The 57671-nt window shown below is 40.9% G+C and carries 59 protein-coding genes, 1 tRNA gene and 1 pseudogene (2 of these 61 cut by a window edge); 38 read left to right on the top strand and 23 right to left on the bottom strand.

Features of this window, described 5'->3' with window-relative positions; all coding sequences use genetic code 11:
* Together ACP5L5_RS00330 and ACP5L5_RS00335 are read right to left on the bottom strand one after the other, a co-directional pair.
* Nucleotides 1-275, bottom strand: the 5' portion of a protein-coding gene (locus ACP5L5_RS00330) for a MoaD/ThiS family protein (protein ID WP_428760836.1). The gene continues 10 nt to the left of window position 1, outside the view; 275 of the gene's 285 nt are visible here — the first part of the coding sequence; it begins with the start codon at nt 273-275; its stop codon lies off the left edge, out of view.
* A gap of 74 nt (nt 276-349) precedes the next feature.
* A tRNA-Glu gene (locus tag ACP5L5_RS00335) sits at nt 350-424 on the bottom strand.
* Nucleotides 425-519: 95 nt separating this feature from the next.
* Here ACP5L5_RS00335 and ACP5L5_RS00340 point away from each other — a divergent pair.
* The 5 genes and pseudogenes from ACP5L5_RS00340 to ACP5L5_RS00360 form a co-directional block, all read left to right on the top strand.
* Complete coding sequence (locus ACP5L5_RS00340; protein ID WP_273303913.1) at nt 520-1944, top strand: alpha-amylase family glycosyl hydrolase; 1425 nt, start codon at nt 520-522, stop codon at nt 1942-1944.
* Nucleotides 1945-2121: 177 nt separating this feature from the next.
* A complete protein-coding gene (locus ACP5L5_RS00345) occupies nt 2122-3534 on the top strand; it encodes an extracellular solute-binding protein (RefSeq protein WP_273303911.1) in 1413 nt (470 codons plus the stop codon).
* A gap of 15 nt (nt 3535-3549) precedes the next feature.
* Nucleotides 3550-4440, top strand: a complete 891-nt coding sequence (locus tag ACP5L5_RS00350; protein ID WP_273303909.1) for a sugar ABC transporter permease — start codon at nt 3550-3552, stop codon at nt 4438-4440.
* Nucleotides 4437-5309, top strand: coding sequence for a sugar ABC transporter permease (locus ACP5L5_RS00355; protein WP_428760837.1), 873 nt, complete (start codon nt 4437-4439; stop codon nt 5307-5309). Before ACP5L5_RS00350 ends, ACP5L5_RS00355 begins: the two co-directional genes overlap by 4 nt.
* A 68-nt stretch (nt 5310-5377) precedes the next feature.
* Nucleotides 5378-7672: pseudogene (locus ACP5L5_RS00360) on the top strand (glycoside hydrolase family 57 protein); the annotation flags it as partial.
* 75 nt (nt 7673-7747) lie between these two features.
* Here ACP5L5_RS00360 and ACP5L5_RS00365 read toward each other — a convergent pair.
* Nucleotides 7748-9241 carry a hypothetical protein gene (locus ACP5L5_RS00365; RefSeq protein ID WP_428760838.1) on the bottom strand — a complete coding sequence of 498 codons (1494 nt, stop codon included), beginning with the start codon at nt 9239-9241 and terminating at the stop codon, nt 7748-7750.
* Nucleotides 9242-9486: 245 nt separating this feature from the next.
* Between ACP5L5_RS00365 and ACP5L5_RS00370 the strand changes: the two genes are divergently transcribed.
* A complete protein-coding gene (locus ACP5L5_RS00370) occupies nt 9487-9900 on the top strand; it encodes a hypothetical protein (RefSeq protein ID WP_428760839.1) in 414 nt (137 codons plus the stop codon).
* Nucleotides 9901-9933: 33 nt separating this feature from the next.
* Here the strand turns inward: ACP5L5_RS00370 and ACP5L5_RS00375 are convergent, their stop codons facing one another.
* Nucleotides 9934-10134: a hypothetical protein gene (locus ACP5L5_RS00375; RefSeq protein ID WP_083805462.1), complete on the bottom strand. Its 201-nt coding sequence runs from the start codon at nt 10132-10134 to the stop codon at nt 9934-9936.
* A gap of 6 nt (nt 10135-10140) precedes the next feature.
* A complete protein-coding gene (locus tag ACP5L5_RS00380; protein ID WP_428760840.1) occupies nt 10141-10680 on the bottom strand; it encodes a TRASH domain-containing protein in 540 nt (179 codons plus the stop codon).
* Between the two features lie 69 nt (nt 10681-10749).
* Between ACP5L5_RS00380 and ACP5L5_RS00385 the strand changes: the two genes are divergently transcribed.
* The 9 genes from ACP5L5_RS00385 to serS all read left to right on the top strand — a co-directional run bounded on the left by ACP5L5_RS00385 (nt 10750) and on the right by serS (nt 18834).
* Entirely contained in the window at nt 10750-10923 is a 174-nt protein-coding gene (locus ACP5L5_RS00385) for a YHS domain-containing protein (protein ID WP_428760841.1), read from the top strand.
* 5 nt (nt 10924-10928) lie between these two features.
* Nucleotides 10929-13367, top strand: a complete 2439-nt coding sequence (locus ACP5L5_RS00390; protein WP_428760842.1) for a heavy metal translocating P-type ATPase — start codon at nt 10929-10931, stop codon at nt 13365-13367.
* A 55-nt stretch (nt 13368-13422) separates the two neighbouring features.
* The gene (locus ACP5L5_RS00395) at nt 13423-13719 is read left to right on the top strand and encodes an MTH1187 family thiamine-binding protein (RefSeq protein ID WP_428760843.1); all 297 of its coding nucleotides are present in this window, start codon (nt 13423-13425) and stop codon (nt 13717-13719) included.
* Entirely contained in the window at nt 13719-14177 is a 459-nt protein-coding gene (locus ACP5L5_RS00400) for a YkgJ family cysteine cluster protein (RefSeq protein WP_428760844.1), read from the top strand. Before ACP5L5_RS00395 ends, ACP5L5_RS00400 begins: the two co-directional genes overlap by 1 nt.
* A 244-nt stretch (nt 14178-14421) precedes the next feature.
* Entirely contained in the window at nt 14422-14976 is a 555-nt protein-coding gene (locus tag ACP5L5_RS00405; protein WP_428760846.1) for a 2-oxoacid:acceptor oxidoreductase family protein, read from the top strand.
* A gap of 1 nt (nt 14977) precedes the next feature.
* Nucleotides 14978-15253: a 4Fe-4S binding protein gene (locus ACP5L5_RS00410; RefSeq protein WP_013603775.1), complete on the top strand. Its 276-nt coding sequence runs from the start codon at nt 14978-14980 to the stop codon at nt 15251-15253.
* Complete coding sequence (locus tag ACP5L5_RS00415) at nt 15254-16468, top strand: pyruvate ferredoxin oxidoreductase (protein ID WP_428760848.1); 1215 nt, start codon at nt 15254-15256, stop codon at nt 16466-16468.
* A 5-nt stretch (nt 16469-16473) separates the two neighbouring features.
* Nucleotides 16474-17379, top strand: a complete 906-nt coding sequence (locus tag ACP5L5_RS00420) for a 3-methyl-2-oxobutanoate dehydrogenase subunit beta (protein ID WP_428760849.1) — start codon at nt 16474-16476, stop codon at nt 17377-17379.
* Nucleotides 17380-17427: 48 nt separating this feature from the next.
* Nucleotides 17428-18834, top strand: coding sequence for a serine--tRNA ligase (serS, locus tag ACP5L5_RS00425; RefSeq protein WP_428760850.1), 1407 nt, complete (start codon nt 17428-17430; stop codon nt 18832-18834).
* A 1-nt stretch (nt 18835) separates the two neighbouring features.
* Here the strand turns inward: serS and ACP5L5_RS00430 are convergent, their stop codons facing one another.
* Nucleotides 18836-19585 (bottom strand): TrmB family transcriptional regulator, encoded by a 750-nt coding sequence (locus ACP5L5_RS00430; protein WP_428760852.1) that lies wholly within the window; start codon nt 19583-19585, stop codon nt 18836-18838.
* Nucleotides 19586-19653: 68 nt separating this feature from the next.
* Between ACP5L5_RS00430 and tes the strand changes: the two genes are divergently transcribed.
* The 4 genes from tes (at nt 19654) to ACP5L5_RS00450 (ending at nt 23564) form a co-directional block, all read left to right on the top strand.
* Nucleotides 19654-21372 (top strand): tetraether lipid synthase Tes, encoded by a 1719-nt coding sequence (gene tes, locus ACP5L5_RS00435; protein WP_428760854.1) that lies wholly within the window; start codon nt 19654-19656, stop codon nt 21370-21372.
* A gap of 72 nt (nt 21373-21444) precedes the next feature.
* On the top strand, nt 21445-22602 hold the full coding sequence (locus ACP5L5_RS00440; protein WP_273304871.1) for a hypothetical protein: 1158 nt from the start codon (nt 21445-21447) through the stop codon (nt 22600-22602).
* Complete coding sequence (locus ACP5L5_RS00445) at nt 22599-22862, top strand: KEOPS complex subunit Pcc1 (protein ID WP_428760856.1); 264 nt, start codon at nt 22599-22601, stop codon at nt 22860-22862. The genes ACP5L5_RS00440 and ACP5L5_RS00445 overlap by 4 nt, the downstream gene beginning before the upstream one ends.
* A 39-nt stretch (nt 22863-22901) precedes the next feature.
* Nucleotides 22902-23564: a 30S ribosomal protein S3ae gene (locus tag ACP5L5_RS00450; RefSeq protein ID WP_048056815.1), complete on the top strand. Its 663-nt coding sequence runs from the start codon at nt 22902-22904 to the stop codon at nt 23562-23564.
* Here ACP5L5_RS00450 and ACP5L5_RS00455 read toward each other — a convergent pair.
* Nucleotides 23540-24133 (bottom strand): KH domain-containing protein, encoded by a 594-nt coding sequence (locus ACP5L5_RS00455; RefSeq protein WP_273304876.1) that lies wholly within the window; start codon nt 24131-24133, stop codon nt 23540-23542. The genes ACP5L5_RS00450 and ACP5L5_RS00455 overlap by 25 nt on opposite strands.
* Before the next feature lie 130 nt (nt 24134-24263).
* On the opposite strand from ACP5L5_RS00455, the gene ACP5L5_RS00460 reads away from it, so the two are divergent.
* From ACP5L5_RS00460 to ACP5L5_RS00475, 4 genes are read left to right on the top strand one after another with little or no spacing between them, the layout of a single operon-like run.
* Nucleotides 24264-25475, top strand: coding sequence for a phosphoglycerate kinase (locus ACP5L5_RS00460; protein WP_428760858.1), 1212 nt, complete (start codon nt 24264-24266; stop codon nt 25473-25475).
* Between the two features lie 3 nt (nt 25476-25478).
* Complete coding sequence (locus ACP5L5_RS00465) at nt 25479-26525, top strand: type II glyceraldehyde-3-phosphate dehydrogenase (RefSeq protein ID WP_013603765.1); 1047 nt, start codon at nt 25479-25481, stop codon at nt 26523-26525.
* Nucleotides 26526-26570: 45 nt separating this feature from the next.
* Nucleotides 26571-27626, top strand: a complete 1056-nt coding sequence (locus tag ACP5L5_RS00470) for a M20/M25/M40 family metallo-hydrolase (protein WP_273304880.1) — start codon at nt 26571-26573, stop codon at nt 27624-27626.
* Nucleotides 27626-28078 carry a UPF0179 family protein gene (locus tag ACP5L5_RS00475; protein WP_428760860.1) on the top strand — a complete coding sequence of 151 codons (453 nt, stop codon included), beginning with the start codon at nt 27626-27628 and terminating at the stop codon, nt 28076-28078. The genes ACP5L5_RS00470 and ACP5L5_RS00475 overlap by 1 nt, the downstream gene beginning before the upstream one ends.
* Before the next feature lie 6 nt (nt 28079-28084).
* Here the strand turns inward: ACP5L5_RS00475 and ACP5L5_RS00480 are convergent, their stop codons facing one another.
* From ACP5L5_RS00480 to ACP5L5_RS00500, 5 genes are all read right to left on the bottom strand, one after another.
* Nucleotides 28085-28537: a 30S ribosomal protein S15 gene (locus tag ACP5L5_RS00480; RefSeq protein ID WP_273304882.1), complete on the bottom strand. Its 453-nt coding sequence runs from the start codon at nt 28535-28537 to the stop codon at nt 28085-28087.
* Between the two features lie 58 nt (nt 28538-28595).
* A complete protein-coding gene (locus tag ACP5L5_RS00485) occupies nt 28596-29267 on the bottom strand; it encodes a KEOPS complex kinase/ATPase Bud32 (protein WP_428760862.1) in 672 nt (223 codons plus the stop codon).
* 39 nt (nt 29268-29306) lie between these two features.
* On the bottom strand, nt 29307-31337 hold the full coding sequence (locus ACP5L5_RS00490; protein ID WP_428760864.1) for a heterodisulfide reductase-related iron-sulfur binding cluster: 2031 nt from the start codon (nt 31335-31337) through the stop codon (nt 29307-29309).
* A 163-nt stretch (nt 31338-31500) separates the two neighbouring features.
* On the bottom strand, nt 31501-32424 hold the full coding sequence (locus ACP5L5_RS00495; RefSeq protein WP_428760865.1) for an electron transfer flavoprotein subunit alpha/FixB family protein: 924 nt from the start codon (nt 32422-32424) through the stop codon (nt 31501-31503).
* Complete coding sequence (locus ACP5L5_RS00500) at nt 32424-33218, bottom strand: electron transfer flavoprotein subunit beta/FixA family protein (protein ID WP_428760867.1); 795 nt, start codon at nt 33216-33218, stop codon at nt 32424-32426. The genes ACP5L5_RS00495 and ACP5L5_RS00500 overlap by 1 nt, the downstream gene beginning before the upstream one ends.
* A 129-nt stretch (nt 33219-33347) precedes the next feature.
* Here ACP5L5_RS00500 and ACP5L5_RS00505 point away from each other — a divergent pair, with 129 nt between their 5' ends.
* The 4 genes from ACP5L5_RS00505 (at nt 33348) to ACP5L5_RS00520 (ending at nt 37755) form a co-directional block, all read left to right on the top strand.
* On the top strand, nt 33348-34922 hold the full coding sequence (locus tag ACP5L5_RS00505; protein ID WP_428760869.1) for a phenylalanine--tRNA ligase subunit alpha: 1575 nt from the start codon (nt 33348-33350) through the stop codon (nt 34920-34922).
* A gap of 40 nt (nt 34923-34962) precedes the next feature.
* Nucleotides 34963-35868, top strand: a complete 906-nt coding sequence (locus ACP5L5_RS00510; protein ID WP_428760871.1) for a hypothetical protein — start codon at nt 34963-34965, stop codon at nt 35866-35868.
* Between the two features lie 238 nt (nt 35869-36106).
* Nucleotides 36107-37273 carry a thiolase domain-containing protein gene (locus ACP5L5_RS00515; protein ID WP_428761159.1) on the top strand — a complete coding sequence of 389 codons (1167 nt, stop codon included), beginning with the start codon at nt 36107-36109 and terminating at the stop codon, nt 37271-37273.
* A 5-nt stretch (nt 37274-37278) separates the two neighbouring features.
* Nucleotides 37279-37755 carry a Zn-ribbon domain-containing OB-fold protein gene (locus tag ACP5L5_RS00520; RefSeq protein ID WP_428760873.1) on the top strand — a complete coding sequence of 159 codons (477 nt, stop codon included), beginning with the start codon at nt 37279-37281 and terminating at the stop codon, nt 37753-37755.
* Here ACP5L5_RS00520 and ACP5L5_RS00525 read toward each other — a convergent pair whose 3' ends face one another.
* The 5 genes from ACP5L5_RS00525 to pheT form a co-directional block, all read right to left on the bottom strand.
* Nucleotides 37756-38532, bottom strand: a complete 777-nt coding sequence (locus ACP5L5_RS00525; protein WP_428760874.1) for a hypothetical protein — start codon at nt 38530-38532, stop codon at nt 37756-37758.
* Between the two features lie 639 nt (nt 38533-39171).
* Nucleotides 39172-39714, bottom strand: a complete 543-nt coding sequence (locus ACP5L5_RS00530) for a hypothetical protein (protein ID WP_428760876.1) — start codon at nt 39712-39714, stop codon at nt 39172-39174.
* The gene (locus ACP5L5_RS00535) at nt 39707-40288 is read right to left on the bottom strand and encodes a DUF429 domain-containing protein (protein WP_237699686.1); all 582 of its coding nucleotides are present in this window, start codon (nt 40286-40288) and stop codon (nt 39707-39709) included. Before ACP5L5_RS00535 ends, ACP5L5_RS00530 begins: the two co-directional genes overlap by 8 nt.
* Before the next feature lie 31 nt (nt 40289-40319).
* A complete protein-coding gene (locus ACP5L5_RS00540; RefSeq protein ID WP_428760878.1) occupies nt 40320-41147 on the bottom strand; it encodes a D-aminoacyl-tRNA deacylase in 828 nt (275 codons plus the stop codon).
* A 46-nt stretch (nt 41148-41193) separates the two neighbouring features.
* On the bottom strand, nt 41194-42852 hold the full coding sequence (gene pheT, locus ACP5L5_RS00545) for a phenylalanine--tRNA ligase subunit beta (protein WP_428760880.1): 1659 nt from the start codon (nt 42850-42852) through the stop codon (nt 41194-41196).
* A 51-nt stretch (nt 42853-42903) separates the two neighbouring features.
* Here pheT and ACP5L5_RS00550 point away from each other — a divergent pair, with 51 nt between their 5' ends.
* Nucleotides 42904-43500 (top strand): YbhB/YbcL family Raf kinase inhibitor-like protein, encoded by a 597-nt coding sequence (locus tag ACP5L5_RS00550; RefSeq protein ID WP_428760882.1) that lies wholly within the window; start codon nt 42904-42906, stop codon nt 43498-43500.
* Here ACP5L5_RS00550 and ACP5L5_RS00555 read toward each other — a convergent pair.
* Complete coding sequence (locus ACP5L5_RS00555; protein ID WP_013603746.1) at nt 43497-44153, bottom strand: transcription factor; 657 nt, start codon at nt 44151-44153, stop codon at nt 43497-43499. The two genes, ACP5L5_RS00550 and ACP5L5_RS00555, sit on opposite strands and share 4 nt — an antisense overlap.
* Before the next feature lie 141 nt (nt 44154-44294).
* On the opposite strand from ACP5L5_RS00555, the gene ACP5L5_RS00560 reads away from it, so the two are divergent.
* Nucleotides 44295-45035 (top strand): phosphoribosyltransferase family protein, encoded by a 741-nt coding sequence (locus ACP5L5_RS00560; RefSeq protein ID WP_013603745.1) that lies wholly within the window; start codon nt 44295-44297, stop codon nt 45033-45035.
* Nucleotides 45036-45086: 51 nt separating this feature from the next.
* Nucleotides 45087-46472 carry a glycosyltransferase family 2 protein gene (locus ACP5L5_RS00565; protein WP_273302261.1) on the top strand — a complete coding sequence of 462 codons (1386 nt, stop codon included), beginning with the start codon at nt 45087-45089 and terminating at the stop codon, nt 46470-46472.
* On the opposite strand, the gene udg is transcribed toward ACP5L5_RS00565, so the two are convergent.
* The 3 genes from udg to ACP5L5_RS00580 form a co-directional block, all read right to left on the bottom strand.
* Nucleotides 46467-47111: a type-4 uracil-DNA glycosylase gene (gene udg / locus ACP5L5_RS00570; protein WP_428760883.1), complete on the bottom strand. Its 645-nt coding sequence runs from the start codon at nt 47109-47111 to the stop codon at nt 46467-46469. The genes ACP5L5_RS00565 and udg overlap by 6 nt on opposite strands.
* A gap of 71 nt (nt 47112-47182) precedes the next feature.
* Nucleotides 47183-47386 (bottom strand): chromatin protein Cren7, encoded by a 204-nt coding sequence (locus ACP5L5_RS00575; protein ID WP_013603742.1) that lies wholly within the window; start codon nt 47384-47386, stop codon nt 47183-47185.
* 225 nt (nt 47387-47611) lie between these two features.
* A complete protein-coding gene (locus tag ACP5L5_RS00580; RefSeq protein ID WP_048056812.1) occupies nt 47612-48067 on the bottom strand; it encodes a 30S ribosomal protein S6e in 456 nt (151 codons plus the stop codon).
* A 131-nt stretch (nt 48068-48198) separates the two neighbouring features.
* Here ACP5L5_RS00580 and ACP5L5_RS00585 point away from each other — a divergent pair, with 131 nt between their 5' ends.
* Together ACP5L5_RS00585 and ACP5L5_RS00590 are read left to right on the top strand one after the other, a co-directional pair.
* Nucleotides 48199-49578, top strand: a complete 1380-nt coding sequence (locus tag ACP5L5_RS00585; protein ID WP_428761160.1) for a YeeE/YedE thiosulfate transporter family protein — start codon at nt 48199-48201, stop codon at nt 49576-49578.
* Nucleotides 49579-49633: 55 nt separating this feature from the next.
* Entirely contained in the window at nt 49634-49924 is a 291-nt protein-coding gene (locus tag ACP5L5_RS00590; protein WP_083805461.1) for a hypothetical protein, read from the top strand.
* Here ACP5L5_RS00590 and ACP5L5_RS00595 read toward each other — a convergent pair.
* A complete protein-coding gene (locus tag ACP5L5_RS00595) occupies nt 49902-50642 on the bottom strand; it encodes an exodeoxyribonuclease III (RefSeq protein ID WP_273303419.1) in 741 nt (246 codons plus the stop codon). The two genes, ACP5L5_RS00590 and ACP5L5_RS00595, sit on opposite strands and share 23 nt — an antisense overlap.
* A 33-nt stretch (nt 50643-50675) precedes the next feature.
* Nucleotides 50676-52361 (bottom strand): long-chain-fatty-acid--CoA ligase, encoded by a 1686-nt coding sequence (locus ACP5L5_RS00600; RefSeq protein ID WP_428760885.1) that lies wholly within the window; start codon nt 52359-52361, stop codon nt 50676-50678.
* A gap of 134 nt (nt 52362-52495) precedes the next feature.
* Between ACP5L5_RS00600 and ACP5L5_RS00605 the strand changes: the two genes are divergently transcribed.
* The 6 genes in view from ACP5L5_RS00605 to ACP5L5_RS00630 are tightly spaced (at most 42 nt apart) and all read left to right on the top strand, a layout consistent with a single transcriptional unit that may run on beyond the window.
* A complete protein-coding gene (locus ACP5L5_RS00605; RefSeq protein WP_428760886.1) occupies nt 52496-53305 on the top strand; it encodes an MBL fold metallo-hydrolase in 810 nt (269 codons plus the stop codon).
* A gap of 42 nt (nt 53306-53347) precedes the next feature.
* The gene (locus ACP5L5_RS00610; RefSeq protein WP_428760888.1) at nt 53348-54019 is read left to right on the top strand and encodes a hypothetical protein; all 672 of its coding nucleotides are present in this window, start codon (nt 53348-53350) and stop codon (nt 54017-54019) included.
* 31 nt (nt 54020-54050) lie between these two features.
* The gene (locus tag ACP5L5_RS00615) at nt 54051-55178 is read left to right on the top strand and encodes a DUF4129 domain-containing protein (RefSeq protein ID WP_428760890.1); all 1128 of its coding nucleotides are present in this window, start codon (nt 54051-54053) and stop codon (nt 55176-55178) included.
* On the top strand, nt 55162-56226 hold the full coding sequence (locus ACP5L5_RS00620) for a hypothetical protein (RefSeq protein ID WP_428760892.1): 1065 nt from the start codon (nt 55162-55164) through the stop codon (nt 56224-56226). Before ACP5L5_RS00615 ends, ACP5L5_RS00620 begins: the two co-directional genes overlap by 17 nt.
* Before the next feature lie 35 nt (nt 56227-56261).
* Complete coding sequence (locus ACP5L5_RS00625) at nt 56262-57215, top strand: AAA family ATPase (RefSeq protein WP_428760893.1); 954 nt, start codon at nt 56262-56264, stop codon at nt 57213-57215.
* 6 nt (nt 57216-57221) lie between these two features.
* Nucleotides 57222-57671, top strand: partial view of a DUF58 domain-containing protein gene (locus ACP5L5_RS00630; protein ID WP_428760895.1) — the 5' end (the start) only. Its footprint extends 843 nt past the window's final position; 450 of the gene's 1293 nt are visible here — the first part of the coding sequence; its start codon is at nt 57222-57224; its stop codon lies beyond the right edge, outside the window.

Consider the following 57671-nt stretch of genomic DNA (forward strand, 5'->3'; position numbering starts at 1 on the left):
TCTGCGGGTGGTAGGAACACAACCTCATCATCATCATTGAGCTTTGTAGCTAAACCATTAAGCCACTCAATAGCCTTACCATTAACCAATACTACATACTCACCCTTCAACTTACCATCGCCATCAAGCACAGCCTCTGTGAATTTAGGGTTAAATGTACGTGAGACTAGGTCAATAAGATCACGTATAGAAAGACCACTAGGAGTCTCAAGTTCAATTCTAAATGTACCAACTAACTCATAAAGCTCACCGAAAAACTTAACCCTAACCCTCACAAATCAGGGCAACAAACATAGCATAAAAACTTAACTCAGGTAAGTAAACTAAGAGAAAAATAGAAGTTGGGTAGTGCCCCGGCCGGGATTTGAACCCGGGTCACGGGCTCGAAAGGCCCACATACTTGACCGGGCTATACTACCGGGGCTCGTAATCATTAGAAACACGTCGGTTTTTAAGCCTTTATGCTATTATTTCTCGTTGGGTTAATTAATTTAAGTTCGTGGCTTTGCGATTGATTTAATGCCTGTTACTGTGTTTAGGGATGGCGGTGTTTACTTCATTAGATTTTCAGTGAGTAGACGTCCTAGGAGGGCTGCCTTTGTTGTTGGTAATTTCACAGCCTTTATGAAGCCTATTGAACTTGAGTTTTGCGGCTCTGACTATTGTGCATATGTCTTGTTACCTCCAGGTAAATATTACTACAGGTACTTAATTGATGGTGAAGTTATTCTTGATGATGGCCCTACGGAGAATGGATTTAATGTACTTAAACTTAGTGGTTTTGTTAGGAAGGTTCGTGAAGTTAGGCGTAGGTTATTTAGTGCTATTTATGGGATTTTCGTTGACAGATTTGGATGCAAGAGGGAGGGTGGCCCAAGGGATAGGCTTGGCGGTGACTTGGTCTTCATTAGAGATAGGCTTAGTTACATTAGGTCCATGGGTTTTGATGCAATTTATTTAACGCCCATCTTTAGGGCTATGTCTTATCATAGGTATGATGTTATCGATTACCTCAATATTGATGATGATTTAGGTGGTAATAAGGCGTTTAAGGAATTATTGAGGAGTGCGCATGATCTTGGTATTAAGTTGATACTTGACTTGCCTATTCATCACACGGGTTCCGAACATCCTGCCTTTAAGGCAGCCCTAAATGGCGATCCTGAGTACTCCCGTTGGTACTACATTTATGATGGTGATTATGAGAAGTTCATGAACGTTAAGAGAATGCCTAAGCTTAACATGAAGTTCGCCGGTGAGTGGGTTAAGGGTATTGTGCTTCATTGGTCATTGATAGGTGTTGATGCCTTTAGGATTGATGTTGGCGCCGGTATACCGCCCTGGTTTCTTTGGGAATTGAAGAATTTCATTAATAAACCATTAATTGCTGAGGTTTGGGGTGACCCATTTCTCTGGAGAAATGCTGTTGATGGAGTTATGAATTACCAGGTCTGGGAGCCGCTGATTAAATTCCTAGATAATAAGATAAGTACTGATGAGCTTGCCTATGTTCTTAAAAGACAATTGAGGCTATTACCAAGGTATTTCCTCCTAAATTCCTGGCTCTTTGCGGATACTCATGATACGCCAAGAGCAATAACTATGTTAAACAATGATATTGAGAAGTTTAAGGCAGCATTAGTATTCATATATACTTGGATTGGAACTCCAATGCTCTATTATGGTGATGAGGTAATGCTTGAGGGAGGCCTCGACCCTGACAATAGGAGGTGTATGGATTGGAAAAGAATTAATGATCCTAATTCTCTTGGTAATTTCATAGCGAAGCTAACAAGTTTAACCATAGCGCCAAAACGCATAGTAATTAACTCAAATGAATTAATTTATTATGATGATGAGTATGAGGTTCATTTAAGTAATGAACCAAGGAGTTATAGAGACGGGCTTCTGAGCGGTTCCTACTTCATTATAAGGAGTAGATAATATACTAAAGTATTTACGATTTATATAGGTATTAAGACTCCTTTATTAATGGGTATACCTAGGTATAAACATATAAACAAATATCTAATTTTTGTCATTTTTATTTATGACTATGCATGAACTATATAAATCAATTACGGTAATGCTTTTAAACCTATTCATAATACTTGAAGACGTATGAATAGGCTAGGACTATCCACAGGCGCTATAATAGGCATAGTCGTTGCCGTGATAGTGATAATAGCCGCAGTGGTGGCCGTAGTCTATCTATATAAACCCTCAACAACCCAAGCAACTGCGCCGGGTTTTGTAATACCAATGTCAGACTTTACGCCACAAAACGTCTATAGCTCAAGTTTTGCCCAAACCTTCTGCTCAAAGGTTGGTAATGTAACAATAACCGTATGGAACACCTACAGTACAAGTGAGAACGAGGCATTTAACACATCATTAACCTCCTTTGAACAATTATACCCATGCATACACGTTGAAGTCACTTACGGCGTTAGCATTGCAACGAGCAACTTCATATCAGCTGCAAAGGCCGGTCAAGCCCCAATCGTATATAGGGATACAAGCGACGACTCAGGTAAGCTATTCGCAGCAGGCCTACTACTTAACTTAAGTGAGTATTTACTACCATCAGTATTCGAACAATACCTACCCACTGCCGCCCAGAACTTCTACTTAAACACGCCAAGTGCTCATGGTTATTATGGCTTACCTGACAACATAAACTACATAGTCATGTTCTACAACAAGCAATACATAACATCACCGCCAAACACCACAGACCAACTAATCAACATGTGTCTTCAAGTCAATAGCACGTACCACGTGTGGTGCATCGCCTACGGCGTTGGCTCTGAATGGGGCTATAGATTCGCCGCCTGGTTCGCTGGTTTTGGCGGGCAGATATTCGGTCCCAACAACATGCCACAACTCAACTCAAGCGCCATGGTTAACGCCCTAGAATTCTGGTATAACTTAACGTACGGCCTACACATAAATGCCCCGGACATGAACCCAAGCCTTGAAGGCCAGTTATTCACGAGTAATGAGACTGCTATTATTTTTGATGGCCCTTGGGACCTTGGGACGTATTTTAAGGCCCTTGGCTGCAATTTAGGTGCTGCACCATTACCTGTTGTTAGTCAGACAGGGCTGCATGCAAGTCCACTCATAGGTAGTACTGGTTGGGTAATTGCATCGCCGCAAGCAAGTGGTGCTACGCCACAGCAGTTGGAGGCTGCGTTAGTATTTATACTTTACATGACTGGTCCACAGGCGGATCTTAACCTATGGAATTATGCACATGACATACCAGCTAACGTACAGGCCTATAACCAGGCAGTTAGTCAGTTGAAGGCTGGGCAGTTATCACCATCATGTCTGAATGACATTATGGAGGGTATATTTGCCCAGGCTCAGTATGGTCAGAAGTTCCCCAACATACCTGCAATGGCTTATTACTGGCCAGCATTCCATCAGTATGCAACTGCTTACTTCGCTAATCAGACGACCGCTCAGGCTGCCGCTCAGGGCATGGAGCAGTACATGCTTCAGCAGATGGCTCAGTCGGGTGGTTAATTAAGGTGACTTATAATGGATTCTCTTCAAAAATTAGATCGTGTTTTTATTCAATATCTTTACCTCCTCCCCATAATAGCCATTGCATTATTCCTTTTTCTATACCCGGTGGCTTATGCCGTGTACATATCATTCACAAACTTCAATCTTTATCATCTATTTCATTACACGTTTGTTGGTTTAAAAATTTATGAACAATTATTAACAAGTGGTACATTTTATACGTTATTGCTGAACACGGTAATTTGGACGGTGGGTAGTTTAATACCCATGGTTCTCGTAGGGTTCATACTAGCCCTAATACTTAATCAGAGGGATATTAAGGGTAGGAATACCTTCTTCACGTTGCTCCTGGTACCCTGGGCATTCCCAGCATACATATCCCTAGTGATTTGGTATGGTATGTGGAATTATGAGTATGGAATTGTCAATAAATTCCTTGGATTGCTTGGGATACCGCCAATTAATTGGTTAACATTCACGAACACGGCCTGGGCAGCGTTAATACTAACGAATCTGTGGTTATCATTCCCATACTACACTGCGGTCTTCCTATCAAGCCTACAGAGCATACCCACTGAATTGTATGATATTGCCGTGGTTGACGGCGCCAACGCATGGCATAAGTTCAGGTATATAACACTACCCCTAATGAGGAGTGCCATAGCCTTCGTCAGTGTTGGCGGCTTCGTTTTTACATGGAATAATTTCTACCCAATATACATACTGACAGGGGGTGGCCCAGGCATATCAACCGATATACTAATTGTTTATACGTACCAGGAGGCCTTCTCCTATGGTTATTACAACATTGCCGCTGCGTACTCGGTGATTTCAACAATTATCCTAGCAATCATGGCAATACTAATGCTTAGGGTTGGTAGGGTTCTTGAGGTGATAACATGAGCAATAAGTATAGCCTAAAGAATAGGGTAATTAGTTTGTTTAGGCTTGGTATATCGTACATTGTGCTTGTTATAATAGCTGCCATAGCCGTATTCCCAATATACTACATAATAATTACATCTGTGAACCCAATACCAACCCTAGCCTCAATAACCCTACGCTCACTCCTACCTGAAAACACATCCCTAGAGGCCTATTACTACATATTATTTAGGGAACCATTCCTATTATGGCTAAGGAATAGCTTAATCCTCGCCGCAGGTACGGTTGCGATTACGGTGATTGTTGCCTTCATAACTGGGGCAGCCCTGTCAAGGTTTAACGTGCCTGGAAAAACGACATTAATGGTGACGATTTACGTCATGACGTTCTTCCCATTCGCAGCAACGGCATTACCACTGTACCTAATGTTTGCATCGCTGGGTATGCTTAGGGGATGGGCTACATACGTAGGCCTAATACTGGCTTACTCTGGGGGTACGTCGATATTCAGCTCATACCTAGTTAAGGTATTCCTCGATAGAATACCTAGGGATTATGAGGAGGCCGCGTTAATTGATGGCTTAACGAGACCAGGAGCCTTCTTCAGAATCCTCCTACCAATGGCTAAGCCAATAATAGCCTTCGTTGCCCTGCTCGCGTTCATGGGCGCCTACACAGACTACGCATTGGCAAATGCATTTATAATGCAGGGCAATATGTGGACGCTGACCCTGGGCATGTATTATCTGGCGTTCGTTAATAGGGCAACACTGTATAATGTACTCGCGGCATTCTCCGTCCTCATGGGAATACCAATATTCGCAATATTCATTGCATTCCAGAAGTACCTGGTGCAGATATACGCGATGGGCGGGGTTAAGGCATAATAGATTGAAAGTATTTAAAAGAATAATTGAAAAGAAAAGTTTAAATATCTAAAAAATACCCAAATATTATGACAATTAAAATAATATACACGATATTTCTTTTATTAATAGTAGCAGCACTACTCGCAACACCCATAACCCATGCCCAAAGCTCATGCCCGTATGTAGTGTCCTTTAATGTAACACCAACGTCAGGTCCTGCGTACATAACAGTGGCGATAACGGGGTTACCGGAGGGTCACGAAGTCTACTTACACTGGGGCATTGAGCCATATCCGCAGGGGTCTTGGTCAAGCGTTACTGACACGTTAATGACTTGGAATGGGACCAGTTACGTAGTTACCATCGGACCTTTCCAACCAGGTACTTGGGTTGCCTGGGTATTTCATGACGCAACCACTAATACTTGGATTAACTACCAGTGTGTACCCTTCTGGAATTGGAACGTTGACGTTAACCCACCGAACCAAGGATATACATGGGCCTACGTCTATCCAAATGGCTCAATATTAATAACCATGCTCGGTAGGGCACCAGACAACATACTCCTCTGGTACGGCCTAACCTCAGGCCCAGGAAACGTGCCTTGGTACACTACGAGCGGTACATCTGGAGCCATGAACACCGCAATGACGTTCAATCCACTCTGGGGTAATTACTCGGTTATGATAGGCCCATTCCAGCCAGGGCAGTGGATTCAGTGGGTCTATTGGGACACAACGACCAATACCTGGCTACACTGCTCAGCCAACCTAATAAGTGGTGTAGTAACATGCACACCCAACGGGAACTTCGCAATACAGGACGTATACTCACCGTTGGTATTCATAAACGCGACGTATAGTGATTATGTTTACCTGGTTGGTCAGAACGCCACTATCTACGTTCTTTTCGAGAATGAGTTTGGCGAGCCTATTACGGTTAATATGACGCTTACCGTGAATAATGAGGAGTTTAATTACTATGATGCAACGATAATGCCAGGCTACTACACGGTAGCGTTGAACTTCACTGTGAATATGCCGCAGGGTATATATACACCGATGCTCACGGTGTATAGTCTGGGCACCGTGTTAACTCAAGCCTCGTTGCCAAGCCTCTACGTACTTAACACAACGGGTAAGCCACCGCTCAGCCTGGTCATTGTGTGGAACATGCATCAACCGCTTTACATCGAGCCAAACGGGACATGGGAACAGGCATGGGTCTTACTTCATACATGTCATGACTTCCTATGGAACGGGGCATGGGTTGGCGCTTACGAATTACAAGCACTCCTACTTAGTGAGTATAACGTGAGCGTGACTATAGACTTCACACCAGTGCTCCTGTATCAGTGGGAGACGATGCTGACTGAGGGTTCATTCCCATACTCACCCGTTTGGCCAAGTCCATCAACACTCAATGTGAATATGACCCAGTGTCTTGAGACCATAAACTACACAATCAGCCTATATAGGGAGCTTGCCCAGGAGGGTAAGGTCGAGATCTTAACCGTGCCATTTTACCACCCATTGCAGGCGATAATTTATGACAATGGTTGGCAGAGCGATTTATTGGCTCAAATACTCATGGGTGAGGAAATGACTGAGGAAGTATTCGGCGTTAAGGCAACTGGCGCCTGGACGCCTGAGATGGCATTCAACATGGGCCTAGTCCACCTATACAATGAGACTGGCATTGAATTCACAATACTTGATGCCCAAGCGTTCCTGCCCTACGCAACCGTAGTCAGCGGTACCCCATCACCGTATGGACCTATAATTGTTGAGGACTCAACTGGTAAACAAGTAATAGTCCTGTTTAGGAACACGGATCTCTCTAACACATTCTCCTTCGCCTACTTCAGCCAACCACCGCAGTTGACCGCCAGGGAACTGATTCACTACCTAGCCAGGATATACATGCAGAACCCGGGCGCTGTAGTCGTGGTGGCGTTAGATGGCGAGAACCCACTAATCTTCAACCCAACCACGGGACCAGCAGATCTACAGGCCATTTATCAAGTACTCTCTGAGTACCAGGGTACATGGTTCATAACGCAGACAGCCAGTGAGGCCATAGCCATCCATAAGCCCATAGCCGTATTAACGAACCTGCCCGAGTCATCATGGGCCCTAAACCTGAATAATTGGAATAATGGCTACTCAGGCAAGGTCGAGATTTGGCGTTCTGTAGCCATGGCGAGGGAGTACCTGGTGGCGTTTACGAAGGCCGTGGGCATGCCAATATCACCATTAGTACCACTACCCTTCAACGTAACACCGAACTCGACAAACCCAATATATACACTGTGGAACTACCTATACATTGCCGAGGGTAGTGACTGGACCTGGCAAACAGGACCTCGGACTCAATGTCCATGGACTGTCTGAGAACGATATAACTTGCTTTATCTTTAGTGGTAAGTGTTTTAGGCCCGTGGACCTTGAGCGGGGTTATTGACAGCCTAACTTCCTTATTGCTTTGGCTATTGTCCGTGCCTTCTTCATATTGTCCTCGTTCATTGCTTCGTCGTAAATCTTCCTAAGCACTTCACAGACCTTGCTTATGAGCTCTGGGTACTTTTTAATTACGTCCATACTCATGTAGACTGTGAACTTTTCACCCCACTTACTTAGCTTGGTCTCCTTATATCCTGCATCCCTTAACTTCTCTAAAATCTTCATGACCTCCCTATAGTCCTTACGCCAGGTCCTAAGCTCAATAATGCCACCAGCGCCTATGCGAATGGTCATCTTGACGCCATCAACGACCTCAATCGACGACTTATTCGGTGGCTTAACCTTCACGTTTGCTAGCTCGATTAATCGCCTAAGTTTCTCTGCATCTGGTAATCGAGCCAGGTCCTCAATTATGGCCTTGATTATTGGGTTGCTGAGCATTTTCTTGGTGAGGTTGGCAGCTTTAGAGGACTTAACCATGTACGCAACCTTGTGTCCCTCATCCTCCTCCCTGAAACCAAGGCCCTCCAGTCTCTCGATTAAATCGCCCCACAGCTCGAGCTTTGAATAACCCATGTAAAGCCTAACCCTCCTCTCCTTAACATTCACATTGCCATCACCCAGCACTACAAATAGTAGGAATAGTGGGAATTCATCGTCACCGAGACCGCCAGCCACCTCGACAACCTCGGCCTTGCTCCCAAAGGCATCCTTATGGTCTATGGCCCTTAACTGCCATATGACACTTACATCACCATTATTGACATTCAAGCCATTTATAATCATGTGAATTTTGCCTGGAAACACCATCGTGAAAACAACGACCTGCCATAACCGGTTAGTGCCCATCACCGGGTAGTCATCCCTATCGATCGACCCGTCGGTCAATAGCAAGCCACACTGTATTGCCCTGAGCCCCTTATCATTGAGGGACTTAGGTACGATAACGTCAATACCTCCAAGACCGGTTAACGATATGTGCGATGTTATGCTTTCTGATTCGGCGACCCTGGCTATTATAATTGCCAGATTCTCCGTATACAAATGTACTATGAATGACTTGTTCCTATCGAATGGTTCTCCGCTTATGATTATTGTTGCTTCACCCCTCCTCAACTTCCTAACCAACTCCTCTAACTCTTGCCTGTAGACCCTCAGCCATTTTTCCCTTACTTGGTTCAGTAGCGCGAGCATTTTCTCGCCGACTTCGCGCTCAGCCATCCTAAGCTCCGTAATTGCCTCATCGCCATCGACAACGATAACCACGCCGTTTAACCAATCACTTAGTGCGTTGATGTCTCGGTCAAATGGAGTTGTTAAATCACTCAACAACGCACTTTTGTGTCTCTCAACCCTATCGAGGAACTCGCTGATTAACCTCATGGTTTCTTCAATAATTCTTGAGTCGTTGACTGACTCACCGCATTCTAATCTTTTCTCGCCCTTTACCTTCTTGCTCCAACAAATTTTTAGGCCGTTAAGAGTCATGAAACATCTATAAGCTTAATCCTCAACTAAGCTAATAAACAACTACGGAGGAATTAAACATTAAGTAATGATGCTGTGAGGTAATAATAAGCATCCACATACGCTTGTACCAAGTAAATACATAATGTGAGGATATACTACGTAAAACATTATCGCCGCAAAACTATGGCCCGGCCTGGTTCCAGCAACAAGCATTAACGTACACTAACGCAATAATTAGTACAATAAGGAGTTGGTTGTCCGAGGTGAGGCTTGTTAAGTACGTTGTTGAGAACGACGCGGTTGTTTTACAGATATACAATGGATTAAACTACACACTATACGTAACATTGGTTGTTAGTAATGGAACATACACCGTGGCTGAACCCGTGGTCTTGAAGCCTATGCGCATAAATACAATACCCGTGATAGGGATAGAGAATGCAACAATAGCCCAATTATACTCGCCAGTCACCGAATACGAGCTTGGTGATTACCCAATACCGATTAATCAATACGGATTCCCACTGGTCACATTTACCCTTAGTCCAGGTAATTTACAGGCAATATCGGCAGTGCAGGGAGGGTCTAATGAATTGATAACTAGCCTTATAGCTATTCTACTTAGTGCGTCGGTTATAATGATTATAATACTGATTCAGAGGGGAATACTTAAGTAACTTTTCTGTTAATATATGATAAAATAATAAAAATTATTTTTCTTCTTTGCCTGATTCCCTGGAAATTATTGAGTAGTACCTACTGAGTACTGGGCATCCACGTCCGCCATTAAGGCAGAAATTAATGAACTTACTCCTGCTTACCCTCCAATCCTCGGGCGGCATGAGTATGCAACGTTCACCATCATACGTCCTCTGATAAAAGACACACTTATTCCCACTACCAGATGACACAGTAATTCACGGTGCGTCAGCCTTATTTTTATTACTCCTACTTAATTTCTTCTTCAATTCCCTTAAACAAGTCTCACAGCATAGGTAATACGTCCTCCTACCCCTCCTATAAATGATGGGCACGCTTATTGGGCCACCGCAATAATCACACACCAACCCAATGGGGACAGCACGCTTAGTGACTTGACCCAGGGCTATGAAGACCTCAACCCTACCATCAACCCCATCTATAAGCCTTATCAGCTCATTATAATCCCTCGCACTAATAATCACGAGATACTTACCATCAACAAGCCTATAACACTCACCAAGCTCAGTCTGGGATTTACTAGTGATTATAAAGGCCTTAGGCGAATTCTCAGGAACATCCACTGTAAACCTAATCCCCTTATTAATCAATGACCTGATTGCCCTGGAAACAGTCGCTCTACTAACGCCAAGTCTATCAGCAATTTCTGAAACACTTGCCCGCGCATTCTCCCTAAGTATACTCAATACCCTGTACTCAATCTCCGTAAGATTTACTGCAATTGTTTCGTGAGCCATCATTAGTAATGAAAAGTTTGATAATAATAAGCCTTATCGAATAGTGCATTAATTACTCCTTGAATAATCATGCCCAAGCACATAGACCCAGTCTGCGGTATGGAGGTTGATGAAACAACACAATTTAAAACAATATACAAGGGCAGGATCTATTACTTCTGCTCAGCAATGTGTAAACGTGAATTTGAGAAGGACCCGGAAAGGTACCTTAGGGAGGGCCCGAAAGGTATGCCAATGGGTTAAATGTTATGAACTATGCTGATACTTCTATTGCCAATGTTAGGGTGGGATTGAGGTTTGGGGGTAGGACTAGGGAGGTTACCTTAAAGATAATTGGTATGCACTGCGCCACCTGTAGTCTAACCGTCCAGAAAGCCCTGCTCTCCGTACCTGGTGTCTTAACGGCCAATGTTAGCCTAGCGAGTGATGAGGCTAAGGTCGTCGTTGATGAGGCTAGGATTGACTATAAGGCCTTACTCAGGGCTGTGCAAAGGGCTGGCTATGATGTGTATAGAGAGGAGGTCAAGGTTTACCTAAGGTCTCTGAATCCGGATGATGAGTCAGCAATAACGAAGGCACTGAGCAGGATCGGGGTATTTAATGTAGGTTTTGACCTTACCAATCACTCGGTAATTATTGAGTATAATCCGTTGGATATAACAAGTGATGAGTTAACAACAATGCTTAGGAGGTCCGGCTTTACGGTCATCAACGTCTCCAAGGCGTCTGAGGTAGATCTAGATGTTGATAAGAGAACGGTAGAGAGCGATTTAAGGGATATACTGCTTAGGCTCGTTGTAGCTGTCCCCCTGACCACAGCCATATTCATAATGATGATATTAACAATGACCTCATTGATACCTATACCCTTATACAACCTGCTGTCCTTTATACTCGCAACACCAGTTCAGTTCTACTCAGGCTGGAGATTCATTAAGGGTGCTGTTAGGGCCTTTCACAACGCCACTGCAAATATGGATACCCTGGTAGCCCTGGGCACGTTGAGCGCCTATGTTTTTAGCATCTTAGTACTGATCAACTTATTGCCTGGCACTACGTTCTTCGACTCGAGCGCCGCCGTAATAACATTCGTATTGATTGGCCGATACCTGGAGGTTAGGGCTAGGCTACATGCATCATCGGCTATTAGGGAGCTTGCTAGGCTGCAACCTAGGGTTGCCAGGGTTATTAAGGGCAATACTGAAGTTGAGGTGTCGGTTACTGAGGTTGAGCCAGGTGATTTGGTGGTTGTTAGGCAGGGTGAGGCTATACCCGTCGATGGCATTGTCGATAGCGGTGAGGGTTATGTTGATGAGTCAAGCATGAGTGGTGAGTATATGCCGGTACATAGGGTCTCAGGTGATGTTGTGTTAGCGGGTACTCATCTCGTTAGGGGCTACTTTGTCATTAGGACCACTAGGAATGGTAGATACACGTTATTATCACAAATCATTAAATTAGCAAGGCAGGCGCAGGCGTCTAGGTTACCAATTCAGTCGTTGGTTGATAGGGTTTCGGCCGTATTTACTTGGGCCGTAATATCCGCGGGCATACTGACCCTCATAACATGGCTGCTGCTAGGGTCTCCCATTTACCTGGCCGTGATGCATATGGCAGCAGTACTTGTGGTTGCATGTCCATGCGCATTGGGTCTAGCAACACCGATAAGCGTCGTGGTAGGTGTTGGCAGGGCTGCCCAGAAGGGCATAATCATTAAGGATGCGAATGCCCTTGAGAAGTTGGTTAAGGCTAGGATTGTCGCGTTTGATAAGACGGGTACGCTTACAATGGGTAAGCCGAGGGTCTTTTCGATTATAGGTGACGAGAATGTTTTGGCGTTGGCTGCTACGGCGGAGGCGAAGTCTGAGCATCCATTGGCAAGGGCCATAGTAGAGTATGCAATGGAGAGGGGGGTTATACCTAGTGATGTGCTGTCCTTTGATTCTATACAGGGCATGGGTGTAATTTCGCAGTTGGGTGATGGTTCGGTGATTGCTGTGGGTAATGAGAGGCTAGTTAAGGGTATGGAGGCGGAATTACCTAAGTATATCGAGGATGAGACTCAGAGGTTAAGGGGTCTTGGCTATACCGTGGTTTATGTTGTGGTTAATAATACCGTTAGAGGCGCATTAGCCATAGGCGACACATTAAGGCCTGAGGCTCCTAGGGTAATCAGCGAATTGAGAAAGCTCGGTATTAATGTGGTAATGCTCACTGGTGATAATGAGGTTAATGCCAGGTTAATAGCCAGGAAGTTGGGTATTGAGGAGGTACATGCCAACTTATTGCCTGATGATAAGGTGAACATAATCAACGAACTAAGGGGTAAATACGGATTGATTGCTATGGTTGGTGATGGTATAAACGACGCCGCGGCCTTGAACGCCGCGGATGTGGGTATAGCCATGGGTAGTGGTTCAGACATAACTAAGGAGGCTGGTGATGTTGTGCTCCTTAGGAATAGGCTCGACCAATTAATAGACCTAATCACACTCTCAAGGAGGGTTCTTAATAACATAAAGTTCAATTTAATATACGCATTCCTATACAATGTAATTCTAATACCAATAGCTGCAGGCGTCGTACCTGGAATTACCGTAAGACCTGAATGGGCTGGCTTGGCAATGGCATTAAGTAGCATAACAGTAACACTTAATGCATTAAGACTTAGGTATAGTCATGTTTAAGGCAAGAGATAACAAGATAAGCCTTAATAATCACACTAAACCATTATTTACTAACATGAGTGTCATCGTAGAAATAGCCGTCGATCCAATAGGGACTAGCTCCACGAGCGTTGGTGATTATATTAGGATAGCAATAGACATTATTAAGAAGTCAGGTTATAAGTATGAGGTTGGCCCCATGAGTACGTCAGTTGAACTACCGAGTATTGAAGCTTTAGGCAAGTTACTGCAGGATATTCATGATGCTCTTTATAGGGCTGGGATTAAGAGGATTGTAACTACGGTTAGGATTGATGATAGAAGGGATAAGGCAATAACCATGGTTTACAAGGTTGAGAGGGTTAGTAAGTGATGGTTAAGATACGCGTTAAGCTCGGCACGGTATTTGATGACCTCGAATTCTTCGAGGTTAAAATGAACTGCACCAAATGCGGCAAGTGCTGCTTAGCTACTCAAATGGAACTCTTACCCGAGGATATTGAGAGGATAATTAGGCTTGGCTATAAACTTACGGATTTTGCCTTATTTGATGGAGAAATATGGAGGTTGAAGAACGTAGATGGACACTGCATATTCCTCAATCCTCAAACAATGGATTGCATAATTTATGAGAATAGGCCAATTGGTTGTCGTTTATATCCACTGGTGTATGATGATGCTGAGGGTCCATATATTGATAAGGAATGCCCTGCATGGAATACGGTGAAGCAAAGTGAAATTGATAGGCTTGGTAAGTACCTATCATTATTCATAGCCAGGTCACGCCAAACAAATCAATGGGTTAGGCTGAGACATGGTGTTCGGTCTTAATAATTTTACTTAAGTAAATAATACTTTAATGAACTATCACCAAAATATCTTTTTATGATACCATTATATTAAATTAGGTATATTTTTAGATCATATGATGATTATTTTTATGTATTTCATAACTTATTTATTAAGTCATTTCAATAATCCTATGGATTTATATTTAACTATTTTTACCATTTAGAGATAAATAATCTACCAGAAGCGTTTATAAAACCCTAGTGCTTACGGTTCATGGGGTAGTATGGCTGAGGTAACTGAATTCATAATACTCGGCAGGGGTGGGCAAGGCGGCGTTACTGCTGCTAGGATCCTCGTATCCGCAGCGCTTAAGGACGGTAAGTGGGGTCAAGCGATCCCTGAGTTTGGTGCTGAGCGTAGGGGTGCCGTTGTTAAGTCATATGCTAGGATCTCTGATAAGCCCGTAATTCTCCATAGTAATGTTAGGAAGGCTGATGTTCTCGTGGTACTTATTGCAAACGTCCTTGATCTTGTTAATATTGATGATCTCATGAAGGGTAAGGACTCTATAATGATCGTTAACTCCTCAACACCAATTAGAACTGGGTATAGGACTTATTATGTTGATGCAACGTCAATAAGTGAGAAGTTAGGTCTTGTTATCGCCGGTTGGCACATAGTAAGTACACCATTACTTGGTGCGGTTGCCAAGGTGACGGGTGTCGTGAGCCTAGACTCTATCATTAATTCATTACCTGAATTTGTGGGTAGGGAAAATCTTGTTAAATTGAATGCGGAAGCCGTTAAGATGGGTTACGAATCAGTTAGAGGTGAGTAACATGAAAACCGCAGAGAAGTTAAGGGGTCTCTTACTATCAACTCCCGCTGAAGGTGCTGGTGGTAGGACAGGTACTTGGCGTGTATATAGACCAGTCGTTAATTATTCTAAATGTACGAAGTGTGGCATTTGTTGGCTTTATTGCCCTGAAAATGTCATTGAGTGGCTTGAGGATAAGAATATTAAGATTAATTATGACTATTGCAAGGGCTGTGGAATTTGTGCTGATGTCTGTCCAGTCAAGGCAATAGATATGGTTAAGGAGGAGGTGGTGTGAATGAGCAAGCAAATACCACTCGCAAAGCAGGCTAGGAAGGTCCTGGTTGGGGATCACGCGGTTGCTGAGGCCGTTAAGCTAGCTAGGGTTAATGTGATTTCCGCATATCCCATAACTCCACAGACGTTAATTGTTGAGAGAATTAGTGAGATGATAGAGAGGGGTGAATTGAGAGCTGACTACGTAAGGGTTGAGAGCGAGTTTGCTGCGTTGGCTACTGTGTATGGCGCAGCAGCAGGTGGTGCCAGGGCATTTACGGCAACCTCAAGCCATGGGTTATTCTACATGTATGAAATGCTTTGGTGGGCAGCGGCATCAAGGGTTCCATTGGTCATGGCTGTGGTTACGAGAGTTGTTGGACCACCATGGAACATACATGATGAACACACAGACCTACTAGCCATTAGGGATAGTGGTTGGATAATTGGTATGGCTCAGAACGTGCAGGAGGCATTCGATATGACGCTGACGGCATTTAAGATTAGTGAGAATGAGAAGGTATTATTGCCAGTGGCTATAGGACTTGATGGTTTCATACTCAGCCATACGGCTGAACCACTTGATGTCCCGTCACAAGAGGATGTCGATACTTGGTTACCGCCTAGAAACTCAAGGATCCCATACACTATTGAACCTGGTGGTGAGTCCATAACAATGGGTAATTTACCTGGGAATGATGTATATCACGCAATCCTTAAGAAGTATATGGATGAGTCTATGGAATCTGCGAAGAAGGTTATTGCCGAGGTTTACGATGAGTACGGCAAGTTAACGGGTAGGAATTATGGATCATTAACTGAATGCTATAGGTGCAGTGATGCTAAGTATGTTGCAATATCAATGGGTGCATGGAGTGGGGATATTCTAAATGCCATTGATAGACTTAGAGACGAGGGTTACCCAATTGGTTTATTGAGGATTAGGTACATTAGGCCATTTCCTGAAGAGGATATCTCAGGTTGGATTAATAGCATGAAGGGCGTAATAGTATTTGATAGGGATTACTCCGCCGGCATGGGTGGTGTATTAGCCAGTGAGATAGGTGGTTTTGTACCCAGTAACGTTTCATTCGAGGGCGTGCTGGCAGGGCTTGGTGGATTTGATGTCTCAGCAGATGAGTTTAGGGCAATAATAAGGGAATTCATAGACAAAGTCGAACATGAAGGCACAGTAAGGATCAGAAAATACTGGTATATACCGGAGATTGGAAGGTGATGGCCATGGTCACCATAACTGAATTACATAAGTATGGAAGAACAAAGTTCATAATGCCAGGCACGGCTGCATGCCCTGGCTGTCCATTACAGGTTGGCATGAGACAATTAGCCATGGCACTTGATGGTAAGTTCGTCATGGTAATACCAGCTGGTTGCTCAAGCGTAATACCAGGTTCTGCCCCATACACTGCATACACAGTACCCGTACTTCATGTACCATTTGCATCAAGCCCAGCGGTGGCTAGTGGTTTAGTAAGGGCCGTTAGGCAGAGGAATAATAATGGACCCGTGGTTGTTTGGGCTGGTGATGGTGCTACCGCCGATATTGGATTCGCCACATTAAGCGGTGCTGCCTATAGAAATGAGGATATTCTATATGTAATGGCTGATAATGAGGCCTATATGAATACGGGCATTCAGGCTAGTGGCACGACGTCTTGGATGGCTTGGACAACGACATCACCTAAGGGCAAGACTGAGGATAGGAAGGACGTGGCATTAATAATGCTCATGCATAAGGTTCCCTACGTAGCCACAGCAAGCATTGCCTATCCAATGGATTTCATTGATAAGGTTAGGAGGGCAATGCAGGTTAGAGGCTTTAGATTCATACATCTGCATTCGCCTTGCCCACCTGGTTGGAAGATGGATGATTCCTATACAATTAGGGCCGCTAGGCTTGCTGTTGAGACTGGCGCCTGGATACTTTGGGAGTACAATCAAGGTAAGTTAACAATAAGCCCGCCAAGCATTCCGTATAAGGATAAGCCAAGGAGGAGACCGCTGGAGGAGTACATAAAGATTCAGGGTAGGTTCTCCCATCTAAAGCCCGAGGATATTAAGCTTATGGAGGAGAAGATAGATAGGCAGTGGGATCTCATTCTCAAGCTTACTGAGATTTTTAAGTGAACGTAATTAAAAATAAAATTTAATAATTGCGTAAATCCTAGACCAGTAATGAGCTGGAGCTTATTGGATGCATTGAGGAATAGACCAGATACTGTTAGGGATTCACTTAGAAAAAGAAGGATGGATGTAGGCATCGTTGATAGATTCATTGAGTTAGATAATAAGTGGAGGAGCCTTAAGGCAGAGATTGATGAGTTGAGACATAAACATAATGTAATTACTAGGGAAGTTAGTAAATTGAAAGGTACAGAAAGAGAGGGGAAAATTAAGGAGGCTAAGGAGCTCTTGAATGAAATTCAGAAAAAGGAGGAAGAGCTGGAGAATATTGAGAGGGAAAGGGAGAAGGTGCTTAGATCAATACCTAATTTAGTGCATGAAAGCGTACCTTATGATTGCCCTGAAGGCATTGATTCAATACCAGCTAGATTTTATGGAACGCCTAAGGTATGGATTGGACATGCGAAGGAATTCAAGGACCAAACCGAACGCTTCGGCTTTAATGTACCTTATGAAACCATTGATTGGAAACCCATTGGTCATGCTGACATGCTTGAGGTTGTACTTGGCATGGGTGACACACTTAAGGCAGGTGAGGTTGCTGGATCCAGGTTCTATTACTTATTCGATGATTTAGTAATGCTTGACATGGCACTACTGACATATGCTATTGATTACATGACTAAGAAGGGCTTTAAGCTCGTGCTTCCACCGTACATGCTTAAGTACGAGGTACTCTCTGAGATTTTAGATATGGATACGTTTAAGGACATGGTGTATAAGGTTGAGAATGAGGATCTTTACCTTATAGGTACGGCTGAGCACCCAATAGCTGCGTATTTAAGACACACGGAGCTTCTTGAGGACCAACTACCATTGTTATTTGTTGGCGTTTCACCGAGTTTCAGAAGGGAGGCTAGCGCAGGTAATAGAGATATGAAGGGTATTTTTAGGGTTCATCAATTCCATAAGGTTGAACAATTCGTATTCTCACTGCCAGAGGATAGTTGGAGGTGGCATGAGGAATTAATAAGAAATGCTGAGGAATTGTGGCAGGGTCTTGGCCTGCCCTATAGGGTTGTGCTACTGTGTGCGCATGATATGGGTAGATGCGCCGCTAAGCAGTATGACCTTGAGGTTTGGATGCCAGCGCAGGGAATGTATAGGGAGATGGTGTCATGTAGTAACTGCACTGATTGGCAATCAGCGAAGTTGGGCATTAGGGTTCTCAGGAAGGATATGAGGAGAGAATTTGTGCATACCTTGAACTCAACGGCCATAGCAAGCACGAGGACCATAACGGCGATACTCGAGAATTACCAGGAACCTGATGGCACTGTGGTAATACCAAAGGCCTTAAGGAGGTACTTAGAGATTTTCAGTAAGGGGCCAATTGATGCTATTTACCCAAAAAGGAAAGTTAAAAGAGACGACAAGGGCAATCCAGTTATTGGATAAATTAACGTTGAAGAACCTCTGAACTATTCCATAGATAATTAAAGTATGTCTTTGCAATGTCAGTTATGTAATCCTGCCTTGAGTATAGGCTTATGTAATCCATGCCGTGCTTAATCACCAGGACAACACCACCAATGCCCACAAAACCACCACCAAATAACTTATCCCTAATCCTAATGTGTATCCTAGGCGGTAAATCCTTAATGTAGTCTATAATTTCCTGAGAGACCAGCAACCTAACTTCGTTATTACGTGATACCTCCTCAACCATAGATAATATTCTATGATCAAGTAATTCAATATATGGTGTAGCAATATCCAGGTTACCATAGCCCATGGACTTCATTATTAACTCCTTAGTACTATCAAGACCCCTAACAACATAAAGTAACTCACTTTGGGCAGTTACCTTACCCTTATATACTGATTCGTAAATTAACTGTAACGAATCTATTAATGGCTTTGTGGAATTTACGTAATCAGTAAATCTCTGCATTATCCTGCTAAATACGTCCAATGGAGATACCGCGTAGAAGAGCTCCGGTCTTCTCTTATCATCAATCTCCACATAACCTAATCTATACAGTTTATGAAGTACTGAGTAAACCTTCGATGATGGGATGCTTGCCTTAATTGCAACATCTCTCGCGGTTAATGGGCCATTCTCCACAAGCGCTATATAGGTCTTTATATCATAACTTGTTAATCCAATAAGTCTGGCGAGTTCCTGAAGTCTTTTTTCTATACTCATACTAAAAACACTTCTGAGAGTATTAGTTGGTGACAAAGCTTTTAAATAATTAACCCTCAATTACCGCAATGGTTCAGGTAGTATCAGCAAAGACCGAACTTATTGAAGCACAAAGGCCAAGGAAGCCACTTGTTGACCTAAGCAGGTTTAAGTTACCTAGGCATTATAGGAATGCCCTAGAGAATGAGAGACTTCAGCAAATGTGGAAGAGACAATTCGGTCTGCCAGATCATGTGAGAGTTATTAAGGTCTCAGTGTCCGTATGCCCCGTCTGTAGTAGGCAGATACCAATGGCTGTTTACGAGGAGGATGGGGCAATATGGCTAAAGAAGACCTGCCCAGAGCATGGAACTTTCAGAGATCTATACTGGGGTGACGCTGAATTATATTACTACTTCCTCCAGTGGGATGCCCCTGAATACATTGGTAAGGGCACAGCAAATCCCAATACAGACCTTAACTATTATTTGGCAGCAGGTAGTTGTCCACAGGGATGCGGCTTATGCCCTGTTCATAAGTCAAATACTGTGCTTGCAATAATCGATGTAACAAACAGGTGTAACATGAAATGCCCCGTGTGCTTCGCCAACGCCTACGCAGCTGGTTATGTATACGAACCAACACTCGAGCAGATCGAGTATATGCTTAGGACCCTTAGAGCTCAGAAGCCCTGGGCGCCAAATGCTATTCAGTTTAGCGGTGGCGAGCCAACGCTCAGGAATGACTTACCAGAGATCATTAGGATGGCCAAGATCCTCGGCTTTGACCACATCGAGGTCAATACCAATGGCATAAGGATCGCTAATGATATTGATTATTACAGGAAGCTATTAGATGCGGGTATGTCAACGATATACCTACAATTCGACACAATAGATCCGAATAATCAGGGTGTTTGGAGACATAGGCTATATGATCCAAAGGCGTATGTGGCTGTTAAGAAGAAGGTTATTGAGAATGCCAGGAAGCTTGGCCATAGGTCCGTAGTTCTTGTGGTTACAATGGCTAAGAACTATAACGATAGAGACATGGGCAAGATAATAGATTTTGCAATTGAAAATAGGGATGTCGTTAGGTGGATTAATATACAGCCCGTGGCCTTCGCAGGTAGAGCCAAGGAGTATAGCCCTGATGAAATTAGGCAATTCAGGATAACAATACCTGATGTAATTAATGGTATTGAGGAACAGACCAGCGGTAAAATAAGTAAGTGGGATTGGAGACCAGTTAATTGGCCGGTGGCTATTGGAAAACTCGTTGAGGCATTGACGGGCAGTCCTAAGCCAATATTCAGCAATAACCCTGTCTGTGGAGCATCAACGTTTATTTATTATGACCAAGACACTAAGGATATTCTTCCAATAACGAAGATCGTTGATGTTGATGGCTTTGAGAAGACTGCTTGGGATCTGCATAGTAAGGCTATTAAGGGCGGTGTTTGGAGAGGCATTGCCACTGTAGAAACACTCAAACTGCTTAGGTACGTTAAGCACAAGGGTTTTAGGGATATACTTGCGAACTTCCTAACTAGGAAGGACTATGAATCACTAGGCCAGATAATGTTTAATGTTATTGGACTTGGAATAATGCACTTCATGGACACATTTAATTTCGATGTACAGAGGGTCCAAAGGTGTGATATTCACTATGCAGCACCAGATGGTAGAATAATACCCTTCTGTGCAATGAATAACTTCCATAGGGATAAGATTGAGCATAGCTTTAAGATGGATGTTAAGGACTGGCTTAAGATAAAGCTTGCCAGGAACACAGCGGTCTATATATGAAATTACCCTTTATTGTATTTATCCATCTTACTTCCAGTAATTATTAAAAGGATTTTTACACATAGGATTTTTGTGAAGTCCAGGGGAAGATTCATCTTGGATTCCATAATAAACTCAAGTGATAATTTACTCATAATAACTCCACCATTCATTAATTCCCTATTTTCTGCAATAGTAATTCTAATAGAACGATTTAGAAGAGGGTTACTAACGCATATAACATTATTGACACTGGAATCATTAAATGACCTAAGAAGGGATGTGATAAGTAGGTATAACTCAATCTTATTTGTTGATCCCCCCACGGTTGTTAAACTCAATGAACTTATAAACTCACTTAATGGTAAGAGGGTATTTATGATAGGTAGGGAAGGTATTGAGTGGGTTAATACTGATGTCTATCTTGAGTTTACGGACTCAATGCCACAATTAATATGGCAGTTGCTAAATAATGAGTTAAGCCAGGATTCACTAAGATTTTTAGAAACAGCAATTATCTATGAATTTTCCGTAATTCCCAATTACAATGCTTCGTCATTTAACGGTTGGCTAACCACTGAACCCATTAATTATCCAGCATTACCTGGCATACTTAGATTATTGCTAAGTGTGTCACTCTCACGTGCCTTTTCGCCAGTAATACCTGGCATTACTGGTAATGAGTCCGAGGCTAGGAGCCTTGTAAAGGCTATTGCTAAAAAGACGGATGTTCAGTATAATGAGCTTAATGAGGATGAGGTAATGACACTGTTAAAGTATATCAGCGATTTCATGCTTCGAGCTGGATTTAGGGGTGATTACCTTGATAAACTTGTACTTATGCATAGGAAGTGGAATAATAATGATATTGATGTGCTAGAGTCAATATTGGCAGTTGAGTCCCAGTTGGTACTTTGGGAATACGCAGGTGGTTTATTGAATCCAATACTCAACCCACAGAGTATTAAGGAAATTAATGGTATAATTACTAAATACATATCCATAATTAATGAACTTATGAACCAATTAAATAAGGATAACATAGTGATAAGGCAGGGTTCTCAACCATTAACATTAATTGATAGGTTATGTTCAATCATAAACTTCCAGGTAGAAAATAAGAATCATTCATTCTCAATAGGGAATGAACCAATACAGATAAACTGTGCGTTTAATGAGGATGTTACGGATGCAGACTTAGTATTTAAACGTAGTAATTACTCAATAGTAATAAGGGGTTTAATACAATGAAAATTAGGGGTAGAATTACCTTAGAGATTGCAATGAAAACCATTGAGGATTGCCAAGTAGCCATCTCCTCATTATTGCCTGACGAGAGAGAGTTACCGCAAGGTCTCACATCAACTATTAAGTGCATTGATGATAAATTAACCTATGAATTAACTTACCATGTTGATAATGAGAAATTACTAAGTGTTTATAATACTATTGATGACTTCATTAGGAATCTAAAGATCATAATGGAGTCCCTCAGTGAGTTACGAAGGTAAAAATATAAAAAAGGGTTTTTGATCATCGATAAGATCAACGTGTCAGAACAAAAACAGGCTAAGACAGGTAAGTGGATGATTAAGAAGTGGTTTACTATACATGCACCTACATTATTTAATGGCATAGAGATTGGGGAGGTGCCTGCCAATGAACCTGATTCACTTATTGGCAGAACTATAGAGGTAACATTATTTGACATAACTAAGGACCTCAGTCACTTACACATAAAGTTGAGGTTCCAAATAGATAGAATTGAGGGGGATAAGGCATACACGAGGTTTAAGGGCATGGAATTAACAAGAGATTACGTGAAGAGCCTAATCAGGAGAGGCTCAAGCCTTATTCAATTAATTCAGGATGTGAATACCACGGATAACGCATTAATAAGAATTACAATATTAGCAATGACACCAACTAGGTGTAAGTCAAGCCAAAAGAGAGCCATTAGGAAGGAGTTTATGAAAGCCTTAAATGACCTTTCAAGCAAGGCGGACTTTAATGGCTTTATTAAGGCTGCGGTGTATGGTGATGTTAGTAATCAGCTATTTGCTGTTGGTAAGAGGATATATCCACTGAGAAAGGTTGAGGTTTATAAGATAAAAGTCTTAAGGTATCCAACGGGTGGTGAGACTAAACCAACGGAAGAGGTAAAAATTGCAGAAGTAACAACGGTATCTCAACCCTCTTCTTCACCTTCATAATAAGTCCTATTTAATCTCTCCATCAATTCCCTATATCTACTCTCCCTTCTCCAATTCTGAATCCACCTATATACCGTGGCATGTTGTCTACCGCGAATTAGCATTTCCAATGCCTCTCTAGCGATTTTCACATTCTCATAAAGACCAAGTATTGCTATGTACCTATCACCAATCACTATGTTTGTATCCGTTAACTCCTGCAGAACTTTCTTGGCTCTACCATCCTCGCCAATGATCCTAGCCTTAATCCTACTAATGTGATTAGTCTTATCCTTATCTACATAATCCTTTAGATCTAGTATTTCGAGGGTATAATCATCACTCCTTAGGTTTTGGGCATCATTATAATCAAAACCATATGATATCGCCTCAATTATGTTCTTTGCCTTAATTAATTGATCAAAGCTCGTACTATTACCTGGAGTTATCGTAACCTCACCCTTATCATTATCAACAATTATCTTAACACCGAACTCCTCCTCAATTGCCTTTAAAGCCTCGCTTATGGCTTTTAACCTATTTTTCTCAATCACTAACTTAAAGCCTCCCTTCATGTAATCACTTATCATGTTCTCATTTACATAGGATCCCTCGGATTAAAAATCTTGCTTCTTCCGTGAATTTATAAATTATTAATAATTATAATTATTACTATGGTAGGAAAATTTTAAATATAGTACTTAAGCATAACTGGGTGATATGAGTTTACCCAGTTTACCCAGTTCACTCCCAACAATAAACCTATGCAACAAGGGTAGGATTTTAGTTAGGGTTGACATGAACGTCCCAATAAATAGGGACTCCGGTGAAATACTTGATGAATACAGAATAGAGGCTCACTCAAAGACCATTAAGTACCTCGTGGATTCAGGTTTGCCTGTTGTTGTAGTAACTCATCAGGGTAGACCGGGAGATCCGGAATTCGTATCACTTGAGAAACATGCACAGGTATTGAGTAAGTACCTTGGTATGGATGTACATTTCATAGATGACGTAATAGGGCCTAAAGCACGCGAGGAGGTAAATAAATTGAGACCTGGTGAGGTATTAATGCTTGATAACCTTAGGTTCATTAGTGAGGAGGTTGTTGAAGGAGAGCCTCAAAAACTCGCAAATACGTATTTAGTAAAGAAATTAGCACCGTTATTTAATTACTTCATACTTGATGCCTTTGCCACAGCACACAGGTCACAACCAAGCATAGTTGGCTTTCCATACGTGTTACCAAGTTGCATGGGGCTTATCATGGAGAACGAAGTAAATGCATTAGGTAAGGTGTTAAACACGAGAGGTGTCTCTACAGTCTTAATAGCAGGTGGCGCAAAGATCCCTGAAACAGTGAAGACTGTGAAAACCCTGTTAAGTAAAAAATTAATTAATAAAGTGTTACTTGGTGGCTTAGTTAGCCAGTTATTTTTAGCTTTAAGTTACGGTAACGATAAGCTACTTAGCAATATTAAGGCTGGTCAGGATACAATTAATGACGCAATGGATATTATGAAGTTATTCAGCGATAAAATTATACTTCCGATAGACGCTGTTCAGTCAGACGATAAGATTATTGAACCAGGTAAAGCGCAATCAATGCTTGATATAGGCCCAGCAACCATTGAGACATTCAGTAAGTACATAATGACCTCCGATATTGCAATAATGACAGGACCGCTTGGCTTAGTCGAGATTGATAAGTACTCAAGGGGGACTAGGGATGTTTTAAAGGCCATGGTTGATAATGCCCAGTTCACAATAATTGGCGGTGGTCACACAATAATGTCCGCCAGGAAATTTGGATTAATAAATAGAATAAGCCACGTATCCACTGGTGGTAGGGCATTCATTCAATTTCTAGCAGATCCATACCTACCCGGTATTAAGGCCCTCGAAATATCTAAGTCAAAATTCTGGGTGTGAGACATGACCGTTAAAATCGGTATAATGGGTTACGGAACTATTGGGAAGAGAATCGCCGACGCAGTAATGAGAATGGACGACATGGAATTAATCGGTGTAATTAAACAGACGCCAGATTATGAAGGTGAAGTTGCCATTAGTAAGGGCATTAAGCTATATACCTATGAGGATAGAGTTAATAAATTTGAGAAAGCTGGGATTAGGGTTACAGGTACTATCAATGACCTTATTAAGAATGTTGATGTAATCATCGATGCAACACCCGATGGCGTTGGTGCTGAGAATAAGGCAAAGATATACGAACCACTAGGGCTTAGGGCTATATTTCAGGGTGGTGAAGAAGCAGAGGTTGCTGACACAAGCTTTAACGCGCTTGCTAATTATGACATGGCCATTGGTAAAAGGTTCATTAGGGTTGTTAGCTGCAACACAACGGCACTCTCAAGACTAATAGGCGCCTTCCTGATACATGGCTATAAGATAAGGAAAGTTAGAGCATATTTAGTGAGAAGAGGAGCCGATCCCAGGGAATTTAAGAAGGGGCCGATTAATGACGTAGTATTTAATCCAGCCACAGTGCCTAGCCACCATGGACCTGATGTACAGACGGTAATACCGACCATCGACATAATTACCATGGCAGTAGCCGTACCCACAACAATGATGCACTTGCACATGGTTAATATTGAGTTTGATGGTCAAGTAAGTAAGGGCGAGATTATGAAGATTCTTGAGGAAACACCTAGGATATTGTTGTTCAATTCAGCGTCAAGAAAGATCGAATCCCTTGCACAAATAATCGAGTGGGCTAGAGATCTCGGTAGGCTTAGAGGTGATGTTATGGAGAATGCACTCATAGAGGATTCAATAACTGTGTTTCAGAATGAGCTATTCCTCATGCAGGGCGTCCACCAGGAAAGTATTGTGGTTCCTGAGAACATCGATGCCGTGAGGGCTATGTTTAAGCTCTCCAGTAAGTGGGATTCAATTAGGAAGACAGATTTAAGGCTGAATCTTATTACCACGGGAAAGAATTATAACCTTGCTTAATCACAGGTTCAAAGCTTTTAAGTCTAAAGCAATCCTTGCACTTGTATGGATATAAATCTGTTGAGCCAATTATCGACGGAGGTTGGTCCTTCCGGTTTTGAGGATAGGGTTAGAAACGTGATTAGGGGTTTAGTTAACAATGACGCTGATGAGGTTAAGGCCGATAATTTGGGCAACCTAATTGCTAGGGTTGGTAATGGTTCATTTAAGGTTCTAATTAGTGCTCATATGGATGAGGTTGGCGTAATGATCTCGCACATTGATCAGAGGGGTTTCCTGAGAATAGTACCTATTGGTGGTTTAGACCCCTGGGTCCTCTTAGATAGGGAGTTAGTGTTTATGGGTAAGGATGGAGATATAGTCGGTGTCGTTGGTGTTGATCCACCGCACTTACGTAAGGAGAAGCCTCCATCAAAGTTTGAGGAGTTATATGTTGATGCAGGCTTTAGCAGTAAGGATGAAGCTTTAAAGAGTGGTGTAATGCCAGGAACTCCGGGCACGTTCGTGGGTGATTTTAGGCAGAGGGGTTCCATGGTTATTGGTAAGGCGTTTGATAATAGGGTTGGTTGTACGGTTTTAATAGACACGCTTAAGGACATTAGGAATAAGGTGAGTGGAGATGTATCGCTGTACTTTGCATGGAATACGCAGGAGGAGGTTGGTCTTAGGGGTATTAATGCTGTTGTTCATCAGGTCAATCCCCACATAGCCTTTATTGTCGAGACCACAGTTGCTGCTGATGTACCGACTAGCAGTGAGGATGTTTGGATAACGAGGATTGGTGGCGGTGCTGCGCTTAGGGCTTTTGATAGATCAATGATTGCTAATCCTAAGTTATTATCTGTGGCTATCGAACTTGCAGAAGATAAAAATATTAGGTATCAGGTGCAGGTCAATCCATATGGTGGTACGGATGCAGGGATAATACATACTTACGGTGCTGGTGTGCCATCGTTGGTTATTTCGACACCTGCGAGGTACATACACTCACCAGCATCATTAATTAATACTGACGATCTAAGGCAGGTTGAGAATTTACTAAAAACCTTGTTACTAAACCTAGACTTAGTCAGGAATAAGGCGTTGATTAGTGAGGGATGATGGAGACAAAAAGAGTAATGACACTGATTGGCAAGGAACAGGCTGTTATCGGCAAGACCTTTAGACTATACTCAATCCCAAATGAATGCAGACAATGTAAATTATTTAATATATGCGTAGCGAGACTTAGGCCAGGTAGGGTTTATAGGATTGCCGAGGTTAAGCACGTGGGTTTACCGCAACCCAATAAGTGTCTTCTAACGGGTGAGGACATGGTACCGATAATCGCTGAGGAGCTTCCAATAGTAATACCCATACCAACTAAGTTATTTATTGAGGGTGTTGTGATTACATACGTAAAGTCATTAATTACATGTAATGACGCCAGGAAATACCTACCCAATGAGGAAGTACTTAAGGAGGGCACTAAGGTAAGGATCGTGAAAGAGACCGGGCGAGTTAGGTGTAATAATGAGAATTACATACTGGCTGAGGTAATACCACTGGATTAAACCTCACTATGCAAGCATTGAGAAGGCCTCAGGCGTGTATGTGAAGTCTTGTGGCAATTTACCAACACGTTTATAGTACTTAATCAACCTATGTATCTTAGACTCAACAAGATTCAAGCCCCTTCTAGCGCTTAAGTCCTTTGGATGTTCCTCAAGGTGCTTCCTAATCTTCACGGCCCTCCTAATCAAGTTCATTAGGTCCTCAGGTATTTGCGGAGCTAATCCATGTCCCTGGAGAACCTCAGTAATGCTCTTACCAAGTATTGGCTTAATAAGTGGTATTCCATATTGATCCCTAAGTATTATTCCAATCATTGATGGCGAGAAACCCCTCTTGGCCAGCTCAATTACCAACTGCTCAACCTCCTCCTGCGTGTATGAAACCCATGAAGGCGTTACCTTAGACACAGGCCTTGTACTTGCACTCCTACCTCGCTTATGCCTACTACGGTGAGGCACGCCTAACGGTATTTAGAGAAGTTTTAAAATTTATTTATTCGTGAGTAATCGATGTAATTCATCTAACGGCATATCTAACCATCTTCCGTATCTTACTAATAATTGCTTGAACCTTCCCTGCTAATTCAAGTCCCATGGCATCTCTATAGCCATTAAGGAACTCCATGAACAGGAACTGACTTTGATCCTTACGTAACGCCTCAAAGGATCTTAGAGTTACGTTAAGATCGAGGGCTAACTTATGCAACATCCTTATGTCTTGCGTCATGGGCATCCTGCCAAGCATTTCTGATAAGCCAAAGTCTATTAGGTATAGCTTATCCCCAACAATTAATACATTGGCAGGCGTTGGGTCTCCATGTACTATACCATTCCTATGTAGTATACCTATGTGATTACCCATGGTCCTTATGTAGTTGATAATAACGTCATTAATACCTTCACTATTATTCATTAATAACCTAACCAGCGGTATCCCATTAAGGTACTCCATCCTAATCCTCATGTTAACCAGGTCAACATCATAAATCCTAGGCACAGGTATACCTAACTCCCTAGCCCTTATCATAGCTCTGGCCTCATTAATAGTCCTTAGCTTGCGAATATAATTATCAAACTCAGCCCTCCTATAACCCTTTGGTACTCTCTCCTTAACAAGGACAATTAATCCCAGCCAATCCTCTAAATAAAGCACTGCCTCCGCACCAATAGCAATTAATCTACGATTCACCAAAACCAAGAGCCAAGGGGTAATAATTAATTTTTACATTTAATCACTAACTTTAACCTCCTGCGGCTTAATGATTGATGACTTAACAATTTCCGCTATATCCAGTATCTTCACCTTATCTTCAACACCCTTAATCCTTGCTGCATCAGTGAGCATTGCATTGCAGAATGGGCATAGTGTGACTATCGTTTGGGCATTCGTCTCCATTAACTGCTCAAGCCTTATATGGCTAATTCTCTTCTTCTCAGGTACATCATACCAGTAATTAGCGCCACCAGCTCCGCAGCAGAAGGTTTGTGTACCGTGGTACTTCGTCTCTCTCAGTTCACCAAGTTTCTTAACAATATTTCTCTGGGGATTAACAACACCATTATGTCTGGCCAAATAGCATGGGTCATGTATCGTGAAGACGATATTATTCTTATTCATCCTTATCTTACCTTCATTAATTAATTGCTCCAGGAACTCTGAGTGGTGCATTACCTTTATATTTCTCATCCATGGGTCTATCTTCGGATATTCATTCTTGAAGGTATTATATCCATGCGGGCAAATAGTTATTATGTTCCTCACGTTATACTTCCTGAATAATTCAATATTATTAAGTGCAAGTTCCTGGAACCTACTCTCCTCACCAAGCCTCCTTGCTGGATCACCACAACAGGTCTCCTCATCACCTAGTATAGCTATTTTATCCAGGAGATTGGCCTCCCTTAGTATTTCAATCAAAGACTTTATTATATCCCTCGTTCTATTGTCAAAGCTACCCATACAACCAACCCATAGTAAGTACTCAAAACCTGGATTTTCCTTGATTGTCTTAACACCTAATTCCTTTAGCCAATCATGTCTGCCATAGTTAGACATACCCATTGAATTGTTGTACTGGGATAGATTAAGCAATAGACTTGATTTCTTTTGATCGATCCTCATGTTAATCATGACTAGGTATCTCCTCATATCGATTATGTAATCAACATGCCTTATGTAAACGGGGCACGTATTCATGCATGCACCACATGTTGTACATGCCCATAACTCATCATCTGCAATAGAACCATCTATTAACTTGTCATCATTATTATAAAGCCCATGCTTTATCTTCGTTATTATCATCATAGGTGAGAGAGGCCTACCCGCAGCATATGCTGGGCACGCATCCTGACATCTGAAGCAATCTGTGCATGCTATTGCTTCTGCCTTATTTAACTTTGGGATCTCCGTTACATTTGAGAAGCCTACCTTTAGTTCAGTTGCTGATTCAGCAGTTAATTCCTTTAAATCAAACGGCTTGCTTAATTCACCAAGAGGTCTCTTATAATTAATTATGTAATTGTAGAGCCCAAGCAATGAGTGGAAGATTGCCGTGAGTGGTAATATAGCTATTAATATGAACGCCAGCGGAAAATGCGTGTAGTAAATCACCATGTATAGAACACTTGATGAACTTATTGAGGATAATAGTAAAGCATTTGGCATGAACATCCAATAACGCCACAGGTCCATGTGCACAAATCTATAGCTCTCAATTATGGCGCCACTCACCGCTAAGTACATGAATCCTGCAAGAAACAGTAAGTTTGTGTAGTACTCGTTTCTCGTGTATAGTTCTTTCCTACCAAGAACCCTGTAAATCCCCAGGGCAGAACCTATGAAGAGAACCCATGCAGTAATATCCATGGCTAAACTATAACCCAGAAAGAAGTAACCGCAAAATACCTCCTTACCAGTGACTATGCCTATGTACTGATTAGCAGCAACGATCAATGTGCCTATCAACGATAATAGTAAAGCATAGAGAATCATTAGGTGAGCTACGGCGCCAATACTCTCATATTTAGTGAAACGCCTATGAGTTGCAATATCCCAGAGAAATGGTAACCATGCCCTATAACCCTTAAGCAATATTAATATGAATTCCCAAAGGCCAATACCATACCTATTTAACCTAAGCTTAAGAAAGTAAAAGAATAGTATAACCGTTAATGATGCTAAACTATACACAATAATCATAGATAACTCTTTAGGTAAACCAAAATACTCTGCATAGCATAATTGAGTGTAATCCATCGAAACAAGCAAGACACGATATTTTAAAGCATTATCATATTTTATTTTATATATCTATAGTTTTAATTAAAATAAATAATTATAAATTTTTTTATTAAAAATAGATAAATATAATCAGAAAAATTAATAATAAATCAAATTAAAAACAATTATTTCATTAACTTTATTTTTTAAGCAATTCACGGAGCTTCTTTGTTAGCGCTGGAACGAATTTATATAGATCCTCAACAACGCCGTAGTCGCAATTTTTGAGGAATGGTGCGTTTGGATCGTTGTTTATTACCACCACTGTCTTTGCCTCCATCATTCCGGCAAGGTGTTGTGGCTGTCCGCTTATGCCTATTGCCATGTATAGTTTTGGTCTGACCTTGTGACCGCTTAGCCCGACCCAGTGATCCTCACTGAGCCACTTCAAATCCGCGGCTATTGGCCTTGAACAACCAATCTCGGCCCCAAGAACCTCAGCCAACTCAAAGGCGAGCTTAAGATCCTCCTGCTTCTTAAAGCCCCTACCCACAGAAACAATTAACTCAGCATCCTCAATCCTAACCTTACCCTTAGGCTTCTCCTCAGTAGAAACAACCTTAATGCCCGTAACAGTCTTAGGTTGTAAAGTCTCGGTAGTTACCGTAGTTGCATTCTCATTGGGTTTAAAGCGTGCTGACGGAGCCATTAGAAATATCCTATCAGACACCTTAACAGTTACTTGAGCCCTATTTCCTATACCATTATACGTTATTTCGAATGCAGTACCACTCTGCTTTAGATCAATAACATCCACGATCAATGGAGCCAATAGTTTCTGCGCAACAATGGGCATTACCGTCTTAAGGAACTTACTCGCTGGACCTATAATCACTGAGTAATCATTAGACTTTATCAGATCTATTAGCGTCTCGGAAAATGATAATTCATCAACCTGCGTGGTTAACAAGTAAACCTTAGCAACACCATACCTGCCCAGTTGAGATGCATCACCAGTTCCAAGCATTAAATAATGTACTTCAGGATTATCTACCTTCTGTACCAGCCCTATTAGTCCTGCATCATTAATTGAACCTATTACAAGAACCTTCGCCACACCCATCACCTCGGAGTTATTATACCATCTTGAATTAATGCTTGTATCAATTTATCCACCTTTTCATCAACGGTACCATCCTTAATTATCACGCCCTTCCTCTTAACCTGTATTGGCACTATATTCTTCATCTCAACCAATGATTTAATGGAAATACCGAGATCAGTAAGGCTCAATCTATTTATGGGTTTCTTCATTGCGGCCCTTATCTGAAGTAATGGTGGTATTCTTGGAACATTTATCTCCCTAGTAACAGTGACCAGTACAGGTAATTGAGCCTCCACTGTCTGTACAGCCTCCTCAAGGTCGCGCTTAGCAATTACCTTATTACCCTCAACCTTTAGTTCTCTAACGAAGGAAATGACGGGAATTCCTAATTCAGCGGCTACCCTAGGACCAACCTGGCTTGTATATCCATCTATTGTAGCCTCACCTGCAATTATTAAGTCATAATTACCCAACCTCCTTACTGTGGCGGCAATAGCCTTAGCCGTCAATAACTGATCACTATTAATTAGGGCATTATCGACTATTAAATATGCCTCATCAGCACCCATGGCCAATGCCTCCCTAAGTAGGCTCTCAGCCTCCTGTTGTCTCCTTGTTAATGGACCATACTTAAGTACAGTAATTACACGGACTCTACCACCCGCCTTTTCCTTAATCCTAACAGCCTCCTCAACAGCATTTCTATCAATATCGCTTATCTTTAGCGGCGTAGATTCTGTATCTATCTTTGTCTCGCTAATTCTCAGTTGTCCCGTATCAAGAGCCAGCTTTACGAGAACTAATACTTCCATCACGAGGAATCTCCACTATGTATTTTTTAGCATTATCCATTATGTATGCTATATATTTATCCTAGGACCCAATGTAACACCCTGAGTAATCCTTATAAGACATGAGGAATGATTGATTAATGTATACGAATGAACAATGACAAGAATAAGGAGATAATACTACCACAGCAGGAATTTGATATATTAAAATCATTAAAGGACAGCAATATACCAGTAAGAATTGATGAGGTCGCATCCAAGCTTGGCACGGACGCAAATTCCCTCATGAGAAGTATTGCAGAGCTAGAGAACCTAGGCTTAATACATGTTAGTAAGGCAATAAAAAGAATCATTGAATTAACAGAAGAGGGTAAAAGGTATCTTGAAGTTGGACTTCCTGAAGTTAGGTTAGTAAAGGTGCTATTAAATTGTGGTTGTAAACCAGGTATTAATGAAGTACCTAATATCGCGAGAGAGTATGGCATTTTATTAATGCCTAATGAGGTTAATTATGCATTATCCACATTAAGTAGGCTAGGTATTATTAGGATTAATAGGGGTATTATTGAGGCAATTGCCAAGGACAAGATCAACATTGTGAATAATAGGCAGGACTTATTAACTCAAATAAAGAATGGTGTTTTTGAGGATGAGGTACCAGACGTCATTAAGCCTATTGTCCAGGAATTCCTTAAGAGAGGTATCGCTAGGATTAGGGAGAGGAGTATTATTGAGTTAATGATCACAAATAGTGCACGTGAACTAATGGATAGAGGATTAATAAAGGTTGGTGTTGTCGTCACTGCATTAACACCCGAACTAATAACGAGCGGTAATTGGAGGAATATGATAATTAAAAGGTTTGATCTATCAATACCACCACCACAAGCACCCATAGTAACTAAACACTTTTTCTCCGAATTCATTAAATTCGTGAAGGAGGTCTTCGTATCACTGGGCTTTGAGGAGGTTTACGGACCACATATAGAACTTGAGTTCTGGAACTTTGATGCTCTATTCCAGGCACAGGATCACCCTGCTAGGGAAATACATGACACCTACTTCCTTAAGTACCCAAGTACTGGTAAGTTGCTTGATAATGAATTGATAAGTAGGGTTGCGCATACTCATGAGAATGGCTGGATAACAGGTTCAAGAGGCTGGGGCTATAAGTGGGACCCAAGTAGGGCTGTCAGACTGGTATTAAGAACACAAACAACGTCTGTCTCTGTAAGGACACTCTATAAGCGTGGTGATGGCGAGTACAGGGTATTCACCATTGATAGGGTGTTTAGACCCGAGATCCTTGACCCGAAGCATTCCATGGAGTTTCACCAGGCAGATGGAATTGTTGTTGGAGAGAAACTAAGCTTTAAGCACCTGCTGGGAATTCTTGAGGCATTGGCTAAGGGTATGGGTTTGAAAAAGGTCATGTTTAAACCAGCCTACTTCCCATTCACAAGCCCGTCTGCAGAGGGTTATGCATTTCATGAAAAGCTTGGTTGGATTGAATTCGTTGGCTCAGGAATGTTTAGACCTGAGGTAATAATGCCCCTTGGACTCAGGAAAAGCAGGGTTTTGGCATTCGGTATGGGTCTTGATAGGATTGCCATGATACTCATGAATATTGAGGATATTAGGGACCTATTCTCTAGGGATATAAACATGACCAAGGCATACTGGTCTAACTTCTTAAGGTTCATCAACGATTTATCCAAATACTGAAGTTAGTTAAGGTTATAAATCAATACTTTAACCATGATGTGTGCCAAAGAGTGAGGAACGTATTATTAAGATGTCTCATTTGTTATTACCATTAACGTCGCCAATAATAGCTGTAATTCTCATATTAAGCCTAATAAATATTGGCGAGACGCAAGTACCTGCGGGCCCACCATTTCAATCCGTAAATACTTCAAGCGCTGGTTTATACAATGTGGCCGTGATAATAATAATTATGATAATAGCTACGTACATAATATATCGATTGATAAGACGAGGACTTATAAGGACATTTGAGACCTTGAAAAACGTATTATTGGCAATCGTTATAGTGAGCTCCGTACTATTCTACACAATGACCTATGTATATGGATACGAGGCAACCCCATTAATCAATTACCCATTATCAATATTCATAATAGCCATCATAATTAGCGCATTAATAATGTACGCCGCAATTAAGGCTAAGAACACCATAGTTAGAGCCCTGGCAATAAGCGCATATAGTTCAATGGCAGGTGTGATATTCACTATTGCTTTACCTGCCTGGACATTGGCAATCCTATTAGTTGCGCTACCGCTCTACGACATAGTAATGGTGTATAGGGGATTACTCGGTAGATTAGTAACTGAACTTTCCAAATATGGCGAGGGTAAGTATCCAATACTTAGAGGGTTAATTCTAGACATGGATGGTATAGGCATTGGCGTTGGTGACCTGGTGCTGTATGCAACACTGGTTTCATTAACAATGCTTCAATACATTACTCATGACTTTACATTCATACAAAGCGCATTGGCTTCATTAACTTCATTGATAGGAATCCTTGTGGGCCTATTTATAACGTTTAAATACATACTGCCGATAAAGAAATACGCACCTGCCTTACCGATACCAATACTACTTGGTTCAATTCCACTTTTATACCTAATAACAATCACAATATAATCATAATTGAACAAAGTCGATATTTCTAAGAACCTCACGATCTTTCTGAGTAGGATACCTACTAAGTATCTTTATCCATGGATTATCTATCATTTCTGTGAATGGAAACTCCATCATTCATAGCTCGTAATATGATAATAAATAATAAATGAATAAAAAGAGGCAATATTATATAATATCTATAACAATAAATACTATACCCAGAGGACAATCTTATTAGATCCTTACTACGAAACATATCGTGCGTAGAGTCGGCATTATCGGTGTTGGTGAATCTGTTTTTGGTGTTAGAGGTGATGTGACGATTCAGGAGCTTGCTTGGGAGGCCGTTGGGGAGGCCCTTGAGGATGCTGGCTTAACACAGAGGGATATTGATATATCGATTGTTGGCAGTGCAGGCACTAGGACGTATGAGCTATACCCAGCAGTCCCAGTCAATGAATATAGTGGCTTCAGTGAGAAGGGCCCATTAAGAGTTGAGGCTGCCTGTGCCACTGGTAGTGCGGCGTTAGCCGTGGCCTATAACATGGTTGCCTCGGGCTTCGTGAACATAGCCCTGGCCATTGGTGTGGAGAAGATGAATGAGGTCGACACAGCAACATCACTGGCTGTTGGTGGTAGAGGTGGTAATTATCTTTGGGAGTACCATTTCTACGGTACGACATTTCCGGCGTATTACGCCCTATATGCTACAGCCCATATGGCTAATTTCGGAACAACAGAGGAACAGTTAGCCCTGGTTAGGGTTAAGAACCAAAAGTACGCGGCTAGGAACCCAAAGGCTCAGTTTCAGTTTGAGGTAACTGTGGAGGATGTCCTCAAGTCAAGACCTGTTGCGTGGCCTCTAAAGCTTTACGATTGTTCCGCAATAACGGATGGTGCCGCAGCGGCAATAGTAGCCAGTGAGGATGCGATTAAGAAACTACACATTGATATTCCAGTTTGGATTGAGGCAATTGGTTATGCGTCCGATACGTCAAACATAACTAGGCGTGAGGACTACGTGAGCCTAAAGGCCACAAAAATAGCCGCCCAGATGGCTTATAAGAAGGCAGGTATTGAACCAAGGGATGTGGAGGTTGCCGAGGTACATGATTGCTTCACAATAGCTGAGATAATGGCTTATGAGGACCTAGGTTTTATTGAGAAGGGTAGGGGTGGTAAGTTCATTGAGGAGGGGCAGAGTGACATTGGCGGTAAGGTGGCCGTGAACCTAAGTGGTGGTCTTTTAGGACGTGGACATCCTCTAGGCGCTACAGGGCTCGGTATGATCTATGAGTTGGTTAAGCAATTGAGGGAGGAGAGAGAGCGTGGTAGGCAGGCGCCTTTGAAGAGGTACATCGCCCTTGCCCATAATATTGGTGGTACTGGTCATTATGGCTATGTGACAATACTGAGGAGGTGATGGACATGGCAGAGAAGAAAACTAGCAGGAAGACCGTTAAGGCTGAGGGACCTACCATAGACTCAGTACCAATAGTCTATAGGCATAAGATACCCATTAGTAAGACCGTTAAGTATTGGGATGGTCTTAAGGAAGGTAAGATCTACGCAACTAGGTGCAGGTCTTGCGGCGCGGTTTATTACCCACCGCAGGCTGACTGTCCATATTGTGGTTCAAGCGATGTTGAGTGGATTGAATTACCTAGGGAGGGCATCCTCGAGACCTTTACCAGGGTTTACTCGAGACCCCAGGGCTATGAGGAGTTTGAGCCGTACATAATCGCGATTGCAAGGGTTGGCAATGTTAGGGTCATGGGTTGGCTCATCAATGTTAAGGATGAGAGGTGCGTTAAAATCGGTGATGAGGTAATACTCAGCACAACCTACATTGAGAAACACAATAAGTACATAATAACATTCCAACTAAAAAACAAGCAATGCTGATTATCTATCTATTATTGGCATACTTAAAATGGTATTAATAATCTGCTTGATTACACAGTCTTCATTAATTATTTTGAAATACGTGGATTTAGGACCTGCGAGCCCTGGAGCTACTATCGGCTCAACACAACTATCTAAATTGTTAATTAGTAACGGCTTTATGTCAATATTCCTAAGCAATCGCTTAAGACAGTCATTTAGGTTATCCAGTCTAAGGATTTTTTGTGTGTTTAAGGTTACCATTGACCCCTTTATGCACTCGCTTACGGATGCCGTATATTTTATACCAATTCTACCATTCTCTACATTCACTACCTCAAGATCGGTTGCAAGACCGATTATCGCCTTAAAGGCAACTTCATTAAGCCAGGCAGTTGGTGATAACTCCCTCATTTTTTGATTTATTAATTCATGAAGCTCAGAAACACTTATAGACCTATTATCGCTTATTAAGTCAATTAATAATCTGTAATGAGGTAACTCTCTATATAGTATTAGATGAAGCAGCATTTTTGCTAACGTTAAATCTTCGTTTAACGCCCTATACACTACATTACCAATATTAGTAAGCTTAATGTTACAATTTCCATAAACCTCTATTATCCCAATCCTCTGGAAAAACCTAGTTATATCACCCCTTCCCTTACCAATGTCCAAACCCTTATCCTTAATAGCTGCACAATTAATTCCAGGATTCTCACCAATCGCTAGTATATAATTTACGAGCTTCTCAAGGCCTATCCTAGGTATTGGTATGCTTCTCTGTATATTAAGCATTGATAATTAGTTATTATGCATGATTTATTTACAGTGAACCTGTAAAATAACGCTAATATCAGTATCAATACTAAATTAAAATGCCCCAACGATATGCTCAGTTAATTAATTACTTAGATAATAATATCCTAATACTTCAATAATACAAGTTTGCTTACCTGTTAATTATAAATACTTAACAGAACTATAACGCTAACATCTTATAATTAGCAAGGGAGCAAAATATCGTATTACCGCTTAAAAGGTCTCAGTGATAATCTGGTAAAATGGTTGAAACCATTTCCCTAAAATCGTAGATACAATAGAAACTTATCATTGACACCGTTAACGAACTTAATATACGGTACGGTTTTTAAATAACGTCAACATTTTAAATGTTAATTAAATATCCTGCTAGTTTCAATACCTAAACAATGGTGTCGGAAGAGACGTCAAAGCTGGAATTGAGCTTGAAATGCCCAATCTGCGGCTCTAATCTTCAGCTAATTGAAAACTCTACATATGTTATTCTTGGATGCTCACATTGTAAAATATATACGAGAATGACCAAAAAGCATATTTATAGGAATTACATTGAGTACGAAGGCAACTACATTCGTTTAAAATGGGCCGAGCTAATAAAAGAGCTCTACGTGAGAGTTAGTGGCCGTTCACGTCAAGAATCAGACGTATCTTAACCCCTGATCTTCTTAGATACTCAAGGGCAGCATCAAACATAGAATTGATATCGTATGTAGTATCCCTTTTTCCTTTAATATATGGATAGTATAGATGAACATAAACAATAATTCCTTTATTGACCAAATTAATTATTTTGTATGTATCAAGGTGTATAACAACTTCCTTAGTTAATGTACAATCATCATTCACTAAATAATTCATTATGGTAAATCCAAGCCTATTTAACAATGATATTTTGTCTTGGGTAATACAGGGATATACAATGAACCTATTAACTCCTAATTTTAGCAATAACCTAATCATAGATAGACGCCTCAATAATTCATTAACTTGTTCTGGATCTACCATTAGGCCGTATACGCGACATTTAAGCTCCCTAATATAATCCCAATCAGTAACCCTAATAATACAATTATCACCATAGCAATTAATTCCCAATTGAAATACATCAATTATAATATCCCTGTATTCATTGATTAATTCATTAAATAAATCACCCATGTGCAATCACCCACAGTATACAGTTATTACGAGGAATTATTAATGAACCTTCGCCTTCATAACCAAGTAATTCCTCGGTACATCCATGGTCATGCAATAGACAGGTAAATGCCGATACTAATGCGTCGACCTCATGCTCATTCCTTATTAAAGGACCTCGCAGTCTTAAGGTAATGAAGTTAATAAAGTCCTGCCTACTCATCCCAAGTACTTTAAGTGTCGATGATGGGTGAACCTCAAGAACCCTAATGCCTAACTGCGTTAATTTACCTGATATTTCTATACCATACATCGTTAATTGCCTCATTGGACCTAGTAATGGTGGAATAAGCCTAAGACCAAGCCTCCTAGCCTTTATCTCAATCAACCTATTAATACCATATTTGGGGAACCCAAGTGGTGCATCAATACACACTAATGATGAGTCCTGCTGTAGTACTGAGTTTATTATTTCCTCTTCAGTGGATAATGTACTTACGTAGTAAGTATGCTCATTAATATTTAACGATCCAAATCCGGTCCTCCTCCTATTAGGTAGTGCAAGATCAATACCTACGTAGATTCCCTTCGACATAAATATCATCATTTAAAACTATGCATGATCCCTACATCCTCTTAATTACCCTCACATTAAGTTCATTAAGAACTTCAGTAGCAAGTCTCCTTGCTTCACTGTCAATCGCCTTCCAATTAATATAAGCCTTAACTGGTCTATGGGTCATCATATTCACAGCCTTGATAATCATCTCCCTAGTTATTGGCGTTATGTACTTCGGTATTGCATGACCAATATCAGCCTCTCCATTAATCAATCTATTATCTATCGTTAAATAATGAAGATCACCTATTGATATTGCAGGCTCATTATTACTAATTAACCTACCTTCAAGGAACTCATTAACAACATAATAAAGTAATTCCCAACCTCTACTTATGGACCATTCCTTCTCACTGCTACCCTGCTCTACGAATGTTACCGGTATTGACTCTATTGTTGGTCCATGATGCGTAGCCTCGACGTGGCACTCAAAGTTATTAAGACCATAGTCAGACCTAACCCTACATAGCTCCCTATAAAACGCCGTAATAGTATGTGGATTAGCAAGAGACAATGTGTTTGGTCTTCCACCTAGCTCAGCAGCACCCCAATTACCCGTAACGTGGGATGTAAACATTGGCCTTGGGTTCCTCATTTCATGTCGACTAACGAAGATCAATTCCTGAAGCTTTTCAGGAATTTTTGAAAGTAATTCCTCAAGATCATCTAGGTAAACAATATCCTTACTTAACGCATAAAATGCAAGGTTTCCCCTTAGATCATAAATTTCATAATCACCCATACTCATTCTATACCTGAGATACCCATTTTTGCTGAAGAGCTCGAACACTCCCCTAGACACTACATCAATCTTACTAAATACGATACCATACATACTAACCCAATAATACCGGAAGTCATTATTATTTTAATATTCCCTATCATAATCCCATAATTTCACTAAGTCTAATTTCACTTACAACAACTGGATACTCAAGACCAAATGACACTATTACATCAGGCCTTAACTCCATTATAAAACCAATATTTTTATCACCAACATAAATGCAGGCCGTCCTTTCAATTAAACCAGATGAATTCTCACATGGTTTAGGCAGATAATTAATGCCTTGACTTGCCATTAATGACTTAAGCACGGAGAGTCCATCTGTAAGCGTTATCTCCGGACCGCTAATGAGGTAGCTAAGTACCAGGTCCTCCTTAACCCCAACCTCACTATTCTGACTTGGCGATATGACATAACCAACCTCAAATATTTTGAGTATACCCTCAATGAGGGCTTTATTTCTTGCTGCAACTTCCATTAATTGAGGCCATATGTGGTCCCTAATAACCGTGTAAAGTTCAGACTTGGGATTTTCAACCTCAACAAGCTCCCTCTGATTCATTGTCCTCCTAATCATGACATCCTTATTACTCATCATGTAATTAAGAACCTCTTGAAAACCAAGACCAATCATTAAATCCCTTACAAAGTCAGTAAAAACACTTAACCCATCCCTTGCACCCTTAATAGGCTGTGAAGGTAATTCTCTTGGTATATTTTCATAACCATAGGCCACGGCAATATCCTCAACAAGATCAACAGAGTGAAGTACGTTAAATCTATATGGAGCAATCTTAACGATTAATTCCTCCCCGTAATCAATAACGTCATGCCTAGATGCCAATAAGTAATTCACTATATCATCCTTACTTAGGTTAAGGCCTAAGTACTCATTTACGAAATTAATAGATAACTTAAATTCGATAGGATTAAGCATGGGAGATTCTAGATTACCCCATGGCGCATTTACATTAACAATCTCAACGGTCTTTGATGAACTCCTCTCAAGCAAGTTATAGACTAAAACGGCGAGTATTGACTTAGCAAGCTTTAAGTCCGTGGCAGTAACGTCTATTAACGCGTTCCTAGTCCTCTCCGTAACCTTAAAATCCTCACTACCAAGTACGGGTATTATCACGAGTATCTTACCCTCGGAATCAATTAGTATTGGCGCCTTACCATCATAAACTGCGTACTTACCGTATAACCTACCCTTCTCGGTACTCTCAACAACCTCAGAACCACTCATCTCCCTATCACTATCCAATGGCCTATACTTAATTGCATCAAGTCTCTCAAGCCTATACGTGAGTGGCTGCTTAATCTTATCAGCGTCATAAAACCCAATGGCCATCTTCCTCCTATCCCTACCATAGGTTGCATGAAGTTTCTCCTGAAGCTGGATCATCTGCTTAATGGCCTCATCACTGAGTCTTAAATCACGTACAATACCCATCATTATGTACGGCCTATTAGGAACCTCCTCAGCGATGAGCTTAAAGCCATTATTAACAACATTAAACTTAGGAAGCCCAACCTCAACCTTAAACAAACCTTTTAATGCCCTTGCAATGCCCTCCACAGAAAATAGGTCGGGCCTATCATGAGTAACCTCAAACGTCACATCATCGCCGGAGACTCCCTCAACCTCACCCTTAAGCCTATTCAACGCCGCAATAAGCTCCTCATCACCACTAAAGTACTTGCCCAGTAAACCCTCCAGGTCACTTCGCTTAAACGTAATTACAGGCATGCACCACTACGAAGCAACAAAACCTATTAAGCATTTTTAAGCATGGTTTATATGAATATGAGGATTGGGTACGTAATAACCGCGTTGATTCTCGTCATAGCCATAGTAATGGTGGTCCTACTCATAGCACCAACCAGGCATGAGGAGTCCTACATAATAATAGGCCTCGTTAAGGTTCCAACGAATGTGCCTAGGATAATCGTGAGCTCAGTATTCAGCAATGGCTCCCAAATACCTATTAATTACACGTGCAGTGGCCTAAATTACTCAATACCACTGTACATAAGTAATGTACCAAGCAATGCTAAATCCCTCATGGTAATAATGGAGGATCTCAACGCACCTGGTAGTGTCTTCATTCACTGGGTCCTTTATGACGCGCCACCCAATATAACGGAATTGCCTCAGGGCATCCCAGCTCAATACTACGTTCCTGGCATTGGTTACCAGGGCATTAATGATTTTGGTAAGGTTGGTTATGGTGGGCCATGTCCACCACCTGGTCCTCCGCATGAGTACGTAATAATAGTCCTGGCCTTAAACAGGGAGTTACTACCATCGAGTGAGAGTGATTTTGACTTGGTAAGGTCTGTTAATGTGGGTGATGTTGTTGGTTATGGAGTTTTAATTGGGTATTATGGTGGTTAGGTCAGCCCAATTACCTTCTTAATACTTTCGAGCTTTCTCTTTAATTCTTCATTCTCGACCTTTAACCTATTATTCTCATTCGTTAATTCCTTAACCTTACCTGCTAATTCATCTCTCTCCCTCCTCAGCCTATCAATCTCCTCAGAGCCAGCTCCTACTGTAATACCAAGCTCCTTACACTTCTCAGCAACCCTATCACTCCTTATCCAATAAATAACCTGGGTAGACTCCTTATTCCACTTAAGCTCTCCCGTATTGATGTTAAGTTCGAGCGTTGTTGATACTACAAAAACATCGCCACGTTCAAGCTGATACTTAGGAACCACCTCATCAAAGAACCACCTCTTCATTGACTCAAAGACCTCATTCAACGAATCCTTAAAGCCCTGGGAATTCCTAATATTATTAAATAATTCGTTCGCCTTATCCTCAGGGAATTGTGACCTAAGGCTACCACCAATAGCTCCAAAGAGAAGCCTAAAGAAGTCAGGTCTACCTTCCCTACCGTACTTGCCAAATAGTCTTGCAGCCGATGTCTTACCCGTAACCCACTTAATCTTCAGAATATTACCCTTAACGAGCTCCGCCGATACACCTCCTCTCTCAATCTCCTCCTCACCCCCCGTTTCCTCCCTTCTCTCCTCACTACTCATACATTAAATAAATAACTATTTTCCAATAAAAACCTTTCACTACATGACCATTAGTAATATACTTAACTTTATCGTGACTATATGATCTATGGAGCATTTTACCAATTAACTTTTTAAACAATTGTTTAAATAATTAATTAAATGCGGTTAGGTAGGAGACTTGCTAAGGTTGATGAACAGATGGAAGCTGTTGAGCTAATAAATACTGCTAAGTCTATTTATGATTTATCATATAGAGAATTATCACAAATACTGGAAATACCAGAGAGTCTCCTCTGTAGGTATGCGAATGGTGATTTATTACCATCATTGGATACGGTAAATGTAATAAAGGAAAAACTGAAACCAATGCTTGATTTAACTGAGGTTTTGAGGAAGAATGTCATTGTTAAGGATGGATTTGTCGATTTAAATAACGTTTTATTTAATCCGCACATCCTTAGACTTTATCAAAGAAGAATTAAGGATACATTCTCGGAATTACCAATAAATAAGGTATTAACTGCAGCGACTGATGGAATACCTCTCTCGGTAATGGCATCCTACGCGTTAAATGCTAAGTTAGCCATTGCTAAGCAATATAAGGATATTGCCTCTGAGGATTTTTACGAAGTTAGTTACATAGTTGACTCACCACCACGTAGAGTATCCCTATACCTACCGAGACATTTACTTGAGAGGGGTGATGATGTTTTGATAGTTGATGACATTGTTAGGACAGGAAGAACATTAAGTGCATTGATTGAAATAATAAATAATGCAGGGGCTAGGCTTGCAGGTGTATCTGTACTTATTTCAATGAGCAAGTCATGGATTGAGAAATTAAGGGATAAGAATATACATATAGATGTCATTCTGGATCTAAGTGATATAAAAAGTTGAAATAAAAACAAAGAGGATAAATTATTAAGTTATTATTATAATGCCCGCATAATGGTCATTAATTACAGGGTAATAATCGTAATAATGTATCTCGTAATAACGATAATGTCATTTTACCCGATAATATATCAATTAATCATTATTAAGACAAGGACCAATAATCACAAAAATAAACCAAATAATGAACACGCAAGTATCATGAAAAGGATATTTTTAGTGATCCCTGTTAAATCCGAACCACTTGACTTAATAGAACTCTCAATGAAGAGGCTATCTTCCTTACGTATGGAGCTTAACGTAATTTACATTCTTGATAATTATGATAATGAAACCATAAGCATTATAAGGACGTTAGGAAGTAAGTATGGATTTAGGGTAATTCATAGGGAAAAGCCGAGTGGATATAAGGGTGGCGCATTAAATTACGTAATTAAGAGATTGGGGCTTAGTGATGATGATTATATGCTGGTACTCGATGTCGATTCAATACTTAATAATGAGGCTATTACCGAGCTTATTAGTTACGTTGATTCAGCAAGCGCTGTTGTCCCTCATTGGATTGCCAGTAATAAGAACGATTCACTACTGGCACGTGGTCAATGGATTGGCTACTTACTCTTTTTCAGGGTTTTTAAGGCTCTTGATAATTTAATTAACTGGGTACCAGTACTTGGTAGTGGCTCCTTGGTGAGCATTGGTGCCCTAAGGAAAACTGGTTATTGGCCTGAGGATGTTCTCGAAGACGTAGAACTTAGTGTGAGGTTTTTTATTAATGAATTAAGGATTATGTATGCTGATAACGCATTCATTGAAGTGGAGGTTCCCGTTAATTATACCGGCTTTCTTAAACAACAACTTAGGTGGAGTTTTGGTGTGGGTAGAGTTATTAGAAAATATCTTTGGCGGGTTTTACGTAAAAGGCATGGCATCACAGTATCTCTTTATTTAGGTCAGTACTTTGCCTACGTTCTTCAACTAATATCAATATTAATACTTATAATAATGGATATTATTGGCATGAGCATACCATTGTGGGCATTTGTCGCGTTATTGATAATCATAGTACCGTCATTATCGATGTATTTATACTCCCTACTCAGTCTCGATAAGGAATACGGTGGTAATCCCCTTAAGGATGCATTTGCAGTAAATAGTGCTAACTTGGCCTTCATAATGGCCCTACCTAAAATAGCCATTGCAAATTTAATGGGTTTATTTAATATTGGTAGGATTGAATGGATACCGACACCAAAGGGCTCCCGTAAATGGACCAAGGAAAGCATTAATTTATTCCCAGAATACTTAATGACAATCTTAGTAATTTCCGCATTAATTCTCTCCATAATGCATGTGGAATTGATAAACACACTAATCACCTTACCGTACCTGGCTGGGTATGTAAGAGGACTGTGGAGAATACTTAATGGAACCCTATGAACCTAAATAATCAAGTATACCGCCTCCCTTGTCCTTATTAATTATTGCCCTAATCTTCCTTAAATCATCCTCAATAACACCCCTGAGCTTTGGATTATACAGAGCAGCAGCTGGATGATATGTTGGGAGCACCTTAACATTCAGATCACCAAGTCTTACATTAAACACCTTACCCCTAATACTACTTATGTTCGATACTGATTTCTCCGGATAACCAGCCATCACGAGGATCTCCCTGGCACTATGTCTTCCAAGGCAAATAATCACTTGGGGCTTAATCATAAATATTTGAGTAATTAAGTAAGGTTTACATGCCTCAATCTCATTAGGTTCAGGATCTCTATTACCAGGTGGTCTGCACTTAACAATGTTCGTTATATAGACCTCCTCCCTCCTAATACCCACGTTACTTAGTAACTTAGTTAATAACTGGCCAGCAGCACCAACGAATGGTCTACCCTCCTCATCCTCCTTTTCGCCCGGTGCCTCACCAATTATCATGATCCTGGCATTTAAAGGTCCTTCACCAGGGACAACCCTCTTTCTCGTTGTATGCAGGTCGCACTTAGTGCAGCTCAGCATTAGTTGCACTAATTCATCGTAACCTGCAACATTTATCCTAAGTTTAATAAGATCCATGCGAATCCCTTCGTAGAAATTGGAAATAATTGATTTTTAATTTTTGAGGCAGATGTAATGTTATTGTATTATTAGGCCATTATATTTCCTTGTTCATCAACCTTAGCCACAACCTTCCTAACAACCTTACCAGTGGGAAGCCTGAACAACGCCATTACAAAGCCCTTCCTACCCTTAGGCTGAACCTTCCAAACCTTCGTTGGCTTAAGCTTGTACTTGCTCCCCTCATACTCTACTTCATATTCTTTCTTTGCCAGGTCCTCTAGCTTAACCATACGTTGTCTAGTCTGTAACGCGGGTTTATAAATATATCGCTTTAGAAAGAATCATAAGAATAAAACGAAAAAGAAACGAAAAACAAAAACAACAAATAAGACAAATATAATAAGGTATTATTTCATCTATAAAAATTATATTCATGCCATAGACCTTAATGTATTATTTTCTATTTTCCTTAAATAAAGAAAACAAATGCTAGTAAATAAAAACTAAAGCAGTTTTTACTGTTGTTTTTCCTCAGCTTTCTGCTCGCCACCGCTTAGTTTCTGGAGTTCCTTGTCGCCGAATAATATGACCGGCCCCTCTTTCCAATCCTTCGGGTATACAAGGACTGCGTTTACCTGGACTATTTGATCACTTATCGTGTTACCTCTAACAAGCTTCCTCTTCCTCATACCGCGCTTCTCAGGATGATGACCAACACCCTCACGCATTAGCAAGTACTTCTTAACAGCACCATCAATATTTGGTAACATTGGAGCACCATCAACGCCACTACCACCTGTAATCCTAATCTTAAAGCCAGGCGGTAACTCAAAGACTTCCTTTATTACCCCACCATCAACCTCATCACCAATCCTCAAACCCACAAACCTCTGGACAACAGGATCCTTAACCTCCAACTGCCTAGCCCTCCCACTCATTGGATCACTAAGCACGAGTTTGAAAGTCGGCATTGAACAAACCGTAGAAAAAGCATATTAAAACACTTCTATCGTGAGTATGAAGTAGAAACTTTACTGTTAATGTCAAATTTTTGAACAAAAAGTCTTTAAATATAGGCTAAAACAGCACTCTTATGACCAATATGGGTAACAACAATTACCTAAAGGTCCAGGTGGGTACTCCAAGCCTAAGACCTATGTGGATAGTTGCATCAATACTACTCCTAGGCGCATTAGCAATGTTAATAGGCGGTGTCATTATGCAGTTAGTTTATCACATATATCTGGCCCCTCTATGGGTTGGTATATTTGCCGGAATACTTCTATCAATACCTTTAGAAATTTGGGACTTCTCTAATCCAGATGTCATAATTAGGGCTATTACTCTAAAGGATAGACTTTTGATGGTATGTTTTGGTTTGGTAATTGGTGTGGGTGCAATACTACTTTATGCATTGAACTTGTTTATTCCCGTGTTACACTGGGGCATTAAGGCATTCTTTGTACCTGGAGTGGTAATTGGCGGTTTGATCTTCGGTATTGGTGTTGCCATTGCTGGTTATTTCCCAGGGACAATTTGGATAGCTCTTGGCCAGGGTAGGAGGGACGCTGTTTACGCAGTAATTGGTGGTTTACTCGGTGCTTTGACCTGGTCACTAATATTTGGGCAAACTAGGTACTTCTTCTGGGATACCCTTAATTTCGGACCAATAACGTGGCCTACCCTCTTTGGCTTATCAACGAAGGTTGACGAACTTATAGTGGCGATAGTATTCGGCATATTAATGATTAGCATGTGGCTGTTTGTGCCGAGGAGACAGGGTGGTAAGGCGTGTGTACTGCATCTTACGGGTAAGACCAAGGAGGTTATGCCTCTTGAGGACGAGATTAGCGAGTTTAGGGAGGATTACCCCAAGATACCTGGTTATGTCATTGAGGCTGTGTCTGTACAGCAGCCTCGTTCGTCAAGGATAATATTTGCACTGGCTTTCGACTTTACGTTGGTCGCCGTTGCTGTGATTGTGCTTAGGCAAATATTTGGTGAATCAACGACCTACGCATGGATATGGTCACAAATACTTTACTTCCTAAATCCACACTACGCAGCTAGTCTGCCATACTTCCAGCTATTTGGTGGTCTTAAGATAGTCAATGGAGTACCTGTTGATAAGCCATTTAGTGAAATTGGTTGGGAGCCATTTTCTGACTTAGGTACTTTCTTAGGAGGCTTAATATCGTCGGTGTTTATAACGAGGAGATTCATGGCATTCAAGCCGTGGACACCCCATATCTGGAGAAATAGGTTTGGAAATACGCCAGGACTTAGGGCCCTAGCATCATTCATAGGTGCTTACTTAGTACTATTCGGTGCTAGGATGGCTAATGGCTGTGCTAGCGGGCACATATTGAGCGGAAACCTTCAGATGGCTGTTAGTAGCTTTGTATTCTTCATTGCGGTGATAATTGGCGCCATAATCACGGCATACATACTGTACGGCTTAAAGCCCTGGACCTCAAGGTAATTGCACAAGTAATGTAAAATTCCCTTTAAAAGTAACTAATTTTCCGAATTTCATTGTGATCTTAAGGTTTTATAAGAGAGGTTCTGATTATTATGTTGAGGTTAACGGCATAACAATTAAGGTTAATGAGCTAAGGCCCATTGACTACTTATTAATTGCATTAGTCTATGGGCTTGGTGTTCGTTATATCGATAAATACGGCGTTGACGAACACATAATCAATTGCGAAATAATTAATGATGAAATCAAGTGCAGCGCTTACTGTAGTGGATCTGAGGATGAATGTTTCGTGTATAGGTTATTGTTACGTGGTGGTTTATTGCTTAAGTGCTTACCTCAATCATGACTGGCACGTGGTCAGAACCCTCTATATTCGTTAAAATCTCAGCTTTCCTAACCTTGCTCATCAATTCCTTACTAACTATGCAATAGTCAATTCTCATTGCTCTCCATTTCTCCCTGTAACTATGCCATGTATAGACCTTGGCATTTGGATGAAGTTCCCTAAATGTGTCGATATAACCTGACTTAAGGAATTGATTAAGCCAAGCCCTCTCCTCAAGTGTCAGTCCAGGGTGTTTCTCATCCCAAAATGAGGAGTCGATTTTATCCCTAGCTATATTGAAATCACCACACATGATAATTGGTTTTTTACTCCTTAGGTTAGCTAGGAATTTCTCAATGGCGCCGCAGAAAGACAGTTTGAAGTCTAAACGACTAAGGTCATCACCAGCTCTTGGGAAGTAAGTATTAACTACGTAAAAATCATTGAATTCCACCGTGATTATCCTACCCTCAGAATCAAACTCGTTAATTCCAATGCCCTTAATAACTGAGATTGGATGTATCTTAGTCAACGTCATAACACCTGCATAACCCTTCCTTATGGCAGGAAATGGGTATGCCTCATAGCCCAAGCCTATTATTGTTAATGGTATGTCTCCAGAACTACGAATTTCCTGAAGCAAGACCATATCGTAATTATCCATACTTAGTAACTTATCGAGTGAACTCTTCCTCATTATACTCCTTAAGCCATTAATATTCCAGGAAACTATTCTCATTATTAAAATTAATGAATGACAAGATTTAAGCACTTACCTACTTAATACTTCCTTATACTGATCCCTAAGTATCTTCTTATCAACCTTACCAGTACTCGTTAGTGGTAGTTCCTTCACGAATATTACCTTGTCTGGTATCCACCATTTTGGTATTTCGCCTTTCTCAACAAACTGCATTAGGTAGTTCTTGATATCATCCTCAGTCAACCTACTCTCATAACTGGGCTTAGGCACTATGATGGCTATGGGCCTCTCACCCCACTTCTCATGGGGTACGCCGACAACTGCCACGAGATTAACACCTGGGTGCGTACTTATTATATCCTCAAGCCTTAGGCTTGGTATCCATTCCCCACCGCTCTTAATCACGTCCTTAAGCCTATCAGCAATCTTGACATAATTATCAGGGAACCAGACAGCCACATCACCCGTGTGGAACCAGCCATTACGCCAGGCATTCCTAGTCTTCTCAGGATCACCAATGTATTCTCTAAACAACCACGGAGACCTCACAGCAATTTCGCCAATCGTCTTCCCATCCCTAGGCACATCCCTATCCTGCTCATCAACAACACGCAACTGAACAAGAGGGATCACGATGCCCGTCCTCAGGTAAATCTCATTCTTCTTCTCAGGAGGTAGGTCCTTATGATCAGGCCTTAAGTACGCTATAGTTAATACGGGGGCTGTTTCGGTTAAACCGTAACCACTAATTACTGTCATACCCCTGGCCTGGGCAGCCTTTAATAAGCCCTCTGGAAGTGCGGCACCACCGACTATGAACTTTAACCTGCTTAGGTCATATTTTGGTGAATCTGGATGATTAAGTATGTTATAGAGTATTGTCGGAACGCCGGCACTAAAGGTTATTCCCTCCTCATGAATAAGCCTTAATATGTGACCCCAGTCAAAACGTCCTGGATATACAACCTTCTTATGGCCATTAAGCATGGTTGACCATGGCCAACCCCATGCATGCACATGGTACATGGGCACTAAAACTATAGCCACATCATCTTGTGATGCATTCACTGGTGGATTCTTTACGGCCAATGCGGTAGATAACGTGTGTAATACGAGACCTCTGTGAGTGTGATATCCTCCCTTTGGTGGTCCTGTTGTTCCTGATGTGAATAGCATCGTTGCTGGTGTTCTTTCATCAATCTCAGGGAATTCCCTCAGTGGTTCATGCTTGAGCAAGTCCTCATAAGGAATCATCTTAACACCATAATCCTGGCTAGGCTGCTTACCCCTATCACTCATGTAAATTACTGCCTTGATACTCTTTACATTATCAAGAATGGGCTTTAGTAATGGCTCAAAGTAATCAATATTTACTACGAAGACTTCAGGCTTTGCAACACCCATTGTGTATATAATCTCCTTAGGTGCAAGCATAGCGTTGACTGTGAATAAGGCAGCACCTATACTCGGGATCGCATAGTAGAGATCTAGGTACCTAAGCGTATTCCACTCGAGGACAGCAACCTTACTACCCAACTCCCATGCCTTGCCAGGCCTTAGGTCAAGGTCCATTAACGCAGCTGCAACCCTACGAACCCTATCGGCAAATTGAGAAAATGTAACCAAAACCCTAGAACCACCTGGAGGCCAATAAACAATCTCATTATTGGGAAAGGCCGTGACGACATAGTCAAGTATCTTATCCATTGTTAATTGAAAGTCATAGAAAAAGGACTTAACTTCACTAACCGTCATGTCAAGAAAAACAAATCATAAACTTAAAAATCTACCCAATATAAAACATATATAAAAACAACTGCAAAATAAATATTACTATGCATAAATACATAGGATAAAACTTAATTACTAAGTTAGTTATTGAATTGACTATGAAAGTATCAATACTTGTGGATAATTATGCAACACAATTATCCTCATTAAGCAGGAGACTGCTGAGCGAGTGGGGATTCGCAGCGTATATACATGATTACAGAATACTATATGATACAGGACTTACAGGAACAGCCTTACTAAATAATATGAAAGCACTGGGCATAGACCCTAATGAACCTGAGTACTTAGTGATTAGCCATAGACACATTGACCACACTGGCGGCGTTAAGGCATTCCTAAACGCCAGGTCTAGGCCAATAAAGATGATCGCTCACATGAATCTATTCACAAAGGCCTACGCCACTGGTGAGGGTGGTAAACTTGAGGATATAAGTGTAGACTTCACGAGGGAATACTTGGAGAGTAAGGGTGTGGATTTAGTAATGATTAAGGAACCCTATAGAATAACCAATGAAGTGATGGTCTCGGGTGAAATACCGAGGAAGTGGGGGCCAAGTCATACCGGTGCTGTTACAGATGAAGTACTTGATGATATGGCACTTTATATGAATCTCCAAAATGGTTTAGTAACCATTACGGGCTGCGGACATTCAGGAGTTGAGAACATTGTGGAGTATGGATTTCAAGTAACGGGATTGAACAAGCTCTACGCAATTATTGGTGGTCTACACTTCATGGGCTTACCTGACGAAAGAATCAAGCAAGTAACTAATTACTTAGTCGGCAAATCACCTAGTGTTGTCATGGGGACCCATTGCACGGGCATTTTAGGCATTGCTGCGTTATATAATGCTTTACCCAAGGCAACCAGACTTGGTGGTGTTGGTTCTATTATTGAGCTTTAATAATACTTTAAATGCATCGCCCTTTAAAAATACTGGGGAGAGATGGCAATTGACTTCCTGGAGCACGGAATTAGTTATATTCGTTGGTCATTACTTATAATATCTGCTGATACGATTACTCTAACGTTATTATTATTTTTATCATTATTGATTACGCCCATGGCTGCTTATGTATTCACCGTCATAATTTCATACTTCCTCCTCATATCCACGGTAATACCATACGTGTTGATAGTATTATTCTGGCTATTAGGTTTTAGAGACTTGACTCGATACAGCAGGAGGTATTTAATTGGGTTTATTGGTTCTGTCATAACCACGAGTTCCTACTTCATAAACATTGCCTACATGGGCTATCTCATGGCTAATGAACTTACAGGTAATGCCTTAATTCCTCAACCAATAATGCTGGAGCCCCTTATCTTAACCTACAATAAATACTTCATAGTATTCTCGCTTTACCTGCCATTACCAATTTTCGCATCACTAATCCTGGGTGTCCTTGGATCTGTATTAAGTATGCTAGCCCTTTATAGGTTGGGTGGTGATTTCAATGTGACGAGAACTAGGATTAGTGCTTTAATTAGTATTGTCGGTATTCTAACCATAGAGGCACCATTAATTGGCGGATTACTTATTAGTATAGGTACAGCATTACTAACGCTTAACCTAGGTAAAATACTTAGTGAATTGAGCAAAGTAGAGAGCTACTAAGTATTTTAAATAAGGATGTTAAGCAAGTGATGTGAATAAATCGGCCATCTTAGTATTAATCATTGGACTACTAATATCATGGTTATTGACATCCTCAATAGGTACATTGATTAAGATAAATGAATCAGGCAGCTCACAGGGAACTAACTCACTAAATATTCACGTAAATCTTCCACAACCTGCCATTACACTACCACCAATAAACATAACAATAACTCAACGCATTAATGGAACTAGTGGTACAGAATTATATGTACCCCTAATACCATTGCCAATAATAATGCCAAACATACCAATTAATATAACAAAATACTTGGAGTTGAATTTAAGGTCACAACCAATAATGACAGGCGGGGCCCGAGACACCTTAGGCTCACAGGAAGGCTCAGGAAGTAATCAACAATATACGAACACTGTAATAACACCACTAAGGATATCACCAATCCTAATAATAATAGTGATAATCATTGCAATAATCATAATTAGTACGGGATCACTAACAATCATTAGGAGGGAATCCCAGGAACATGCACAGGTAAGAGGCATTAATGAGAGCATGGCAATGAAACTAAAGATGAACACCAACAGGGGTAATACTGAACTTATTAATTCATTGCAAAGTATTGATTTAATGCCTGGTGAGACTGTGAGAACTATGAGCGGTTGGGGCGGTAGCGCAATAATAGACCTACCAATACCCAAGGACCTACCCCTAATTTGGAGCCCTAATATACCATTACCTATAGCGGCCAGGGAAAACCCTGTAATAACAGTGTCAGGATCAGGAATTCTTAGGGATGGCTCATTAATAATGCCCTCAGTAGGTTGCTATGGCTTAAGTGTTAGGCTTAATGATAATAATGAGATGATGTTCATTAGGGCCAGTAATTATAGGGATGATGTTATTAAGTTTATTAGATTGAACATGGGAAATTTCGCCATTAAGAACTCAGTAACAATTAGAGAAGCCTTTAGGCAGTTAATTAATGAAGGAATCATTGCTAATGACAATGACTCTATTAATAGGATTATCAAGTTATTTGAGGATGTAAGGTATGGACTTAAGGATGTTGATAGGCATGATTATGAGGAATTCCTTAGGGCTTTAAGCAGGGTCTTTAAGAATGCCAGGGTGATCGTTTGTGAAAGCTCGGCATGAATCGTTTATTAAGTATGTAATCACGTATGTAATCCTAGCGTCATTAACCCTATTATTACTTCCTTTAAGATCTGTCGGTATCTATGTAATTATGATATTAATACTACCATCAACGGCCTTAATAACAACGATTCTAATTAGTGACTTTGTTAAGCATCGTAATGCGTTTATCGCAGATATTCTCAAAAGATTAGTAGCGCCCTCGTTATTTATATACCTATTAATCGGCGGATTAACCTCAATACTGGTTCTCAATTATAGGGCATATTCATTAGTTATTAATTACCTGATGAACTTCCTGGCATTATTAATAATTGGTACAATAATAAATAGGTACTCCACACGACGTATGGTTGAGGAAAGAAACTCAGAATTATTGTTTAGATATCTATCGTACTTCTTCATATTCCTTGGATTAGGGTATTTATTTGGTGCCGTGTATTTACCATTATTTTACCCATTTGCTGCAACATCCATTATTTACCTACTTCTTACCCCCGTAATAATGATTAGGAGCCCTAGAATTGATGTTAGAAGGATTGTTGGGAATTCACGGCCATTAGCTCTTGCGGCTTTCGGTATTGGCTTACTGTATTCATTACTTTCAATTACAAAACCCCCCACATGGAATACATACATATTAATTGTCTTTATAGTCATTGCCTCCGTAGCCATAATATACGCAGGTTATAGACTATACATCAGTGGATTAACTGTACTAGAGAATGTTGAGGAGGAACTATATGAGGCTCACAAACGTGAAATTAAGATAGTCCCATCACCGGAATACTCACTTTTTGAAGAGGCAGTGAAGGATTTTGTGGCTAATGGAAAGAAGGATAAATTAATTGCCTATTTAGTTCATGAACTAACGAACGATGGGTTAGATTACGAGGATATTATTGATAAATTAAGCAAGTTGATTAACTATTCCAGTATAGCAACGTGTAGGAAAATCAGTAGGAGGATTATTGAGATGGAGATTAGAGATAGGATTAATCTCGTTAACGAATTACTAAATGAATTATTAAGCAGCAAAAATACTTAATTTAGCTCCTCTCTTACAACCCAGTAGGTTTAGTGATGAGTAAGGTAGGTATTGATTACGTCACGGAGAAAGTTAGGACCGTGATTAATGAGTTAATGAGGTATTTCGTCGGTGATGAGGAAGTTATAATAAAGATCATGGCGTCAATAATCGTCAATGGCCATGTACTTATTGAGGACGTCCCAGGTATTGGTAAGACCTTCCTCTCAAAAATGCTTGCCAGAGTTCTTGGTCTTAAATTCAGCAGAATTCAATTTACACCTGATTTATTACCGAGTGATATAATAGGTACTAAGGCATGGAGACCTGACAAGGGTGACTTCGAGTTAGTACTCGGACCAATATTCGCTAATTTTGTCCTTGCTGATGAGGTTAATAGGGCTCCTCCTAAGGTTCAGTCTGCTTTGCTTGAGGCTATGCAGGAGGGCCAAGTAACAATTGAGGGCGAGACAATTAAGCTTCCACAACCATTTATTGTAGTCGCCACACAGAATCCTATTGAACTCGAGGGAACATACCCACTACCAGAAGCACAACTGGACAGATTCATGATAAGAATAAGGCTTGGTTATCCAAGGGATGAGATTGAACTACTTAAGAGAAGAATTTCATGGCGTAGTAATGACCCAACACCTCAAGTAAGGACTATATTAAGCGGTGATGAATTACTGATTATTAGGGATTTCATAGAGAATAATATTATGGTTAGCGATGATGTTATGAAGTATATAGTAAGTTTTAATGCAATTAGGAAAGACCCTAGGGTGCTTGCAGGTCCTAGTCCTAGAGGCTTAATGGCATTAATGAGCATAGGTAGAGCCATTGCAGCAATTGAGGGTAGGGACTACGTAATACCCGATGATATAAAGAGAGTTACTATTGAAGCCCTTAGCCATAGGATAGTACTTAAACCCGAGGTTTCCCTAGAAGGCGTTAGTGGTGAGGACATTGTTAGGGAATATGTTGAGAAGATTCCTGTGCCTAAGTGATTATTAATGAAAGAGACTTCAAAAATACCCTTACTCCTTGTATTACTCCCAATAGTAATGGCGGCAATTGCGGCATTAACGGTATCTAAACCATACATGCTCTCCGTTCTATTTCCACTAATCATAATAGTAATAGCCCTGAGCCTAGGCGATAAGCCAACAATATTATTATCGCTTAGTACTGATAAGAATGTAATGTATGTGGATGATGAGCTGAATATTGAATTGAATGTAATTATACATGGCGGTTTTGGTCTATTAATAGTTAGGGCGCCACCAATCCCTAATACATCCATGGCAGAGGGTTTCGAATTGGTTAAGGGTAATAATGTACACATGGTTTTTAAGGGATTCAGTAACGTGAATAGAAAGTTTACATACACATTAAGAGCCGTTAAAAGAGGCAATTACTCACTGGATAGTATTGAATATACTTATTATCATATGCTTGGAATT

It is taken from the genome of Vulcanisaeta sp. (genome assembly GCF_049966235.1).
Classification (GTDB): domain Archaea; phylum Thermoproteota; class Thermoprotei; order Thermoproteales; family Thermocladiaceae; genus Vulcanisaeta; species Vulcanisaeta moutnovskia.

Bases quoted from the DNA above. Each gene is read 5' to 3' on its own strand.
- ACP5L5_RS00340 (WP_273303913.1), top strand. From the start codon at position 520: ATGCCTGTTACTGTGTTTAGGGATGGCGGTGTTTACTTCATTAGATTT.
- ACP5L5_RS00345 (WP_273303911.1), top strand. From the start codon at position 2,122: ATGAATAGGCTAGGACTATCCACAGGCGCTATAATAGGCATAGTCGTT.
- ACP5L5_RS00350 (WP_273303909.1), top strand. From the start codon at position 3,550: ATGGATTCTCTTCAAAAATTAGATCGTGTTTTTATTCAATATCTTTAC.
- ACP5L5_RS00355 (WP_428760837.1), top strand. From the start codon at position 4,437: ATGAGCAATAAGTATAGCCTAAAGAATAGGGTAATTAGTTTGTTTAGG.
- ACP5L5_RS00365 (WP_428760838.1), bottom strand. From the start codon at position 9,241: ATGACTCTTAACGGCCTAAAAATTTGTTGGAGCAAGAAGGTAAAGGGC.
- ACP5L5_RS00380 (WP_428760840.1), bottom strand. From the start codon at position 10,680: ATGGCTCACGAAACAATTGCAGTAAATCTTACGGAGATTGAGTACAGG.
- ACP5L5_RS00385 (WP_428760841.1), top strand. From the start codon at position 10,750: ATGCCCAAGCACATAGACCCAGTCTGCGGTATGGAGGTTGATGAAACA.
- ACP5L5_RS00390 (WP_428760842.1), top strand. From the start codon at position 10,929: ATGAACTATGCTGATACTTCTATTGCCAATGTTAGGGTGGGATTGAGG.
- ACP5L5_RS00395 (WP_428760843.1), top strand. From the start codon at position 13,423: ATGAGTGTCATCGTAGAAATAGCCGTCGATCCAATAGGGACTAGCTCC.
- ACP5L5_RS00400 (WP_428760844.1), top strand. From the start codon at position 13,719: ATGGTTAAGATACGCGTTAAGCTCGGCACGGTATTTGATGACCTCGAA.
- ACP5L5_RS00405 (WP_428760846.1), top strand. From the start codon at position 14,422: ATGGCTGAGGTAACTGAATTCATAATACTCGGCAGGGGTGGGCAAGGC.
- ACP5L5_RS00410 (WP_013603775.1), top strand. From the start codon at position 14,978: ATGAAAACCGCAGAGAAGTTAAGGGGTCTCTTACTATCAACTCCCGCT.
- ACP5L5_RS00415 (WP_428760848.1), top strand. From the start codon at position 15,254: ATGAGCAAGCAAATACCACTCGCAAAGCAGGCTAGGAAGGTCCTGGTT.
- ACP5L5_RS00420 (WP_428760849.1), top strand. From the start codon at position 16,474: ATGGTCACCATAACTGAATTACATAAGTATGGAAGAACAAAGTTCATA.
- serS (WP_428760850.1), top strand. From the start codon at position 17,428: ATGAGCTGGAGCTTATTGGATGCATTGAGGAATAGACCAGATACTGTT.
- ACP5L5_RS00430 (WP_428760852.1), bottom strand. From the start codon at position 19,585: ATGAGTATAGAAAAAAGACTTCAGGAACTCGCCAGACTTATTGGATTA.
- tes (WP_428760854.1), top strand. From the start codon at position 19,654: ATGGTTCAGGTAGTATCAGCAAAGACCGAACTTATTGAAGCACAAAGG.
- ACP5L5_RS00445 (WP_428760856.1), top strand. From the start codon at position 22,599: ATGAAAATTAGGGGTAGAATTACCTTAGAGATTGCAATGAAAACCATT.
- ACP5L5_RS00455 (WP_273304876.1), bottom strand. From the start codon at position 24,133: ATGATAAGTGATTACATGAAGGGAGGCTTTAAGTTAGTGATTGAGAAA.
- ACP5L5_RS00460 (WP_428760858.1), top strand. From the start codon at position 24,264: ATGAGTTTACCCAGTTTACCCAGTTCACTCCCAACAATAAACCTATGC.
- ACP5L5_RS00465 (WP_013603765.1), top strand. From the start codon at position 25,479: ATGACCGTTAAAATCGGTATAATGGGTTACGGAACTATTGGGAAGAGA.
- ACP5L5_RS00470 (WP_273304880.1), top strand. From the start codon at position 26,571: ATGGATATAAATCTGTTGAGCCAATTATCGACGGAGGTTGGTCCTTCC.
- ACP5L5_RS00475 (WP_428760860.1), top strand. From the start codon at position 27,626: ATGGAGACAAAAAGAGTAATGACACTGATTGGCAAGGAACAGGCTGTT.
- ACP5L5_RS00490 (WP_428760864.1), bottom strand. From the start codon at position 31,337: ATGGATTACACTCAATTATGCTATGCAGAGTATTTTGGTTTACCTAAA.
- ACP5L5_RS00495 (WP_428760865.1), bottom strand. From the start codon at position 32,424: ATGGGTGTGGCGAAGGTTCTTGTAATAGGTTCAATTAATGATGCAGGA.
- ACP5L5_RS00500 (WP_428760867.1), bottom strand. From the start codon at position 33,218: ATGGAAGTATTAGTTCTCGTAAAGCTGGCTCTTGATACGGGACAACTG.
- ACP5L5_RS00505 (WP_428760869.1), top strand. From the start codon at position 33,348: ATGAACAATGACAAGAATAAGGAGATAATACTACCACAGCAGGAATTT.
- ACP5L5_RS00520 (WP_428760873.1), top strand. From the start codon at position 37,279: ATGGCAGAGAAGAAAACTAGCAGGAAGACCGTTAAGGCTGAGGGACCT.
- ACP5L5_RS00525 (WP_428760874.1), bottom strand. From the start codon at position 38,532: ATGCTTAATATACAGAGAAGCATACCAATACCTAGGATAGGCCTTGAG.
- ACP5L5_RS00530 (WP_428760876.1), bottom strand. From the start codon at position 39,714: ATGGGTGATTTATTTAATGAATTAATCAATGAATACAGGGATATTATA.
- ACP5L5_RS00535 (WP_237699686.1), bottom strand. From the start codon at position 40,288: ATGTCGAAGGGAATCTACGTAGGTATTGATCTTGCACTACCTAATAGG.
- ACP5L5_RS00540 (WP_428760878.1), bottom strand. From the start codon at position 41,147: ATGTATGGTATCGTATTTAGTAAGATTGATGTAGTGTCTAGGGGAGTG.
- pheT (WP_428760880.1), bottom strand. From the start codon at position 42,852: ATGCCTGTAATTACGTTTAAGCGAAGTGACCTGGAGGGTTTACTGGGC.
- ACP5L5_RS00550 (WP_428760882.1), top strand. From the start codon at position 42,904: ATGAATATGAGGATTGGGTACGTAATAACCGCGTTGATTCTCGTCATA.
- ACP5L5_RS00555 (WP_013603746.1), bottom strand. From the start codon at position 44,153: ATGAGTAGTGAGGAGAGAAGGGAGGAAACGGGGGGTGAGGAGGAGATT.
- ACP5L5_RS00560 (WP_013603745.1), top strand. From the start codon at position 44,295: ATGCGGTTAGGTAGGAGACTTGCTAAGGTTGATGAACAGATGGAAGCT.
- ACP5L5_RS00565 (WP_273302261.1), top strand. From the start codon at position 45,087: ATGGTCATTAATTACAGGGTAATAATCGTAATAATGTATCTCGTAATA.
- udg (WP_428760883.1), bottom strand. From the start codon at position 47,111: ATGGATCTTATTAAACTTAGGATAAATGTTGCAGGTTACGATGAATTA.
- ACP5L5_RS00575 (WP_013603742.1), bottom strand. From the start codon at position 47,386: ATGGTTAAGCTAGAGGACCTGGCAAAGAAAGAATATGAAGTAGAGTAT.
- ACP5L5_RS00580 (WP_048056812.1), bottom strand. From the start codon at position 48,067: ATGCCGACTTTCAAACTCGTGCTTAGTGATCCAATGAGTGGGAGGGCT.
- ACP5L5_RS00585 (WP_428761160.1), top strand. From the start codon at position 48,199: ATGGGTAACAACAATTACCTAAAGGTCCAGGTGGGTACTCCAAGCCTA.
- ACP5L5_RS00595 (WP_273303419.1), bottom strand. From the start codon at position 50,642: ATGAGAATAGTTTCCTGGAATATTAATGGCTTAAGGAGTATAATGAGG.
- ACP5L5_RS00600 (WP_428760885.1), bottom strand. From the start codon at position 52,361: ATGACGGTTAGTGAAGTTAAGTCCTTTTTCTATGACTTTCAATTAACA.
- ACP5L5_RS00605 (WP_428760886.1), top strand. From the start codon at position 52,496: ATGAAAGTATCAATACTTGTGGATAATTATGCAACACAATTATCCTCA.
- ACP5L5_RS00610 (WP_428760888.1), top strand. From the start codon at position 53,348: ATGGCAATTGACTTCCTGGAGCACGGAATTAGTTATATTCGTTGGTCA.
- ACP5L5_RS00625 (WP_428760893.1), top strand. From the start codon at position 56,262: ATGAGTAAGGTAGGTATTGATTACGTCACGGAGAAAGTTAGGACCGTG.